Origin of the sequence: Gilliamella sp. B3801 (genome assembly GCF_026536645.1) — a bacterium.
Lineage (GTDB): Bacteria > Pseudomonadota > Gammaproteobacteria > Enterobacterales > Orbaceae > Gilliamella > Gilliamella apicola_I.
Genome location: NZ_JAFNNR010000011.1, coordinates 57,672 through 104,117 on the forward strand (window position 1 = coordinate 57,672; position 46,446 = coordinate 104,117).

General features: G+C 35.8%; 38 protein-coding genes (1 of these 38 cut by a window edge). 23 read left to right on the forward strand and 15 right to left on the reverse strand.

Features of this window, described 5'->3' with window-relative positions:
- The 7 genes from recQ to ruvB form a co-directional block, all read left to right on the forward strand.
- A protein-coding gene (gene recQ, locus J3U14_RS10025) for a DNA helicase RecQ (RefSeq protein ID WP_267351869.1) crosses the window boundary here: on the forward strand, positions 1 to 107 show its 3' portion. Its footprint begins 1,723 nt before the window's first position; only the last 107 of its 1,830 coding nucleotides appear in the window; its start codon lies off the left edge, out of view; it ends in the stop codon at positions 105 to 107.
- A 115-nt stretch (positions 108 to 222) separates the two neighbouring features.
- Positions 223 to 1,449, forward strand: coding sequence for a hypothetical protein (locus J3U14_RS10030; RefSeq protein ID WP_416380160.1), 1,227 nt, complete (start codon positions 223 to 225; stop codon positions 1,447 to 1,449).
- A gap of 141 nt (positions 1,450 to 1,590) precedes the next feature.
- Positions 1,591 to 2,766 (forward strand): M20 family metallopeptidase, encoded by a 1,176-nt coding sequence (locus tag J3U14_RS10035; protein ID WP_267351873.1) that lies wholly within the window; start codon positions 1,591 to 1,593, stop codon positions 2,764 to 2,766.
- Between the two features lie 333 nt (positions 2,767 to 3,099).
- Entirely contained in the window at positions 3,100 to 5,232 is a 2,133-nt protein-coding gene (dnaX, locus tag J3U14_RS10040; protein ID WP_267351875.1) for a DNA polymerase III subunit gamma/tau, read from the forward strand.
- Positions 5,233 to 5,265: 33 nt separating this feature from the next.
- The gene (locus tag J3U14_RS10045; protein WP_267351877.1) at positions 5,266 to 5,604 is read left to right on the forward strand and encodes a YbaB/EbfC family nucleoid-associated protein; all 339 of its coding nucleotides are present in this window, start codon (positions 5,266 to 5,268) and stop codon (positions 5,602 to 5,604) included.
- Between the two features lie 264 nt (positions 5,605 to 5,868).
- On the forward strand, positions 5,869 to 6,477 hold the full coding sequence (gene ruvA, locus J3U14_RS10050) for a Holliday junction branch migration protein RuvA (protein ID WP_065558172.1): 609 nt from the start codon (positions 5,869 to 5,871) through the stop codon (positions 6,475 to 6,477).
- Between the two features lie 13 nt (positions 6,478 to 6,490).
- Positions 6,491 to 7,492: a Holliday junction branch migration DNA helicase RuvB gene (gene ruvB, locus J3U14_RS10055; protein ID WP_267351879.1), complete on the forward strand. Its 1,002-nt coding sequence runs from the start codon at positions 6,491 to 6,493 to the stop codon at positions 7,490 to 7,492.
- Between the two features lie 84 nt (positions 7,493 to 7,576).
- On the opposite strand, the gene cysK is transcribed toward ruvB, so the two are convergent.
- From cysK to yfbV, 3 genes are all read right to left on the reverse strand, one after another.
- Positions 7,577 to 8,542 carry a cysteine synthase A gene (cysK, locus tag J3U14_RS10060; RefSeq protein ID WP_267351881.1) on the reverse strand — a complete coding sequence of 322 codons (966 nt, stop codon included), beginning with the start codon at positions 8,540 to 8,542 and terminating at the stop codon, positions 7,577 to 7,579.
- 236 nt (positions 8,543 to 8,778) lie between these two features.
- Positions 8,779 to 9,291, reverse strand: coding sequence for a primosomal replication protein PriC (gene priC, locus J3U14_RS10065; RefSeq protein ID WP_267351882.1), 513 nt, complete (start codon positions 9,289 to 9,291; stop codon positions 8,779 to 8,781).
- Positions 9,292 to 9,302: 11 nt separating this feature from the next.
- Positions 9,303 to 9,758, reverse strand: a complete 456-nt coding sequence (gene yfbV, locus J3U14_RS10070) for a terminus macrodomain insulation protein YfbV (protein ID WP_267351883.1) — start codon at positions 9,756 to 9,758, stop codon at positions 9,303 to 9,305.
- A gap of 193 nt (positions 9,759 to 9,951) precedes the next feature.
- Here yfbV and J3U14_RS10075 point away from each other — a divergent pair, with 193 nt between their 5' ends.
- The 4 genes from J3U14_RS10075 to J3U14_RS10090 all read left to right on the forward strand — a co-directional run bounded on the left by J3U14_RS10075 (position 9,952) and on the right by J3U14_RS10090 (position 17,724).
- Complete coding sequence (locus J3U14_RS10075) at positions 9,952 to 11,157, forward strand: acetate kinase (RefSeq protein ID WP_065558167.1); 1,206 nt, start codon at positions 9,952 to 9,954, stop codon at positions 11,155 to 11,157.
- Positions 11,158 to 11,226: 69 nt separating this feature from the next.
- On the forward strand, positions 11,227 to 13,377 hold the full coding sequence (gene pta / locus J3U14_RS10080; protein ID WP_267351884.1) for a phosphate acetyltransferase: 2,151 nt from the start codon (positions 11,227 to 11,229) through the stop codon (positions 13,375 to 13,377).
- Between the two features lie 424 nt (positions 13,378 to 13,801).
- The gene (locus tag J3U14_RS10085; protein WP_267351885.1) at positions 13,802 to 14,278 is read left to right on the forward strand and encodes a toxin-activating lysine-acyltransferase; all 477 of its coding nucleotides are present in this window, start codon (positions 13,802 to 13,804) and stop codon (positions 14,276 to 14,278) included.
- A 128-nt stretch (positions 14,279 to 14,406) separates the two neighbouring features.
- Positions 14,407 to 17,724, forward strand: coding sequence for an autotransporter outer membrane beta-barrel domain-containing protein (locus J3U14_RS10090; protein ID WP_267351886.1), 3,318 nt, complete (start codon positions 14,407 to 14,409; stop codon positions 17,722 to 17,724).
- A 244-nt stretch (positions 17,725 to 17,968) separates the two neighbouring features.
- Here the strand turns inward: J3U14_RS10090 and J3U14_RS10095 are convergent, their stop codons facing one another.
- Positions 17,969 to 18,433 carry a MarR family winged helix-turn-helix transcriptional regulator gene (locus J3U14_RS10095; RefSeq protein ID WP_267351887.1) on the reverse strand — a complete coding sequence of 155 codons (465 nt, stop codon included), beginning with the start codon at positions 18,431 to 18,433 and terminating at the stop codon, positions 17,969 to 17,971.
- Positions 18,434 to 18,436: 3 nt separating this feature from the next.
- The gene (locus J3U14_RS10100) at positions 18,437 to 18,868 is read right to left on the reverse strand and encodes a hypothetical protein (RefSeq protein WP_267351888.1); all 432 of its coding nucleotides are present in this window, start codon (positions 18,866 to 18,868) and stop codon (positions 18,437 to 18,439) included.
- A 318-nt stretch (positions 18,869 to 19,186) separates the two neighbouring features.
- On the opposite strand from J3U14_RS10100, the gene guaA reads away from it, so the two are divergent.
- Positions 19,187 to 20,770 carry a glutamine-hydrolyzing GMP synthase gene (gene guaA, locus J3U14_RS10105; RefSeq protein ID WP_267351889.1) on the forward strand — a complete coding sequence of 528 codons (1,584 nt, stop codon included), beginning with the start codon at positions 19,187 to 19,189 and terminating at the stop codon, positions 20,768 to 20,770.
- Positions 20,771 to 20,997: 227 nt separating this feature from the next.
- On the opposite strand, the gene J3U14_RS10110 is transcribed toward guaA, so the two are convergent.
- Positions 20,998 to 21,363 (reverse strand): nuclear transport factor 2 family protein, encoded by a 366-nt coding sequence (locus J3U14_RS10110; protein ID WP_267351890.1) that lies wholly within the window; start codon positions 21,361 to 21,363, stop codon positions 20,998 to 21,000.
- 411 nt (positions 21,364 to 21,774) lie between these two features.
- Between J3U14_RS10110 and J3U14_RS10115 the strand changes: the two genes are divergently transcribed.
- From J3U14_RS10115 to plsY, 3 genes are all read left to right on the forward strand, one after another.
- The gene (locus J3U14_RS10115; RefSeq protein WP_267351891.1) at positions 21,775 to 22,245 is read left to right on the forward strand and encodes a YhcH/YjgK/YiaL family protein; all 471 of its coding nucleotides are present in this window, start codon (positions 21,775 to 21,777) and stop codon (positions 22,243 to 22,245) included.
- A 372-nt stretch (positions 22,246 to 22,617) separates the two neighbouring features.
- The gene (gene uvrA, locus J3U14_RS10120) at positions 22,618 to 25,458 is read left to right on the forward strand and encodes an excinuclease ABC subunit UvrA (RefSeq protein WP_411590790.1); all 2,841 of its coding nucleotides are present in this window, start codon (positions 22,618 to 22,620) and stop codon (positions 25,456 to 25,458) included.
- Positions 25,459 to 25,621: 163 nt separating this feature from the next.
- Positions 25,622 to 26,218: a glycerol-3-phosphate 1-O-acyltransferase PlsY gene (plsY, locus tag J3U14_RS10125; protein ID WP_267351893.1), complete on the forward strand. Its 597-nt coding sequence runs from the start codon at positions 25,622 to 25,624 to the stop codon at positions 26,216 to 26,218.
- Positions 26,219 to 26,475: 257 nt separating this feature from the next.
- On the opposite strand, the gene J3U14_RS10130 is transcribed toward plsY, so the two are convergent.
- Together J3U14_RS10130 and crcB are read right to left on the reverse strand one after the other, a co-directional pair.
- Positions 26,476 to 26,874: a cell division inhibitor SulA gene (locus tag J3U14_RS10130; protein ID WP_267351895.1), complete on the reverse strand. Its 399-nt coding sequence runs from the start codon at positions 26,872 to 26,874 to the stop codon at positions 26,476 to 26,478.
- A 109-nt stretch (positions 26,875 to 26,983) separates the two neighbouring features.
- Entirely contained in the window at positions 26,984 to 27,361 is a 378-nt protein-coding gene (gene crcB, locus J3U14_RS10135) for a fluoride efflux transporter CrcB (protein WP_267351896.1), read from the reverse strand.
- A 307-nt stretch (positions 27,362 to 27,668) separates the two neighbouring features.
- Here crcB and J3U14_RS10140 point away from each other — a divergent pair, with 307 nt between their 5' ends.
- A complete protein-coding gene (locus J3U14_RS10140; RefSeq protein WP_267351897.1) occupies positions 27,669 to 28,280 on the forward strand; it encodes a riboflavin synthase subunit alpha in 612 nt (203 codons plus the stop codon).
- An 87-nt stretch (positions 28,281 to 28,367) separates the two neighbouring features.
- A complete protein-coding gene (locus J3U14_RS10145; protein ID WP_267351899.1) occupies positions 28,368 to 28,922 on the forward strand; it encodes a YbhB/YbcL family Raf kinase inhibitor-like protein in 555 nt (184 codons plus the stop codon).
- A gap of 139 nt (positions 28,923 to 29,061) precedes the next feature.
- Here J3U14_RS10145 and mmuM read toward each other — a convergent pair whose 3' ends face one another.
- The 5 genes from mmuM to mfd form a co-directional block, all read right to left on the reverse strand.
- Positions 29,062 to 30,003 (reverse strand): homocysteine S-methyltransferase, encoded by a 942-nt coding sequence (mmuM, locus tag J3U14_RS10150; protein WP_267351901.1) that lies wholly within the window; start codon positions 30,001 to 30,003, stop codon positions 29,062 to 29,064.
- On the reverse strand, positions 29,996 to 31,393 hold the full coding sequence (gene mmuP / locus J3U14_RS10155; RefSeq protein WP_267351903.1) for an S-methylmethionine permease: 1,398 nt from the start codon (positions 31,391 to 31,393) through the stop codon (positions 29,996 to 29,998). Before mmuP ends, mmuM begins: the two co-directional genes overlap by 8 nt.
- Positions 31,394 to 31,446: 53 nt before the next feature.
- The gene (locus J3U14_RS10160) at positions 31,447 to 32,991 is read right to left on the reverse strand and encodes a DUF945 family protein (protein ID WP_267351905.1); all 1,545 of its coding nucleotides are present in this window, start codon (positions 32,989 to 32,991) and stop codon (positions 31,447 to 31,449) included.
- A gap of 101 nt (positions 32,992 to 33,092) precedes the next feature.
- Positions 33,093 to 34,598, reverse strand: coding sequence for a DUF945 family protein (locus J3U14_RS10165; RefSeq protein WP_267351906.1), 1,506 nt, complete (start codon positions 34,596 to 34,598; stop codon positions 33,093 to 33,095).
- A 472-nt stretch (positions 34,599 to 35,070) separates the two neighbouring features.
- Positions 35,071 to 38,529: a transcription-repair coupling factor gene (gene mfd / locus J3U14_RS10170; protein WP_267351908.1), complete on the reverse strand. Its 3,459-nt coding sequence runs from the start codon at positions 38,527 to 38,529 to the stop codon at positions 35,071 to 35,073.
- Between the two features lie 160 nt (positions 38,530 to 38,689).
- Here mfd and lolC point away from each other — a divergent pair, with 160 nt between their 5' ends.
- The 3 genes from lolC to lolE are packed head-to-tail and all read left to right on the forward strand — an operon-like array spanning position 38,690 to position 41,840.
- Complete coding sequence (gene lolC / locus J3U14_RS10175; protein WP_416380161.1) at positions 38,690 to 39,892, forward strand: lipoprotein-releasing ABC transporter permease subunit LolC; 1,203 nt, start codon at positions 38,690 to 38,692, stop codon at positions 39,890 to 39,892.
- Positions 39,885 to 40,577, forward strand: a complete 693-nt coding sequence (gene lolD, locus J3U14_RS10180; RefSeq protein WP_267351912.1) for a lipoprotein-releasing ABC transporter ATP-binding protein LolD — start codon at positions 39,885 to 39,887, stop codon at positions 40,575 to 40,577. Before lolC ends, lolD begins: the two co-directional genes overlap by 8 nt.
- Positions 40,578 to 40,601: 24 nt before the next feature.
- The gene (gene lolE, locus J3U14_RS10185; protein WP_267351914.1) at positions 40,602 to 41,840 is read left to right on the forward strand and encodes a lipoprotein-releasing ABC transporter permease subunit LolE; all 1,239 of its coding nucleotides are present in this window, start codon (positions 40,602 to 40,604) and stop codon (positions 41,838 to 41,840) included.
- A gap of 51 nt (positions 41,841 to 41,891) precedes the next feature.
- Here lolE and J3U14_RS10190 read toward each other — a convergent pair whose 3' ends face one another.
- Together J3U14_RS10190 and J3U14_RS10195 are read right to left on the reverse strand one after the other, a co-directional pair.
- Positions 41,892 to 42,623, reverse strand: a complete 732-nt coding sequence (locus J3U14_RS10190) for a rhomboid family intramembrane serine protease (protein WP_267351916.1) — start codon at positions 42,621 to 42,623, stop codon at positions 41,892 to 41,894.
- A 54-nt stretch (positions 42,624 to 42,677) separates the two neighbouring features.
- Entirely contained in the window at positions 42,678 to 43,172 is a 495-nt protein-coding gene (locus tag J3U14_RS10195) for a GNAT family N-acetyltransferase (protein ID WP_267351918.1), read from the reverse strand.
- 272 nt (positions 43,173 to 43,444) lie between these two features.
- Here J3U14_RS10195 and J3U14_RS10200 point away from each other — a divergent pair, with 272 nt between their 5' ends.
- From J3U14_RS10200 to J3U14_RS10210, 3 genes are all read left to right on the forward strand, one after another.
- A complete protein-coding gene (locus tag J3U14_RS10200) occupies positions 43,445 to 44,080 on the forward strand; it encodes a hypothetical protein (RefSeq protein ID WP_267351920.1) in 636 nt (211 codons plus the stop codon).
- A 388-nt stretch (positions 44,081 to 44,468) separates the two neighbouring features.
- Positions 44,469 to 44,711 (forward strand): hypothetical protein, encoded by a 243-nt coding sequence (locus J3U14_RS10205; RefSeq protein ID WP_267369666.1) that lies wholly within the window; start codon positions 44,469 to 44,471, stop codon positions 44,709 to 44,711.
- Positions 44,712 to 44,714: 3 nt separating this feature from the next.
- On the forward strand, positions 44,715 to 46,446 hold a 1,732-nt coding region (locus tag J3U14_RS10210; protein ID WP_267369668.1), incomplete at its 3' end, for a type VI secretion system Vgr family protein.

The following is a 46,446-nucleotide window of genomic DNA, read 5'->3' on the forward strand; positions in this document are numbered from 1 at the left end:
GCAAACAACAATTACTCAATATTACTGGTGTTGGTAAAATTAAATTAGGAAAATATGGCAATCTTTTTCTTGATAAAATTAAAGAATACATGATTAACAATATATAATATTAAAACTATTTAAAAATAAACTTAGCATAATAATTATTTGTATGATCCAACAGGAAAAGTTAAATAATTAACAACCAATAAAATGGAGCTTTTTATGTCAACAATGAATGATATGTCTCAAATGCTTGCATTAGTATTATTGCTACTAATTCTTTTTTTAGGCGATATTGTATCTACACGAACCAAAGCATGGGTGCCGTCAGTTTTTGTTTGTGCCGTGCTTTTCTTAGCAGGTTACTTCACTTTTTTCCCAAAAGATATTGTCGCTCGAGCAGGAATACCCAAAGTCGTTGCTGTCATGTTTATGTATCTGTTAGTCGTTAACATGGGAACTTTACTTTCAGTTAAAGAGTTACTGCGCCAATGGAAAACTATCGTTATTTCACTGTCAGGCATTATTGGAATCATCATTGTGGTTGTGATCGTTGGATACTTATTTTTTGACTACAATACAGTTATTGTTGCGATTCCACCTTTAGTTGGGGGGATTGTTTCCGCTATTATAATGGCTGGCGGTGCAACGAAAGCCGGTTTACAAGATCTTGCTGTGTTTGCCATTATTATTTATGTCATGCAAGGTTTTATTGGTTATCCTCTCACTTCAATCATGCTTAAACGTGAAGGGCGCAGAGTGCTTAAACAGTATCATGAGGGTACATGGAATGCTTTAAATGATCCTAAGTCTACATCGAATAAACAAGAAACCGAATCTAATGATGAACATCCAATGCCAAAAATGTTTGCGATGTTTTCAGCACGGTATAACACAACCTATTTTATTTTTTTACGAATTGCGATTATTGGATTTTCTGCCTATTACGTGGCGAAAGTATTGGATCCTATTATCAGTATAAGTCCATTTGTACTTTGTCTATTATTCGGTGTGATTGCCGCATCGTGTGGTTTTCTTGAACGCCATCCTTTAAAAAAAGCGGGTGGTTTTGGTTTAGCGGTCATGGGGCTTATGCTGTTTATTTTTGACACATTAAGTCAAGCTACACCTGACATGCTAGTAAGATTAATTACGCCTTTGGTTGTCTTTATATTAGCAGCTGTACTTGGTATGTTTATCTTCTCGCTTATTGCCGGAAAAATGCTAAACGTTAGTCGAGAAATGGCGTTTTCGATAGCACTAACAGCACTCTATGGGTTTCCTGCTGATTATATTATTACCAATGAAGTGATTAATAATTTGACCAAAAATGAAAAAGAAAAAGAGGTACTTACTCGTCATATGTTACCGCCTATGTTGATTGGTGGATTTATTTCAGTCACTATAGTGTCGGTTGTTTTAGCAGGCTTTATGGTCAATATGATAGTCGCACCTGCAATACAGTAAATGATAAATGTCTACAAGTTTGATGACAACTAATCGGATAACAAGATTTAAGAACAGTTTTTCTAACTATCTTCTTAATATGTTTTCAATATCAAACGCATTAATTTTGATGGACTAAATAACAAGAACAAAGGTAGTAAAATGATAAATCAAGATATTAAAAAGATAGTACAACAAAATATAAAAGAAATGGTCGCTTTTCGCCGTGATTTGCATCGTCACCCAGAATTACCGTGGGAAGAGTTCAGAACGACAGATAAAATTGCAGAGCAGCTTGATAAAATTGGCATCCCTTATCGTCGTACTGAGCCAACCGGTATTATTGCCGATATCCAAGGCGGAAAACCAGGTAAAAGAATTTTATTGAGAGCTGATATCGATGCGTTACCGGTGCAAGAGTTAAACGACAATATTGATTACAAATCAACCATCAACGGTAAGATGCATGCTTGCGGACATGACACGCATGCAGCCATGCTACTGACTGCGGCAAAAGCGCTTTATGCAATACGTGATCAACTAAAAGGTAATGTGAGATTAGTTTTTCAGCCTGCTGAAGAAATCGCACAAGGTGCAAAAGGCATGATAAAACAAGGTGTATTAAATGATGTGGATACAGCCTTTGGTATGCATATCTGGTCACAAACGCCTGTCGGAAAAGTATCCTGTGTGGTAGGTTCAAGTTTTGCTTCTGCCGATTTGCTCACTGTCCGATTCAAAGGAAAGGGCGGGCATGGCTCGATGCCTCACGACACGGTTGATGCTGTCATGGTGGCATCTTCATTTGTGATGAACATACAATCGATTGTCTCACGTGAAGTGTCTCCGCTTACCCCTGCGGTGGTCACCATAGGAAAAATGGATGTCGGCACTCGTTTCAATGTTATTGCGGAAAATGCGGTTTTAGAAGGTACTGTTCGCTGTTTTAGTGTTGAAGTGCGAAATAAAATCGAAGATGCTATTCGCCGTTACGCCAATCAAGTTGCCGCAATGTATCGTGCAACGGCTGAAGTAGAATACATTTATGGCACGTTACCCGTCATTAATGATGAACAATCTGCGCTATTAGCACAAAAAGTCATTGTTGAATCGTTTGGTGAACAAGCCCTTTATTTCGAGCCACCAACAACTGGCGGTGAAGACTTCAGTTTTTATACTGAAAACATTCCTGGTGCATTTGCATTAGTGGGTTCGGGTAATCCTGAAAAAGATACACAGTGGCCACATCACCATGGTTGTTTTAATGTTGATGAAGACGGCATGATTATGGGCGCAGAATTTTACGCACAATATGCTTGGTCATATTTGAATCAATAATAAATATGAATAATCCAACCATTATGGAATCGAAATAATGGTTGAGATTTATCTACTCAGGATTCAAATTTTCAACTACAATGAATCTGTATTAGTAAACACGCCCATATTTCTGAATAACTAACTACAACAAACTTAATTTATTCTTATCATTCATTTCTTATTAATAATCTATTTATTAAAAGCATTCATTAAAATAAACGTCAATAATAACAATTGACTGGATTCTCATTCAATAAAGTATTGTAAATTGTTTACTGTCATCTTAAAGACTAATTTTACGCTTTATGATATTATTGATGCCAAATTGATTAGTTATACGCAATGGTGAATATGAGTTATCAAGTTCTGGCACGCAAATGGCGACCAAAATCATTTACTGAAGTCGTAGGGCAACAGCATGTCCTCAAAATTCTATCAAATGCACTTTCGCTAGGTCGGGTTCATCATGCTTATCTATTTTCAGGCACGCGTGGTGTTGGAAAAACCTCCATTGCTCGCTTACTTGCTAAAGGCTTAAACTGCGAAACTGGGATTACTGCTACGCCTTGTGGGGTATGTGATAATTGTCGTGATATTGAGCAAGGCAGATTTGTCGATCTTTTAGAAATTGATGCCGCTTCACGAACTAAAGTTGAAGATACACGTGAAATATTAGATAACATTCAATACTTGCCAACTAAAGGGCGCTTTAAAGTCTATTTAATTGACGAAGTGCACATGTTATCTCGCAGCAGTTTTAATGCCTTGCTAAAAACATTAGAAGAACCACCAGAACATGTTAAATTTCTGTTGGCAACAACTGATCCACAAAAGTTACCGATTACCATATTATCACGCTGCCTACATTTACATTTAAATGTGCTTGATACTTCGCTTATATCGGAACAGCTTTCTCACATTTTACAACTTGAAAAAATTGAATATGAACCGAAGGCGATTCAGTTATTAGCCAAAGCGGCTAATGGTAGTATGCGAGATGCCTTAAGTTTAACCGATCAGGCTATTGCCTTAGGTAATGGCATTGTTGATGCGCAATCAGTCAGCGTTATGTTAGGAACACTGGATAAAACAATTCCTTTTTTATTGGTTGAGGCACTTTATCAAAATGATGGCAATGCTTTGATGCAACAGATTGAAGCAGCTGCAACACAAGGCGTGGATTGGGATAACTTATTGGCTGAAACCATTACGCTTTTGCATCAAATCGCTTTATTACAAATTGTACCAACAGCATTGGGTGATTATACCGATAATGAAGAACGAATACGCTTTTTAGCACAATACATTGCGCCAAATGATATTCAGTTATTTTATCAAATATTATTAATGGGGCGAAAAGAATTAGCCTATTCACCCGATAAAAAAATAGGTGTTGAAATGAGCTTTCTAAGAGCATTAGCTTTTCAACCCAAAACTAATGATAACAATAAGTTAGTGTCAAATACAAAGCCAACGGTTCAGGCACCGCAGCCATCAAAGCCTTTACCTATTCAAGCATCAGCTAGTAAGAGTGACATATCAAACGCCACATCTGACTCGATGATTAATGTACCGCCCGTGACTGATATTCATCAAAAATCAGCATCTGGCTCACCACAATCAGTGCACAATTTTCAACAAGTTGAGTTAGAAAAGACATCACGTATTGAGAGTAACGCACAATCTGAAATAAAACACTCTCAAAATAATCAGCAACAACCGGCTAAACACGATATGCCGATCCCAGATGATGTCTCTTCAATGACGAAAAGTATTTTAGAAATGCGGATGCAATTAATACAAGAGGAACAAAATAAAAAAAAGTCTGAACTGGTTGAAAAAAATCAACCAATTCAGGCGAGTATCAATGCATCATTAGCGCATGGCACAGACAAACGTTCACACGTAGAATCAAATGAAAATAACTTAAATAAGCCCGATGAGGATGAAGAGCAAATTACCGCAGAAAATTATCAATGGCAGGCGTGTGGGCTGATTGAAACCAAAGATGAATTAATCATTGATACGAAAAGTTTTCGCGAATCATTAAATGGTGATAAAACACCCGAAATGATGAAAAAATTAATTGATGAAATGGTGCAAAAAGACGCATGGTGTGCCGAAATTGAGCAACTCGATATTGCGCCTTTAATTAAGCAAATTGCGATAAATTGCTCTATTGAACAAATAGATGATGAAAATATCGTTTTACATTTGCGATCAGCGGTAAAACATCTCATTAATGCATCAGCAAATATTTCAAAATTAGAAAAAGCGATGTCGAATTATCGACAAAAGCCGTTAAAAATTAACGTTATTATTGATGATAATCAAACGATAAAAACACCTTTGGAAATGCGTGAAGATCTTTATCAACAAAAACTTGCGCAAGCTAAAGTGACAATTAATCAAGATCCAAAAGTGGCAATGATCTGCCAATATTTTGAAGCCAAGATTGATGAAACAAGTATTCGTCCTGTATAATTATGGACTAAATATATTTAACGAGGAATAATTATGTTTTCAGGTGGAAAAGGCGGTTTGGGTAATTTAATGAAACAAGCCCAGCAGATGCAAGCAAAAATGCAGCAAGCGCAAGAAGAAATCGCCAAATTAGAAGTAACAGGAGAGTCGGGTGCAGGTATTGTTAAAGTCAGCATTAATGGCGCTCATAACTGTAAACGAGTTGAGTTAGATCCGTCATTATTGAATGAAGATGACAAAGAGATGTTAGAAGATCTTATTGCAGCAGCTTTTAATGATGCAACTCGCCGATTAGATGAAGCTCAAAAAGAGCGTATGGCTCAAGTTACAGGTGGAATGCAATTACCACCAGGTTTCAAAATGCCTTTTTAATTTAAGCAAATTATCAGCTGTTTCTACTCACTATTTTGCCGAATTGGTCGGCAAAATTTTTCCTTTTATTGCCTGTCTATTTATACAGTTTTTCTTTATTATTTCAATTTCATCAGGTAAACTAAACAACAATAGTTTATACACTCGATATCAATGACAACATACACTTTACTCATTAATACTGTATTTGATTGAGTAATTATTCTTTTTTCATTGTTACATGTCATTGATAAATCTGATAACACTCAATATTAAGGATTAATTGTGATAGGTCGTTTACGCGGAATCATTATAGAAAAACAGCCACCCAAAGTGCTTATTGATGTGGGCGGTGTCGGTTACAATGTTTTTATGCCCATGACCTGTTTTTATGAATTACCCAACAATGGTCAAGAAGTTATCGTTTTAACACATCTGATTGTTCGTGAAGATGCCCAATTATTATATGGATTTAATCATGAACAAGAACGCGAATTGTTTCGTGAACTGATCAAAGTGAATGGCGTTGGACCAAAATTAGCATTGGCAATATTATCAGGAATGTCGGCTCAACAATTTATCGTGGCGGTTGAACAAGGTGAAATCAAAACGCTGGTTAAATTACCGGGCGTGGGGACTAAAACGGCAGAACGATTAATTGTGGAAATGAAAGATCGTGTTAAACGCTTTGGTGAAGAATTATCTGACTCAATGACCATTGTTGAAACTGGCAATATCAAAAAATCCTCAAATCAAATTGAAAGTGAAGCTGTTTCCGCCCTTATTGCTTTAGGCTATAAGCCACAAGAGGCCAGCCGTATAATCAGTAAAGTTATCAAGCCTGAAATGGATTGTGAAACGCTTATACGTGAAGCATTAAAATCAGCGTTATAAAAAGGTAAGCATTATGATTGAAGCGGATCGTTTAATAGCTCCACAAGCTCAAAAAGAAGAAGAGTCTCTAGATCGTGCAATTCGTCCCAAGTATCTGGATGAATATATCGGGCAACCTCATGTGCGTGAGCAAATGAAAATTTTTATTCAAGCCGCAAAACAGCGTAGTGATGCACTCGATCATGTTCTTATCTTTGGCCCTCCTGGGCTGGGTAAAACAACCTTAGCAAATATTGTTGCTAATGAGATGAGTGTTAATTTGCGCACTACCTCTGGCCCAGTTTTAGAAAAAGCGGGTGATCTTGCTGCCATGTTAACTAATTTAGAGCCTAATGATGTCCTTTTTATCGATGAAATTCATCGATTATCGCCAGTCGTTGAAGAAATCTTATATCCGGCAATGGAAGATTATCAACTAGACATTATGATAGGTGAAGGCCCTGCTGCGCGTTCAATTAAAATCGATCTACCACCTTTTACCCTTATTGGTGCGACAACAAGAGCTGGTTCATTAACATCGCCATTACGTGATCGCTTTGGAATCGTACAACGGCTTGAATTTTATCGTGTCGAAGATCTGGAATATATCGTTAGTCGAAGTGCCAAATTTTTGGGTATGGATTTATCCTGTGAAGGGGCTCATTTAATTGCTAAACGTTCACGAGGTACCCCTCGAATAGCTAACCGTTTGTTACGTCGAGTCAGAGATTATGCTGATGTAAAATCAAAAGGTATTATCGATGAAAAAATAGCGACCCAAGCACTCGATATGCTCGATGTCGATAATGAAGGTTTTGATTATATGGATCGCAAATTATTGCTAGCTATTATTGAAAAATTTATGGGTGGTCCGGTTGGTTTAGATAATATTGCTGCTGCAATTGGCGAAGAGCGAGAAACAATTGAAGATGTGCTTGAGCCTTTTTTAATTCAACAAGGTTATATTCAAAGAACACCAAGGGGCAGAATTGCAACACCGCATGCTTATCGGCATTTTGGCATTATTCACGAATAACGATTTTAATCAGTTTAAATTATTAATAGATCTCTAAATTAAGTGGATTAAATACCGTCAATTGACGGTATCTTTTATTTTAAGTCATCCTAATTCTTTTTCGGTAAAAATCCCGCTAAATAAGTCAGTACTTAAATAACGTTCACCCGATGAAGGTAATATTACCACAATGGTTTTATTGCTATTCTCCGGTAAGTTAGCCAATCTATCAGCGGCAAAAACTGCTGCTCCTGAAGAGATTCCCGCCAAAATTCCCTCCTTTTCCATTAAAATGCGCGCAGTTTCGATCGCTTCTTCATTCGATACTTTTTCCACTAAATCAATTAAACTCAAATCCAAATTAGCCGGAATAAAACCCGCTCCAATACCTTGAATTTTATGTGGCCCTGGTTTAAGCGGTTCGCCAGCAAGTGCTTGAGTGATTACAGGTGACTGGCTTGGTTCGACCGCAACCGCCGTAATATTTCGACCTTGGGTATTTTTAATGTAACGTGTTACGCCTGTGAATGTTCCGCCTGTTCCTACCCCTGCGACAAAAATATCTATCTTTCCATCAGTATCAAGCCAAATTTCAGGCCCGGTTGTTTTTTCATGAATTTCGGGATTGGCTGGATTGCTAAATTGTTGTAGCATAATATTACGTTTGGGATTACTTGCTACCATTTCCTCAGCCTTTTCAATGGCGCCTTTCATTCCTTTTGACGCTTCTGTTAGAACTAAATTTGCACCTAATGCTTTCAACAATTTTCGTCGCTCAATGCTCATGCTTTCAGGCATGGTTAACGTTAATTTATAACCACGCGCTGCGGCAACGGCTGCTAATGCGATACCTGTGTTACCGCTGGTGGGTTCAATCAATTCAACATCCGGCGTTAATAAACCACGCTTCTCCGCATCCCAAATCATATTTGAAGCTATACGACATTTAACACTAAAACTGGGATTGCGTGACTCCACTTTAGCTAAAATATTACCATGACCAAAATGCTTTAAACGAACAAGAGGTGTATAACCAATAGTTTGAGAATTATCATCAAATATCTTACCCATGAATAAATCCTTATTAAAATATTAGAAAGGGATAGCATTGGAACATTATCGCTAATCATAGCTAATATTATAAATAGAACTCAAAAAGATGATACTAATTATTCATTATAACATTATGCATTTTAGCTATATGTTTGATCAAAGGACTAATGCAATAAATCAAGACGTTGATTTAGCGATTATTTAAAAAGTTCATCGAAGTCAACAATGTTCATTTCTTGTGCATTGGCATTTTTTTAATAAATACCGCTTTCCGTATCTAATTCCTGTTCAATGTTTTTGATCGCTTGTTCACACCGATAAATACGATTATCCAGTGTTGCAATCTTGATAGGATCGATTGACTCAGCAGAAAGTAATAACTCATATTTCATTTCTTGCAATCGACGCAAATAATCTAAATGGCGACAATGTTTTTCAGAGAGTGTTTCTTGAATTGAAAGTTTAGATTCTTCTTTTTTACGAAGTTGATGCGTCGCTAATTCACGGGTGAGGGCGGTGATTTGATTAACTAACATTTCAGACAAATAGACAATTTGTTCATCTTTTTGATTCATCACATTATTGACTAAAGCTTGAAAAGTTTGTTTGATTTTTTCTAAATAAAAAGCGTTATCCGTATTGATTTTGGTGGTATTAAATAAGTGTTCATCAAAATAGTGTTCTTGATAATTTTGTTGTTCAGATATATTGAGTTGTTGTTCAAGTATATCAATTTGTTTTTTTAGTGATGCCAGCCGTTTCTGCATTTATTTTGATCTTAATAATGAGTTTCAGAACTATCATCTTGAGCAAAGTAATTGCCAAAATGCTTTTTTGATAAAGTTATCAGCTTCATAAATGATTCGAAGGTTAATTTTTCGTTCGTTTCTTTATTTTCTACCAAAATTTTTTTTTCAATTAGTTTTGATTGAATATGATTATAGCAATCGACTAAATTGAGTGGTAATGGAGATTGTGAACGCTTGCCTAACCAATAGATACCCTGAACAGGTAAACTTAACGCAAACAAGATTGCGATAATCGTCACCGCTAATTGTGCTGGCATATAATATTGCCAAACAGCTAACGCAATAATTATTGGGGGTAAATACTTCTTCGCGGTTTTTATGTGGTTTATGATTTTTAATTCGGGAAATGAATACGAAAGTGCTTTATCTTTTGGACAAAGTTCCATATATCGTTGACCAGTCTTAAATGCCTTAACTAAATTCATAAATTTGTGATTCCTCGACATTCACCTATTATTGTCTTAAAATAGTGCCATCCAATTAGGGGCTTTCTTTATTTTATCTTAAAATGCAGAATATCAGAAGTCACCTTGTATATTCACATCGATTATTAAATCATGTGTAGAGTTACCAATTTTGATTGGTATATATCTTTTTATTCAATTTATAGGAATTACTATGTCGTCAAGTAACAATGTTCTTGTTCTAAATTGCGGAAGCTCATCTTTAAAATTTGCTATTATCAATCCTGAAAATGGCGATGAATTTTTATCTGGGTTAGCTGAATGTTTTAATCTTCCTGATGCACGCATTAAGTGGAAACTTGATGGAAGTAAAAACGAAGCATCTTTAGGCGCAGGAGCAGCACATAGCGAAGCAATTAAATTTATTGTTAATAGCATCTTCCCACAAAAACCAGAATTATTAGATAGTATTAAATCTATTGGGCATCGAATCGTTCACGGTGGCGAAAAATACACGCAATCAGTTGTAATTGATGATTCTGTTCTAAAAGGAATTGAAGAAGCAGCGGCATTTGCACCATTACATAATCCAGCGCATTTAATCGGTATTCGTGAAGCATTTGCAGCATTTCCTCATTTGAAAAATAAAAATGTGGCTGTGTTTGATACGGCATTCCATACAACCATGCCGAAAGAAGCATATTTATATGCAATTCCTAACGAATTATACACCAAACATGGTGTTCGCCGTTACGGTGCTCATGGTACAAGTCATTACTATGTTAGCCGTGAAGCGGCAAAATTATTAAATAAACCAGTTGATCAAACCAATGTGATCACTTGTCACTTAGGTAACGGTGCGTCAATCACAGCAGTTAAAAATGGTAAATGTGTTGAAACCTCAATGGGGCTAACTCCGTTAGAAGGTTTAGTCATGGGGACTCGTAGTGGTGATATCGACCCTGCAATTATGTTCTTCTTACATGACAACTTAAAAATGTCTGTTGCTGATATCAATAACTTGTTAAATAAAAAATCAGGTTTATTAGGTTTAACTGGTGTAAGTAGCGATTGCCGTTATGTGACAGATCACTATGACACTGATGAAAATGCGAAAAATGCCCTAGATGTATTTGTACATCGTTTAGTCAAATACATTGGTGGATATGCAATGTTATTAGATGGTCGTTTAGATGCGATTATCTTTACAGGTGGTATCGGTGAAAATGCAGAAGAAGTTCGTCGTATGGCGCTTCAAAAATTATCAATTTTAGGATTTGAACTTGACCAAGAACGCAATTTAGCTGCACGTTTTGGTAAAGGTGGCACAATCACTAAAGATGGTTCAGCAATCGCAATGGTTATTCCTACAAATGAAGAACTCGTCATTGCTCAAGATGCTGCGCGTCTAACTGCTTAAAAGACAAATAAAACCGCCTTTATGGCGGTTTGTTTTTATATTTAATAAAGAATTAAGAGGAAATTGATTATGTCTCGTACTATTATGCTAATCCCAACCGGAACCAACGTCGGGTTAACAGGTGTGAGTCTTGGTGTTATTCGAGCAATGGAGCGTCAAGGAATTAACTTAAATGTATTCAAACCTGTTGCTCAACCAAGAGCAGGTGGGGATGCGCCCGATAACACCACCACTTTAGTAAGCAGCAACACATCTATACCAGCTTTAAAACCACTAAAAATGAGCCATGTTGAAAATCTATTAGGTTTAAATCAACAAGATGTGTTAATGGAAGAAATTGTCGCGCTTTATGCTGAAAATACCAAAGGTGCAGATGTTGTTTTAGTTGAAGGGATTGTGCCTACCAGTGATTATCCTTTTGCTAACGAACTAAATAATAATATTGCTAAAACATTAGGTGCTGAGATTATTTTTGTTGTTAATATGGGTAAAGATACTCCAGAACAATTAAAAGAACGAATCGAAATTGCTCGTTCTAATTTTGGCGGTATTAAAAATGAAAAAATCGTAGGTGTTATTGTCAATAAAGTGAATGCCCCCGTTGAAGAACAAAGCCTTGCACGTCCAGATGTGGCAGAAATTTATCATACACCAAAATTTGATGATAAAAAAATCACAATCGACGATTTAAATGCGCACAGTCCTTTACCGGTACTTGGCTGCATTCCTTGGAATATGGATTTAAGTGCATGTCGTGCAATTGATATTGCCAAACATTTTGATGCAAAAATCATTAATGAAGGTGAGATCAAAAACCGTCGTATAAAACACATCTCATTTTGTTCTCGCAGTGTGCCAAATATTGTTAATCATTTACAACCAAATGCATTACTTGTCACATCAGCTGACCGTGTTGATGTTTTAGTTGCAATCAGTTTAGCCGCAATGAATGGTGTGGCAATTGGAGGGGTATTATTAACAGGTGGTTATGATATAGATGAAAAAATCTATAAATTATGCCAACCTGCATTTGATACAGGTTTACCGGTATTTACGGTAAAAACCAATACATTCCAAACTTCAATCTGTTTACAACAGTTTAATTTAGAAATTCCTGTTGATGATAAAGAGCGCATGGAAAACACACAAAACTTTGTTGCTGACCATATTGATAGCAATTGGATCAAGTCGCTAAACCAAGTAGTGAATTCTGTTCGTCGCTTATCTCCTCCTGCATTCCGTTATCAATTAACTGAACTTGCACGGAATGCGAAAAAAGTGGTGGTATTACCTGAAGGTGATGAACCAAGAACAGTTAAAGCAGCCGCTATTTGTGCAGAGCGTGGAATTGCAAAATGTGTGTTAATTGGTAATCCAGATGATGTGCGTAAAGTTGCTGCTTCACAGGGAGTGACATTGGGTGAAGGCGTTGAAATCGTCGATCCTGAAAATATTCGTGAAAAATATGTACCGCGTTTAGTTGAGTTACGTAAAAACAAAGGCATGACCGAAGTGATTGCGCGAGAACAATTGGCTGATAACGTTGTGCTTGGAACCATGATGCTTGAAGCAAACGAAGTTGACGGTTTAGTGTCTGGTGCAGTGCATACCACGGCAAATACAATTCGCCCACCATTGCAATTAATTAAAACGGCACCGGGTAGTTCTTTAGTTTCCTCAGTATTCTTTATGTTAATGCCTGACCAAGTATATATTTACGGTGACTGTGCAATTAATCCAGATCCGAATGCGCAAGAACTGGCTGAAATTGCGATTCAATCTGCTGATACAGCTATTGCCTTTGGTATTGAACCAAGAGTTGCAATGATCTCTTATTCAACCGGTAGTTCAGGTCAAGGTGCTGATGTTGAAAAAGTGAAAGAAGCAACCCGAATTGCTCAAGAAAAACGTCCAGATCTCATGATCGACGGGCCTTTACAGTATGATGCTGCTGTCATGCCTGATGTGGCTAAATCGAAAGCACCTAATTCTCAAGTTGCAGGTAAAGCAACCGTATTTATCTTCCCAGATCTTAATACGGGTAACACGACTTATAAAGCCGTACAACGTTCTGCTGATCTTGTTTCAATTGGTCCTATGCTTCAAGGTATGCGTAAACCAGTTAATGACTTGTCTCGTGGTGCATTAGTGGATGATATTGTTTATACCATTGCATTAACGGCGATCCAATCAGCGCAAGAACAAAATGCAAATAACTAATTTATATCGGTTATTTTAATATAAAAAAGAGGTGAGTAACATCACCTTTTTTTATATGCATTGATTTTTACCACATGCTTTTTTATCGACTCCATTAACGCTATTTCATTAATGTTATTTGATTGGTCAAAAAAAGTGTTTTAATTGACTATAATAAAAGTCAATACTCAGTTTTTTAAATTAAATTTTACAATATAAAGGGGAGTAGAGACACAAGAATAAAATATAAAAACAATTCTAAGATAATTCATACTGTTTTAACAAAAAAATTTCAATTCACTCTTCATCTCATAACTAATTAAAAATTAATTAATGCCTTGAATTGATTATCAATCTTAATTATTTTTTTATAAAAAATAAATTGATGAATTTTTATCTTTTATGTAATACAATTGTATGTAAATGTTAACAAAGGTAAAGCTATATGAAAAGTCTTGAGCAAGACTTGATTAGAATTATTGCACCGAGTTTATATCATGACACCTCATGGAATGAAGCTGAGGTATTAGGGGCTATGATCTGGTTATGGAATCGAAACCCTGAATACAAAAAAGCGGAATTAAACTCCGCTTTAACCGTTTTGTTACCTATTATTCAGTCTAAAAATTTTGCTCTATTTATTCACAACAACCAACCGCTAGGTTATTTAAATTGGGCTTATCTCAATCGAGAACAAGAGCAACTCTATTTAAACAAAAAAAAACCTTATATCAATTTTGTTCAATGCAATCAGGCAATGGAATCTACCCGCTTGTGGATATTATCTTTTTTTTGCCCATTTGGACTGCATGAAGTGTTACTAACCAAATCGTTAGGAAAAAAAGTCCTAAAAAATAATCTTTGCTTTTTTGGCTATCACAAGTCAAAAACAGAAACAGTCGTTAAAAAAGTTCAGTGCTAATCATTAATATGCAGTTTAAATCTGTTTTTTCTCTATAGTTTCAGATGGTTCTTAATTAAATCGTTGTCATTCTCGATAGTAATTTGTTGTCGTACTTATTTTTTATCGTTAATTTGAAGGAAATTAATATGAACCAAATTTATCAAACGAAATTTAATGTTATCACGGGTACTACTATAGTGTGTTCTGAATTAGTACGACGAGCAAGTAAAGCAATGATAACATTAAGTGTTTTAGTTACCTCTGCTTCTTCGTTTGCTTTAGACTGTACCGCCAGTGCCGATGGCTCTTACTTGGTCGGTCAAAATAGCCCAAGCTGTAATAATATTAACGCAGCGACCGTTAACCAATCGGGTAATGCCAGTTTTTATATTCTTACTCGAAGCCGATTACATGAACAACTCAATGTCGGTGATACAACGCTTACCGCCAATGTAAACGGTGATTACACTGGTCTGGCTAATCAATATACCTATGGCGTGTCGGGCGGATCAATTAATGCAGGTAATTTAAATTTTACATTGAATAACAACGGTAACATGCTAGGTCTTGCCACTTATCACAATGTTAATCTGACTGCAAAAAATGTGGAATTAAATATCAATGATAACTATACGCGTGGTGGCAATTCAAGTGGTACGGTTGCTTCTTATGGTTTATTAGCTGGTTCGTCAGTTAATGCCGGTGAGAGAGATACGTATAATGGTAAATACAGTACCATCACAGTGGATAGTTTGAAAATTAATCAAACAGCAAAGGGGGGCAAAACCCAGCCAATTTTAAATAACGGTATTCGAGCAATTCAAGGAGCCTATGATAATTCAGGCGATGGTTCTGCAGGACAAGTTATTATCAATGATAATTTAGATATGACATTAACGGGAAATCGCTCAATCGGTATTTATGTTTCGGGCAATCCAACCAATCATGGGGTTGCAGAAAATAAAGGCCGAAACGGTCAGTTAACCCCAAAAGTAATTTTGAAAGGAGAGAAAAACACTATCATCATTAATAAAGGTAATGATAGCTCAAGGTTAAACTGGGATAGTGTGGGGATTAAACTGGGAAAAACCCGTAATACAGGTGAGGGGCCAGGTATTTTAGAATCACATGGGGAGTTGACTATTGATACCACTAACGCTTTAAATGGTAGTGGTATCAAAATGGTTAGGAATTCTTCATTAACAGCAAATTTTGATAATAGTAAAACGATCATTAAAACCAATGGTTATGCATTGGAAATTGGTACCCATGATGATGCGACTTCAAGTGGACAATTTGAACAAGCTGCATCACACAATATGAGTATCAGTTTAAATAATGCAATATTTACCACAACAGGAACAAGTGCTGATCCCGTAATTGAAGGTTCTGTTGCACGCAAAGATTTAATTTTTGTTGATCAAGGTCAACAAAATGTTAATTTTACAATTATGGGTGATGAAACCGATCTCCATGCTAATCAAGACGGCTATATTCTCAACGTCAGCGGTAATTACACTGCACCTAATTATCAATTTTTTTCTAATACGTATGATGCTAACGGTGTTGAACAAGGACATGATGACTATGAAGTTTCCTCTGTCAGCTTTTATGCTTATGGTAAAGGAAGTATGACTGGGTTAATTTCCAAAGGGCAAGTAAAAGCGGAGGAGGGTCAAGTTCTTGATATAAATAAAGAACCAGGAGTTTGGTTAGATTTAGCTAATGACTTTCGTTGGAATTTGCAAAAAAAAGGTAATGATAATATATCAAAATTAAATACGATTCTAATTGAATCTGGTGGAACAATCAATGCAGCTTATAATGATGATGGTGGTAATGATTTTATCGTACAAGCTGATGTTTATAGCAATTCAGGCATTATTAATTTAGATAATTCATCTCATCAAAAATATAATGATATATTAACTATCGATGGTAACTATACCGGATCTAATGATGCTCAAATAAGATTGAACACATCGTGGAATAATGCCAGCGATACTTATGCGATGAATTCACAATCTGATGTGTTAAAAATCACAGGTACTGCATCTGGTTGGACTAAAGTGATACCGATAGATGCGAATGGCACAGAAAACGTGATTGATGGTAATATAAGTCAAATTGACGCAGTGATAAATACTGTTCCCGTGATTTATGTAGGACAAAGTAAAAATGAACTTAATTTTCATGGTGAAGCGCACACAAACGGCGCGACTGAAATTCAACTAGCAAAACGTCAAACAGCTGATGGTGATGAATATTTCTGGACTATGCAAGCAGGTACGACACCACCACCACCGCCGCCGCCACCACCACCGCCGCCACCGCCACCGCCGCCGCCGCCACCACCGCCGACGCCAGAACCGCCGACGCCAGAACCGCCGACGCCAGAGCCACCGACGCCACCGACGCCACCGACGCCACCGACGCCGACGCCGACAATTAAACCTAAACCCATTTTTGCCAGTCCGGTAGCAGGATATGTTGCTATGGCGAGAGTCAATCAGGAACAAGGATTTTTAAGTATTGGTTCTTTACATGAACGTCGGGGAGAATACACCAATTTTGATTTAGCCAATTGTAATACTTGTGAAGAGTTTTTAAGTGAAACTTGGGGTAGGATTTTAGGCAAACACATAAAACAAGATGGTAAAGATCGATTAAATTTAGAGAGCGATATATATGGATTCCAATTTGGTCATGATTTGCTGAATAATGTAAGTGATGATGGAAGTCATAATTATACAGGTATCTATTTAACCTATAGCAAAGCGCATACCGACTTTTCCGATAAATATCGAGCTGTACATGGGATAATTGACCATAATAAACGAACAGGAAAAGGCAAATCAGAATCATTGAGCTTGGGATTAACCAATACTTATTTTTCAGTAGAGAATAACTATTTAGATTTAGTTGGACAGTTTTCCTATTTACGTAATAAATATGAAGCTCGTAATGGTAATAATCCACATACTCAAAATGGGTGGGCATTTGCCATTTCGGCCGAAGCTGGGCACACCTTTAAAATAAATCAGAATGATCTTGATAAAGACTATTGGATAGTTGAGCCTCAAGTTCAATTAGTGTACCAATATGTTGATTTAGATAGTTTTAAAGATAAATATCGTCGTGTTGATCAAAATAATCAGGATCTATTACGGGGTAGAATCGGTATTCGTTTGGGTAATAATAACCAAGCAACAGTTGAGCAGCATACCACATTCTATGCAATTGGTAATATTCTGCATGACTTTATCAAGCCAAGCCAAGTTACCATAGGTAGAGATAAGCTGCGTGAAAATTATGCTCGTACATGGGGAGAATTGGGCGTTGGGTTAAAAACGCCTTTATTTGAAAAGACTTATCTTTATGGCGATGCTCGCTACGAACACGATTTTGGAAATACCAAACGGCAAGGTTATCGAGGAAATATCGGTATTGAACATAAATGGTAAGTGTAAATTAATAATGTAAATTATGATTTAGTTTCAAAGTGTTATCTATGTTACACTCATCTTATACGTAATGGCTTGTTTAGCATTACGTATATTTTTTATCTAATATAATAGTAAGTTACATAATAAAAAATATTGATTTTTTTAGACTTATTAATCAACTAAGTTTGCAGCAAGATAACTCAATAATCATAATGAATAGCTAAAAACAGCAAATACTTAAATTTTTAACTCAAGCTATTCTTCAATCAGTTCGGTTTTTTAAGAGTGTTAAAAGCATCGTCATAAAGTGCTTTTTATCCTCTTTTAATAATGAAAAAAATTCTTGATCCATTTGTTCAACTAAAGGAACGGTTTCATTTGCCTTATCAAGCCCTTTTTGCGTTAATACAATTGATTTTGCACGACTATCTTTGATTGAACAAGTGCGTTTAATGTAATCTTTTTTCTCTAAATTCTCTAATATTTGAGAAATAGTCATGACATCAATATTCGTTTTATGGGATAGAATAACTTGTGTTATCTCATCAGGATATTGAGATAAATAAGCTAGGGTCGCTAGCACAATAAATTGGGGATGTGTGATAGACTGTTTTTTTAAACAATTTTTTATATTTGTATGCCAGGACGAATAAGTTTTCATAAAAAGAAAACCAACAGAGTCTGAATCAGATTGGAATTGCGTCAAAAACTTATTGTCCTTTGCCATAACTTACCCTTCAACTAAACTATTTAATTTGTATGTTTTATCAATAATATCATCCGAAATCTGTTTAATAAAATTATAAGATGCATGAGTATCCATTTTCGGATCCGGTTTTAATGAAATTTCTGACTTCAATGCATATTGATTATGCGATAATTCAATAATTTGATGTGAAAAATAGAGTAAACCTATGTCAGGCATATCAAATTGTTCGGTAAATTCTTGTTCATTAATTATTTTAGATAACGTCACGTCCATTTCTGGCATATTTTGTAATTTAAAAATACCTTTAGAACCGGTTTTTAACTCGCCCGTGATACGAAAATCTTCAAGATCGGTTTCCCATAATTTTCTGAAATTAAGATCAGTATAGTATGGCCATATTTTAGATGGTGTAGCCTTTGTTGGTAGTACAAAAGAAATTGAAATAGTATTCATCGTTTTTTCCTCGTTTTGATAAGTCTGCATATTATAAGTATACTTATTAAATAAGTAAAGAAATTTTATTGTATTAAAAAAATTATATTCATGATTAAAATCGGTTAGTTAATTCAAAAAGAAAATAATTAAGATCTGACTAATTCATATAAGGATTGTCGTTTTATTAACAAAATAAAATACCGTATCAGGATATATTGAAACTTGCAAAGGTAAAATATTTACAATTGTTTTTTTATTTAATCCGTTCAATTTAGTCGGTAAATGATACAATACCACCTTGATTTTGTAATAGACCATAGTTTAGGAACAAATTTGATGAAAAATGACATCCACCAGCAACGTATTTTAATTCTTGATTTTGGTTCACAAGTTACCCAATTAATTGCACGTCGGATTCGTGAAATTGGTGTTTATTGTGAGCTTTGGCCGTGGGATGTATCGGAAGAAAAAATTAAACAATTCAATCCTAAAGGGATTATTTTATCGGGTGGTCCAGAAAGTACGACAGCACAAAATAGCCCAAGAGCCCCCGAATATGTTTTTAACGCAGGTGTGCCTGTTTTAGGTATCTGTTATGGTATGCAAACTATGGCAATTCAAGTTGGTCAAGGTGGACAAGTCACCGGTTCAAATCAACGTGAGTTTGGTTATGCTAAAGTCGACATTATCGGACGCTCAAAATTAACTGACGGCATTTTAGATAGTACTAACAACGATGGTATAGATCAACTTGATGTCTGGATGAGTCATGGTGATAAAGTCACAACTTTACCGGATAGTTTTACGGTCATTGGTCGAACAGAAACCTGCCCATTTGCCATCATGGCTAATGATGAAAAGCAATTTTATGGCGTTCAGTTTCACCCCGAAGTCACTCATACAATAAAAGGGTTTGAATTGCTCCAACGGTTTGTAATTGATATTTGTCATTGTGAAAAACTATGGACACCATCTTCTATTATTACCGATGCAATTACCCGAATAAAAGAAAAAGTCGGCAAAGATAAAGTATTATTAGGGTTATCGGGTGGCGTTGACTCTTCTGTTACGGCATTATTACTCCATCAAGCCATTGGTGATCAGCTGACCTGTGTTTTTGTCGATCATGGTTTATTACGTTTGAACGAAGCGCAACAAGTTATGGACATGTTCGGCAATAAATTTGGGTTAAATATTATAGCCGTGAATGCCGAAGACCGCTTTTTAGCAGCCCTAAAAGGGGAGGCCGATCCCGAAGCTAAACGCAAGATTATAGGGCGTGAATTTGTCGCTGTGTTTGATGAAGAAGCGGCAAAACTCAAAGATGTGAAATGGTTAGCACAAGGTACTATTTATCCTGATGTGATCGAATCTGCGGCAGCTGATACCGGTAAAGCACATGTGATTAAATCGCATCATAATGTCGGTGGTTTGCCAGAAGAGATGAAAATGGGGTTAGTGGAACCACTACGAGAACTTTTTAAAGATGAAGTACGTAAAGTTGGGTTAGAGTTAGGTTTACCATATGACATGTTATATCGTCATCCATTCCCTGGACCGGGTTTAGGCGTTCGAGTACTTGGCGAAGTGAAAAAAGAGTATTGTGACTTACTCCGTCAAGCTGATGCGATCTTTATCGAAGAACTGTATAAAGCCGACCTATACCACAAAGTCAGCCAAGCTTTCACCGTATTTTTACCCGTACGTTCAGTCGGCGTAATGGGGGATGGACGTAAATACGACTGGGTTGTCTCGTTACGTGCAGTTGAGACTATCGACTTTATGACCGCTCACTGGGCACATCTGCCATATGACTTCTTAGGACGAGTATCAAATCGGATCATTAATGAAGTAAACGGAATATCTCGCGTTGTCTATGACATCAGCGGTAAACCGCCAGCGACGATTGAGTGGGAATAAAAAATAACTTAATATTCCAGCATAATCGAAATATCAGCGCTGATAAAGCGCTGTTTTTTGCTGTAGTATTTTCCAATCTGCTGATTAAAAACAGTATAACAGTCATTTGGGTAGAGAAATTGTCTTATTATCGTTGATGATTAAAAATGCGTGCTTAATGTTTAATAACAACCTTATCCTTTAAACCCAACCAAGATAAGGTTGTCATGTTTATTTCATAAAATGATCTAAAATAAACTATTTTTATTAACCGATTTTACTTTTTCTACATGGGACTCAATGACATCCCAATGTTCAACGATCTTATTGCCTTCGACACGATAAATATCACATACCTTATTCACGGTACCGTCTGGTAGGGAACATTTATAAAATACGTAAACCATATTCGCTTCACAACTGATGTTGACAATATCGAGTTTGGGTTTAGTTTTAATAAACTCTTTGAAAAATTTAATAAATCCTGCTTGACTATCTTCAACCTGAGGATTATGTTGAATATAGTTTTCTGATACATAATGAGGAATTTTATCCACATTACCGTTAATAAAAACATCTTTGTAATAATTTTCGATCAATTCTTTATTTTTCATCATAGTTACCTTTTGTTAGAAAGACATACATTCTATTGAAATTAATGATTTATTAAGAAAAGAAGAAGATCTGAATAGCTATTGTGTATTAAAAAATAGATATGATAATGATAAAGACTGTAAATAATAAATGGCTTTTAGTGTTATACCACCTCCTTAATCAAATGTCACGATTTCTGTTTAAACTCGATTAGTCTAAAGTCGACCATATTAGGTCATTTTAATCTTACTGGGATAACTTAACACAATAACTAATTATATTTATCAATATAAAGCATTCGTCATAGGCATCAAAAAAGTCTAAAGGCTATCATAGTCTATCTATTAAAATGTATTGGATAAGTATATACTTAAACAAATGCTGTGTATTTGTGATATCAGTAATGTTTCATTTATGAAGGATTATCAAATATGATTTTAGGTAATATTAACCATTTAAATTTAGTCCCTTATTTGCCTGCCAAAATAAAGCAATCGATTGAATATATCAAAGATAATGTCAATCAAAATACGCCTATAGGGCGTTATGACATTGACGGTGATAAGATATTTTTTATGCTATCTGATAGTTCAACTCGTCACATTGACAAGGCTAACCCTGAATATCATCAAAAATATATTGATGTGCAAATTGTATTAGACGGTCAAGAGGGAATGGCGATTAATACTTTACCACCTTACACTAACAGGCTCGATGATCAACTTACTACTAACGATATTGCATTTGTTGAAACCCCTAAGGAAGAAACATTACTGGTTTTGCATTCAAACGATTTCATTGTTTTTTTTCCTAATGAAGTCCATAAACCTTTGTGTGCAATAAACAATAACATTAATACTGTTCGTAAAGTGGTCATTAAAATAGCCTTAGATCATCTTTAATTTAGGAATCATTGCGCTAAATTGAGATGAATTTAGCGCATATACTATGACATACTTGCCAAAATTGCATCCAAGCAAATGAGTTTAATAAATAGTGAACATCTATTTTCAATGCTTACTTCGAAAAGTCGGTTAACTGGCACATTATGCTTAAATGTTCTGGCATTAACGGAGTACGATAAAACTCATTATGATATTTTGCTCATTGAATTTTATTGATAAATTTGTTAGCGTTAATAAAAGAACCGTAAAACCCATAAACTCATCAACGGTGAATTAGTACTATATTTCATCACTCATCACTGGTATAATATACAGTTAAATTTTCATTTGAATTGTACAAAAAACATACTTAAGAAGAGATCTATGTCAATTAAAGATATCGATATTCGAGGTGCGAGAACGCACAACTTAAAAAATATTAATGTCATTATTCCACGCGATAAACTTGTCGTTATTACAGGGCTTTCAGGTTCTGGTAAATCTTCATTAGCATTTGATACGCTTTATGCAGAAGGGCAACGGCGTTATGTCGAGTCATTATCCGCCTATGCACGACAGTTTTTATCATTAATGGAAAAACCCGATGTTGATCACATTGAAGGATTATCGCCAGCGATTTCAATTGAACAAAAATCTACATCGCATAATCCACGTTCAACGGTCGGTACGATTACTGAAATTTATGATTACCTCAGGTTGCTTTTTGCCCGAATAGGAGAGCCTCGTTGTCCAAATCATAATTTACCGTTAGCAGCGCAAACCGTATCGCAAATGGTCGATAGCATTATGGCATTACCGGCTGAAAATCGATATATGCTACTTGCACCAGTGGTGACCGAACGTAAAGGGGAATTTGTTAAGCTTTTTGAACAGCTTTCTGCAAGCGGTTATATACGGGTAAGGGTAGACGGTGATGTCTATGATTTATCTGATCCACCACAACTTGAATTACAAAAGAAACATACTATTGAAGTTGTTGTCGATCGTTTTCGTATTCGTGATGATTTAAAACTACGTCTGGCAGAATCGATTGAAACAGCACTATCCATTACCAATGGTATAGTTAAAGTAGCTAATTTGGATGATCCAAAAGCTGAAGAAAAAATATTTTCGGCTAATTTTGCCTGCCCAATTTGTGGTTACAGCATTTCTGAGTTGGAACCTCGTTTATTTTCATTTAATAATCCAGCGGGTGCTTGTCCCGAATGTGATGGTTTAGGTGTTCAACAGTACTTTGATCCTAAACGCATTGTACAAATGCCTGAAGTTTCGTTAGCTGCGGGCGCAATAAAAGGCTGGGATCGTCGTAATTTTTACTATTTTCAGATGTTAAAATCTTTGGCGGATCACTATAAATTTGATATTGATAAGCCTTACGAAAAATTACCTGAAAAAATAAAAGATATTTTATTAAATGGTTCGGGTAGTACCGAAATTACCTTTGTTTATACTAATGATCGTGGTGATGTGGTTAAACGAAAACATACTTTTGAAGGTATCATAAATAACTTAACGCGTCGCTATAAAGAAACCGAATCACAAACGATTCGTGAAGAATTAGCTAAATACATCAGTAACCGCCCATGTCCATGTTGTCATGGATCAAGGTTATGTACAACAGCAAGACATGTATTTATTAACGATACAAATTTACCAACGATTAGTGATTTAAGTACTCAACAAGCAAAAGAATTTTTTGACAACTTAGTGTTAACCGGTCAACGTGCCCAAATTGCAGAAAAAATTCTGAAAGAAATTAATGACCGATTACAGTTTTTAATTAATGTTGGACTTAATTATTTAACGTTATCACGTTCGGCAGAAACCTTATCCGGCGGTGAAGCGCAACGTATTCGCTTAGCCAGTCAAATCGGTGCCGGTTTAGTTGGCGTAATGTATGTACTTGATGAGCCTTCTATTGGTCTACATCAGCGTGATAATACTCGCTTAATTGATACATTGACTCATTTACGTGATTTAGGTAATACTGTCATTGTGGTTGAACACGATGAAGAAGCGATTATGGCTGCCGATTACGTGATTGATATTGGTCCGGGGGCAGGGGTTCACGGGGGCGAAGTTGTGGCTCAAGGAACACCTAAACAAATCATGGAAAATAATGCATCGCTTACAGGAAAATATTTATCCGGTAAAGAAAAAATCGAAATCCCCGCAACGCGTACCAAAGTTGATAAAAAACGGATGTTATCGCTAATCGGGGCAACGGGTAATAATCTTAAAGATGTCACGTTAAATATTCCGGTCGGACTGTTTACCTGTATCACTGGGGTATCGGGATCGGGCAAATCCACTTTAATTAATGATACATTATACCCACTCGCTCAAAATGAACTCAATGGCGCTGAAAAAAGTGATATTGCACCTTATAAATCCATTAAAGGTCTTAACTTTTTTGATAAAGTTATCGCGATAGATCAAAGTCCGATTGGACGAACACCACGTTCAAATCCTGCTACTTATACCGGATTTTTTACATCGATTCGTGAGCTTTATGCAGGAGTACCTGAAGCACGAGCCAGAGGGTACAATCCAGGGCGATTTAGCTTTAATGTAAAAGGTGGACGTTGTGAGGCTTGTCAAGGCGATGGCTTAATTAAAGTTGAAATGCACTTTTTACCTGATATTTATGTGCCATGTGATCAATGTCATGGTGCACGCTATAATCGTGAAACGCTTGAGATCAAATACAAAGGTAAATCTATTAACGAAATTTTAAATATGACCGTTGAAGAAGGGCGTGAATTTTTTGATGCGGTTCCAATGATCTCTCGAAAATTACAAACCTTGATTGATGTTGGTTTGGCTTACATTACTATTGGTCAATCGGCAACGACATTATCGGGTGGGGAAGCTCAGCGAGTTAAATTAGCCAAAGAACTATCAAAACGTGACACAGGTAGTACGCTCTATATTTTAGATGAGCCAACGACTGGTTTGCATTTTGCCGATGTTAAACAATTACTTGCGCAATTGCATACTTTACGTGATAAAGGTAATACTATTGTCGTCATTGAACATAATTTAGATGTCGTCAAAACCGCTGATTGGATTGTGGATCTTGGGCCAGAAGGGGGGAATGGTGGCGGTGAAATTATTGCCGAAGGTACACCAGAAGAGGTTGCAAAATCGAAAATATCTTACACGGGTCAATATTTAAAACCACTATTAGATAAACAAAAAAGAAAGTAAAATAGAGTCAATTTTGATTAAAGGATTAAAAAGGACGGGAGGCAACTCCCCACTTTTATTTATTTCTCTATTAATAAACATCGATAAAAAGTTCATTAATTGAATTAGTTTAACTTTTTATCGATATAATAATCAGAAAATAGGTACATCTAGGGAGGGGCTTTTGTCATTAGAAATCTTAGCGATGATCATCATCGCCTATCTTTGTGGTTCATTGTCAGGTGCTATGATAGTTAGTCATGCTATGAAATTGCCCAACCCCTTAACGCATGGCTCTCACAATCCTGGGGCAACCAATATCCTACGAATTAATGGTAAACTACCTGCTATTGTTGTCTTAATTTTTGATATGTTCAAAGGTACGCTACCTGTGTATCTGGCGTATCGAATAGGAATATCGCCCTTCTTTTTAGGTATTATTGGCATTTCTGCTTGTCTTGGGCATATTTTCCCCTGTTTTTTTCATTTTAAAGGCGGTAAAGGGGTTGCGACAGCATTAGGGATGATGGCACCGATTGGACTTGATTTTACAGGATGTTTTATACTGACTTGGCTAATAACCTTATTGATAACGGGCTACTCATCAGTTGCAGCTATTATCGGGTTTCTTATGGCGCCATTTTATGTTTGGTTGTTTAAACCTGAGTTGACCTTACCGGTAACTATGCTTTCTTGCCTCATTATTGTTCGCCATAGTAGTAATATTATGCGTTTATTAAAAGGTGAAGAACCAAAAAGCTTAAAGCGATTAAAACTGTAATTTAATGGCATCAGTCGGATTCAGATCGGTTAACATAACAGTATTGACATGACGATAGCGATGAAAAATGAGTTGTTAACTTCACAAATTATTACTTGATGATTATCAGTTAGAAATTCGCCTAAAAAAGTATCAATTTCAATAAAATTCTCGAAAAAAGAACACGTACATTGATGATGATTGATTCTTCATCGAATTAATTGGTGTTATCACTTTCCTTTTAACTTAACTTATCCAAAAATAATCATCTTTTCAGTTTAATGGTATTGAGTATATTGCTCTTTGGATTCATCATTGACCAAAAATAACGTTGTATCACTGGCTAACACCGCGTTATGCAAACGTATTTTATCTTGTTCATTAAGCTGCTTAATACAAGCAACGACATAACTACACGTTTTATTTTGTAAGGCTTTTTCAATCGTTGATACCAGATTTTCATTTTTTATATTGGTGATATGGATTACTTTTTGCTTATCTAAACCGGCAAAGTTAACCCAAGATCGCTTTAACATCGGTCTATCGGATAACCAAAGCTGCCATTTTTTTGCTTTATTAAATGAACGTAATAACGGTCGCTGTTGTTGTAATACTTGCTGAAAAGGAGATTCAAACTCAAACGCCATAATTTGTTGTGATGATTGTTCAATAAGCATAATGACCTCTAACTGTATTAATATACAGTGTATATTAATGCAGTATTTAAAGGTTGTAAATATTTTTTATGTTATGTTAGGCTAATCAATTATTAGGCTAACAAAGCGATCAAGAACGAAAATATTGATAAGTCCAAATGCCTAAAAAAGTCATCAATACCGAGCCAACAACATGGATACCTATTGTCGCTAATGCCCATGTTACTCTGCCTTCCTGCAATAAATTAACAATTTCAGCCGAAAAAGTAGAAAAAGTTGATAAACCACCACAAAAACCCGTGACGATTAATAAACGCCATTCAGGGGAAAGATTAGAATGATTAAAAAAAGCGATGGCAAAACCAATAATATAGCCAGCAATTAAATTAGATAATAGTGTTCCGATTGGAATAGTAAAGGCAACCACATTGAATTTAAGTGATAAAAACCAGCGAAGTAAACCACCCGCTACAGAACCGAATGAAATGGCTAAAATAAGTTTTAGCATCAACAATCCTTAATAAAATTTGAGAAATGATTTTTACTCAGTGAATGAGAATGTCATTATAAAATGACTTAATGAATATTGACTAGTTTTTGTATAACAAATTCTAATAACGCTACTTAAACACTGAGTTTCAATAGGGTATCAAAAAAATAGAGTTCTTAGGGTATCTCTAATAGTACTTAACATAAGTTATTCAAATCAATCTTAACCGATTAAATTGATTTGTTAAGGAATGAATGATAAACATAGAAATTTATTATTAGATTACGATAAAATGGAGATCTCAAAAGATTCAAACGGAAATTATATGTTTACGGGTATTGTACAGGGTGTTGGTCAAATAATTGATATTAACGATCAAGATAAATTACGAACTTATAAAGTTAAACTTCCAAGTCAGCTAACGCAAAATATTGAAATTGGTGCGTCAATTGCGAATGATGGATGTTGTTTAACGGTAACAGGTTTTGCAGATGATTGGGTCTCATTTGATATCATGCAAGAAACGCTAGCTTTAACCACATTAGGTGATAAAAAACTGAATGATTACGTTAATATTGAACGCAGTGCAAAATATGGCGATGAAGTCGGTGGACATATCATGTCTGGACACATCTCTTGTACAGCAACGATTGTTGATATTCAAAAAACGGCAACCAATTGCCAGATGCAACTTACACTACCCAAACAGTTTATAAAGTATGTTTTATATAAAGGTTTTATCGGCATTGATGGCGCTAGTTTAACGGTGGGCGAAGTAGATGAAAATCGTTTTAAAATTCACCTTATTCCCGAAACATTAGCGATAACAACGTTTAAAAATAAAAAAGTTGGTGATAAAGTCAATATAGAAATTGATTCACAAACTCAAGCGATAGTTGATACGGTTGAGCGAGTATTAGCAACTAAGTTTAAATGAGGTTGAAATAGAACATTGTGATGTAAACTGCCGATTAGTCAATAAGTTAGTTATTTATTTTATTCATTTAAAATATAAGGAGTAAACATGCGTCATTCTACCAAATTGAAACCCTTGTTTTACGGAGTATTATTGTTATTCACTAGTTACAGTTATGCATCTGAAATGCAGCTATCCAGTCCTGATTTAAATAAAAATGGTTTTACAGATCAATTTATTTATAATCAATTTGGTTGTCAGGGTAAAAACCTATCGCCTAGCATTGAATGGAATAATGTACCTAAAGAAGCAAAAAGTTTGGCATTAACCATGTATGATCCAGATGCGCCAACCGGATCAGGATGGTGGCATTGGACGGTTGTCAATATTCCGGTCGATGCGACAGCGTTAAAGCAATCAGCTGGTAATAATATTGATTTATTGCCTAAGGGAAGTCAGCAAGTTCGTAATGATTTTGGTACGGCTAATTATGGCGGACCTTGCCCACCAGAAAACTCTAATCACCGTTATCAATTTACACTCTATGCACTTGATATAGACAATATCAATGTTGATGATAAAACAACGCCAGCTTTAGTTGGTTTTATCATCAATTCGCATCAAATCGCTAAAGCATCCATTACCTTCAATTACGGTCGTTGATGAGAAAGTTACTCTTCAATATGAAGTCTTTTATTAGTGATTGAATATAAAAGTTTAATAATATCGAAATCAACTAATCAAACCAAAAGTATACAAAATCAACATTATTTGATTTTGTATACTTACTCAACGAAAAGTTTTATTTATCTTGCAGGAATTTAGCGATATTAGCAATATCGTTAGGCGTGGTTTGACAACAACCGCCAATTAATTTAGCACCAGATTCTATCCAGTTTGTTAACTGATTAGCAAAGGTACAATTATGTTGCGGGTTAGGGTGCCATTGTTTGATTAAAGGATCATATACTTCGCCAGAATTTGGGTAAACGATTAATGGTTTTGATGTGAGTTTGTTTAACACATTTAGTGACCTTGTCACTTTTTCTAATGCAATGCAATTGATGCCTACACTGGCAATTTGCTCAATATTATTTAAATATTCGACAACTAATGATAACGGTGTTCCATCACTCAGATGCTGATCATCTTTCAGTGTAAATGAAAACCAGCAACGTATTGCAGGAAATTGTTTAATCACCTTTGTTAATGCTTTTATTTCTGTAAAAGAAGGCAAGGTTTCACAAGCGAGTAAATCCACATTGGCATCGATAAGTGCTTTTATGCGGACATAATGAAACTCCATAAAGGCTTCTTCACTCAGTTGATAGGCTCCTGTATATTCGGAACCGTCAGCTAAATAGGCGCCATAAGGCCCAACAGACCCGGCAATGAGTAAAGGTTTAGGTTGGTCTAATTCGCTTAAATATTGTTGTTTAGCTTGTTGTGCAAGTTCAACACTTTTTTGTATTAACGCAATTGAATCATTGAGATTAATCCCTTTTTTAGCAAATCCTAAAGGTGTTGCTTGATAGCTTGCTGTAATGGCACAGTCTGCGCCAGCTTTAAAGTAGTCATAATGAACTTGCCGAATTAATTCAGGTTGCTCAAATAATACTTTTGCTGACCATAAACTATCATTTAAATCGCATCCACGACGTTGTAACTCGCTGGCAAGTGCACCGTCAACAATGATAAAGTTTTTTTGGTTTAATAAATTCTTAATCGGATTATTATTAATCATTTTGAGTAACTCGAGTGTGATACTTATGCGTCAAATGGTAAGCCATAAAACAAACAATGACAAAAGGGATGCCACAATATAGTGCTATTCGTTGCTCGGGATCAAAAGCCAGTCCAATACAGGCAATCACGCACAAAATTGTGCCTAAAATCGGGACTAAAGGGTAGTAGGGCGCTTTATATTTTAAATTAATAATTTGTTCTTGAGAAAGCTTTTGTCTAAAAAAGTAATGTGATACACAAATACTTAACCAAACAGCAACCACGGCAAAACCTGAAATAGCCGTTAATGCAACAAAGACTGTATCAGGTGCAATCACACTGGAGAATAGCGCCAGTAATCCCCCTAACATACTCACTGTTATAGCGGTGGTTGGAATACCTTTAGTGGTTAATCTTGAAAAGCATTTTGGCAAAGTACCTTGATTTGATAACGACCATAACATTCGACCCGATGCATAAAGTCCTGAATTAGCCGCCGATAAAATGGCAGTTAAAATCACAAAATTAAAGATATCGGCAGCATAAGGGATACCAATATTTTCAAAAACCATCACAAATGGACTCTTAATGACGCCTGCTTGTTCCATGGGCAATAAAGCCGCCAGTACAAAAATAGTGCCAACAAAAAAAATGATTAACCGTAAAATGGTTGTTTTTATGGCTAAAGGAATACTTTTTTCAGGCTGCTTAGTTTCACCCGCGGCAATACCGATTAGTTCAGTACCAGAAAAGGCAAAATTAACCGATACCATTGTCATGATGATAGGTGTCAATCCATGTGGAAACCAACCATTATCTGTAATATTGTGAAGAAATGGGGCTGGCATATCGTTTTTCATCGGTATAAAACCAAAAATAGCTGCGCTGCCCGCAATAATAAAAACTATAATCGTAATGACTTTAATTATTGAAAACCAAAATTCACTTTCCGCAAAAAATTGTGCAGTCACAATATTCAAAACAAATATAACTGCACAAAAGATTAAACACCAAACCCAAACAGAAATATCCGGAAACCAATACTGCATACACATACCCGCAGCGGTTAGACTTGAACCCAATGCAACTGTCCAGGTTAGCCAATATAACCAAGCAACGGTATAGCCAGTAGCAGGGCTAATGAAACGGGAAGCATACGTATGAAAAGCACCGGTTTCGGGCATAGCAACCGCAAGTTCGCCAAGGCACAACATAACTAAAAAAACGACCAAAGCACCAATTAAATAGGCAATAATCGCTCCCACGGCTCCTGCGGTTGCAATAATATAACCGGTATTAAAAAATAATCCCGTGCCAATCACGCCACCTAACGATAACATAATTAAATGCCGAGTTTGCATAGTACGATTAAATTGATTCTCAGGTGATTTAGATAGATGATTGTTCATAACATGGTATGTCCGCTAGCGTATTAAAAAATTATTTATTGTCTCAATTCACATCAAAAATGAGTGAAAAAATCGTCTTTACTATAAATTTTACCATTCACTTCTGCTTGATGTGTATCACCTGAATAGTTGGCATCGGAATATATCCCTTTCATTCCATTTTTATCAAAAGTGAAAAGAATTGAATCTTCTAACCAGGATTTTATATCATTTCCTATTTCTATTTCATCAATTTGCTTTTGTGTAACAACATTTTGTTGATGATTTTCAAATTGAGCTGCAATATAATTTATAACGTTAAATGGCATATCAAGTTTAAGTTTGAATTGATTGATATTATCGTTAAAAGATAATCCACGAAAACTGGTATTACTCTTATAATCCACTAGCAAATCAGCATTAATATCGCCGACATCAGAATGCCAATTAAATTTATAGGACATGCTCCTATTATCTTTATCAGGATTAACATCATAAGGATCGCTAAATTCTATTCCAAATCCAAATTCGCCTAATACAAACGACAGCATACTGATTCCATCCATGTTTATAAATTCATTATTCGAGGAGATAGAACCAAGGTTTTGGTTTCCATACGTTAATGAGCCTATTTTAAAGTCTATTGAATCATAATAATTCTCATCAGTTTGATTTACTGATTGATTAATTAATATTTGGTTTAATATGGCGGTTGCGTTGTCATTGAAAAAATTCTGGGATATAACTTTATTTATGGTTAAATTGTTATGTAATATTCCTTTTTTAAAATCACCATTTCTAACAGCTTTCACATCCTGAAAATTTAGCTCTTTTTTATATGTCGTAACATATTGATAATTTCTGTCAATAAGATCATAATTTTCTTCTGAATAATAAAGATTTTTCAACTCCAATACATAATTTAAAGAGCTATGACTGCTTTCGGGCTCGGTTTTGATAGAAACTTGATCAAGTTTTAAGGATAGGTTTCTGAATTCCGATGTTAATTCTAATTTGTCCCAGTGTGAATTTATTCTGACAGTTGAAAAATCTTTAGAAACATTGAAAAAGCACTCACCTTCAGTTAAGTACAAATTGTTTTCGCCAAACACATGATTGACTAGATTTATCTTAATAGGGTTATTTTTCAAATAAATACTGAACTCTTTTTGAAAACTTAAATTGGCATGACCAGTGATGAATGATTGGTTATTTGACCATTTCCAAAGCTCTGGAAATGCTTTTTCAGTCATTTGATAATCTATCATTGCGACTTGAGGTGTAAAATCACCTTTAGCGATATTGACGATAGGAAAAGGGCCGTGATAAATCGTAATATCATCACTAAAGAGGATATTTTTATCATTCTCAAGATCCGTTTGATTATCTACTGATTCGGTGATAGTCAGGTGTAATTTCGTTGAGAATAGACCTTTATCATAATGGCTTTTGGTTATATTGATCTTACTCATATCCTTGCTGCCATTAATTTTTTCACTGATTAATGACAGGGTATTATCAATTTCATTTTCAATTTTATTGCCAATGTACCAAGTTGAACCTAAATATCCTATGCTTAAGACTGCAACTATTCCTATTGTAAATTTAATTTTTTTCATTGTTTTCCCGTTATTTTTTATAATTATTAATTTGATTTTGATAAACCTAAAGCAACGCCTAGTTAGCCTATCAAGCTAATTAGGCGTAACTAAAAAGAGTCTTAAAGAGAAAGAATTAGACGATTAAAATCATTTTTATTCATTTTTTGTCCATTGATTATCACGTCAGAATCACTCTGTTTTGTTTTCAAATCCAGATAGATACCTTGCTTATCTTCATCAATAGAAATAAGAGGATGATCTTTAATCTTAGATTTCGCGATTAAATTAATCATATATAATTTTCCAGCAATCATATCATCAGTCACATCCGTTTCATTGTAATTTTCCGTTTGTGCCCACATACGTGCTAATACTTTAAATGGAATCTGAATGTTATAACTTAACATGCGATCGGGGGTAATATCATTATTATTGTCATCCGTTGATAAGTTGTTATCGACTATCGCTGATGTGTTGGCAATAATATCGCCTGAAGCATTATGCCAATTTAACAAACCATCCCATTGAATTTTTGAAAAGTCAGATGCATTTTTTTCAATGAATAAACTTTCAAACGGATTCTTTGTGTTAAATCCTTCAAAATTAAACTTAAATTCACCATGACCTAAATTTTGTTTGCCAAAATTGAACGATTCAATACTAGCCTCATAACTGCCCTCTGAGCTATTATTTGGATTAGATCGAACATCTTGCTTAAAGAATATATTATTAAAAACAAATGGCGCTTGTGGATTGAAACTTAAGACAGTTGTTTTCAATTTTTCTATGTTCATCTTGGATTGATAATTAGGTATATTAGCTCCATTGATCGGATCAAATGTTATTGTGTACTGAGCTGAACTACTTATATTATCAATATCTATTTGGAGTGGAAAACTTGATCGAGCGTTTATCGTTAAAGTATCAACGTTTGAGTTTAGATCAACGATATCATCTCCTTTATTTTCTAAGTTAATCTTAAGATTGCTCAATGAGATTGAACTATTCGGATCAAGTTTACATATTAATTTATCAAGCTTTACAGACATCGATGAGGTCAATTCATTTAAATCACTGGTGATGGTGATGTTGCCTTCTGAAATATCTATTCCTTCTTTAAACTGAGGCATGTCAATAGTATTCAAGGCTTTTGTGGTAATTTTTGTGACGACATAATCACTAAATTTAATCCCCATAGTGGCGGTAATAAAAGGTTTATCTCCTGCAAGTTTCCAAAGAGTTGGATTGTCTTTTTCAGTCATTTCATATTCAATCCATGCCAATTGGGGAACAAAGTTACCTTTAATTAATGCGGCCATAGGGAATGGACCATGATGGATAGTTATATCGTCATCAAAAACGGTTTTTGGTTCATTGACATCATATTCAATGCGGGGTTTTTCGGTTATAGTAAGGTGAAATTTGGATGTAAAAATATTTTTTTGATAATTGCTTGTTTTGATTGATATATCATATTGATTTTGGTAGCCATTAATCGTTTCATTAATGTTGATTAATTGACTATCTAATTCTTTCTCAATTTTATTGCCAACATACCATGAACTACCTACATATCCGATTGCTAATAGCGCTACAAAGCCGATAGCTAATTTACTTTTTTTCATTGGTTTTCTCTTTTAATTCATTGTTATTACATAAATTATGTGCTCATAATTCAGAGACGAGTAAAACTAAATTATTATCAATAAACTATCTTATTATGAATAAATAGTTTTATGCGATTCTGACCTTTCAATTCTAATGGATTTCAGAACGATAAGCGAGTTTTTAAGTGATTTTATAAAATCACAATTTATTAGAGAAAATACTGATACTAATTTCATCGCATACTTAGCGATACAGATAAAAAAAGCATAGCTAATGGTCAAAATGAGTATGACCTTACTCATTAAGAAGGATAAAGAAAATGTTTGGTAGATAGGAATCAAAACATGATATTTATTCAGCTAACAAATAACGTTTTATATTAACTTCAAATTGACTGGCAATATTAATTTAGCTCTGCTCATTGCTATGTGGGTGGCATCTATACAGAGCAATGAGCTATTTATTAAACAATTTTCAAGATGTTGTGTGTTATGCTTGATGTGTGGAAAATTCAGTTAACAAGTTTTTGATATATTCAATACGCTCTACACGTTGTAAATCAGTTTTTTGTAATCTTAATCTATTATTGCCTTCTAAACGATAATTTTTAGGTTCTTTTTGAATGATTTCAATTAAATAATCAACTGAAATTTTATTATTACTACCAAATTCGATAAACCCACCTTTTTCACCAAATTCAATTTTAGTAATGCCTAATTGATTAGCATGAAAACGAATTTTAGTTGTTTCTAACAAAAAGAGAACTGCATCAGGTAATTGCCCAAAACGATCACGCATTTCAACTTGTATATCGGTCAATTCATCTAAATTATTGATACTCGCAATACGTTTATACAAAGATAAACGAGTATTAACATCCGGAATAAAATCGTCTGGAATCAATGTAGGTAAACGTAACTCAATTTCCGTTTGTTGACTGGTCAACAGTGATTCAAGCGTAGGTTCTTTTCCTTCTTTTAAGGATTTTACGGCATCTTCTAGTAGTTCAATATATAAATTAAACCCAATAGTTTCAATTTGACCACTTTGATCGCTTCCTAACAACTCGCCTGCACCTCGAATTTCCAGATCATGCGTTGCTAAAGCAAAACCTGCACCCAAATCTTCTAGGGTTGCGATAGCATCAAGACGTTTTTTTGCATCTTTACTCAATAATTTAGGATGTGGTGTTAATAAATAAGCATATGCTTGATGATACGAACGACCAACCCGACCACGCAACTGATGCAATTGCGCTAAACCAAATTTATCGGCACGCTCAATAATAATCGTATTAGCATTAGGAATATCGATACCGGTTTCAACAATGGTGGTACAAACTAAAATATTAAAACGTTGATGATGAAAATCATTCATCACTCGCTCTAAATCTCGTTCATGCATTTGACCATGACCAACGCCAATACGTGCTTCGGGCACTAATTCGGCTAGCTTTTCACTCACATTATTAATATCCGAGACATCATTATGTAAATAATAGATTTGACCACCACGCAAAATTTCACGCAGGATAGCTTCTCGAATCACTAAATCATCGTATTCTCTGACAAAGGTTTTCACTGCTAATCGGCGAGCAGGAGGCGTGGCAATGATAGAAAGATCACGCATGCCACTCATCGCCATATTCAATGTTCGAGGAATAGGGGTAGCAGTTAGGGTCAATATATCGATATTGGCTCGCATAGCTTTGATACGTTCTTTTTGACGAACACCAAAGCGATGCTCTTCATCAACAATCAATAGACCAAGATCCTTCCATTTTACATCTTCCTGCAATAATTTATGCGTGCCAATGACAATATCGACTTTACCTTCTGCAAGTGCATCAATGACGGCTCGTTGCTGTTTTGCGGTTTTAAAACGAGACAAACTTTCAATACGTATTGGCCAATTAGCAAAACGATTACAAAAACTTTCATAATGTTGTTGAGCAAGTAAGGTGGTTGGCACCAAAACTGCGGCTTGCTTTTGATTGACGACAGCTAAAAAAGCAGCGCGAATTGCAACTTCAGTTTTGCCAAAGCCGACATCCCCACAAACCAATCGATCCATAGCATAAGGTGAACACATATCCCCGATAACGGCGCCAATAGCATTTTGTTGATCTTCCGTTTCTTGATAAGGAAAGGCTTGGCAAAACAGTTCGTATTGTTCACGATCTTGCTTAAATTCAAATCCTGGTTTACTTTCACGCTCCGCATAAATATCTAACAATTCGGCAGCAACATCACGGACTTTTTCTGCTGCTTTTTGTCTGGCTTTGCTCCAAGCATCTGTCCCTAATTTATTTAAAGGCGCATTTTCTTCATCACCGCCAGAATAACGGCTGATCAGGTTAAGCGATGAAACAGGTACATAAAGTTTGGTATCATTTGCATAAAGCAAAATAAGATATTCAGCCGTAATACCGCCTGTTTCTAACGTTGTTAACCCAGCATAACGTCCTACACCGTGCTCTAAATGCACGACTGGTTTACCAGGGGTTAATTCGGCTAAACTACGAACTAAACTATCGGTATTAATAGCTTGTCTGTTCTCATTTTTACGACGGATAACACGTCGTCCTAACAGTTCATTTTCAGTAATAAAAGCAAAATGCTGTTGCTCATCAATGAAACCTTGTTCACCCGCACCGACCATGACACAAAAGCGGTTATCAACCGTTGCTTGCTGATCAAGCTGATTAATGCTGGTTGGATAAATACGAATTCGACCTAAAATCTCTTGTAATGCTTCTTTACGACCTTCTGATTCAACCGAAAAAATAATCTTGCCATTAAAGTTTTCAGTGAATTGATTAAACTGATGATAAGGGTCTTTCAATTGAATCTGAAAACCAATATCAGGCAAACTCATAAAAGGTAAATTGATATTTTTAGATGACTCATCCACCGTGTTATTCGATACAATCATCCTTGGATAATGTTTAAAATTAGCAAAGATTTCATCCGTTTTAGACCAAATAACCGCGGGTTCAAGTAAAGGACGCATAGGATCAACTTTGCGACTATCATAACGTTGATTAATATCTTGCCAATATTTATTGGCAAACTGCTCGATATTGACCGTATTAATAATTAGCGTATTATCTAAAAAATAAGAAAAAAGTGTCGTTAGCGGCTCACTAAAAAACAAGGCCTGCCAGTATTCAATCCCTGTTGGTAAGATATTTTTACTGACTTGCTGATAAATACTTTCAGGCTCTAATCTGACTTCAAATTTTGCACGCCATTGGCTACGAAACAATTCAATAGCCGCTTTATCAAAAGGAAACTCATGAGCTGGTAATAACTCAATTTCAACAATTTCTTCAAGCGTTCGTTGTGTTTCAGCATCAAACGTTCGGATACTATCAATTTCATCATCAAAAAAATCAATACGATAAGGTTTATCGTTACCCATAGGAAAAATATCAAAAAGTGCGCCTCGTGTGGCATACTCGCCATGTTCCATGACTTGGCTAACAGCGCGATAACCGGCATTTTCTAATTGCATTCGCAAATGTTCACGGCTAATTTGTAAGCCTTTCTTCATGATGAACACATGCCCACCTAAATAACTTTTTGGGCAAACTTTTTGCATTAACGTATTGATCGGTAAAATTAACGCGCCTTTGGTTAAATGTGCAAGATGATAAAGGCAAGATAAGCGTTCAGATACAATATCTTGATGAGGTGAAAAACTATCATAAGGCAAGGTTTCCCAATCAGGAAACGAAATAGCCGGAAAATGGCTAAATTGCTTCAGCTCTTCATAAATGCGGGTTGTTTGCTGCATATCATCGGTGACAATCACCACTAAACCGTTATGCGCAGCAATTGCATCGGCACATAGTTTCGATAATGAGGATCCCACCAGTTGTCCAAACTGTTTTACTTCACCGGGTTTTTGTGGAATAAGTGTTGAAATATTGAGTTTTTTAGACATGATAAATTTAATTGATATTGGTGCAAAAAGTATTAATACATTATAACGTAATTACTTGGATGTTTTCTATAACTGTTTAATCCTGTATGATAAACGTCTTCTATTTAACTTGCAAAACTTTGTCAAAAAGTTTCGGAAATGATAAACATTTATGTCAAAAATATTTCGTCCATTAGTGCTTTATATTGGGTTACGTTATGTATATGGTCAAAAGACTGATGGCTTTGGTCGCTTTGTTTCATGGTTATCGATGATAGGGATCATGCTTGGATCATTGGGATTAATTCTGGTGTTATCGGTCATGAATGGACTAGAAGATCAGATGCAAAATAGTGTGTTAAAGTTCTTACCGCAAGCACAAATCACCACACCACAAGGCAAAATCGTCATAGATAACACGGCATATGAACAATTTGGACAGATTAATGGCGTAAGTCGCATTACGCCGTTAGTCACTAGCGACGTGGTATTGCAAAGTGAACAAAGTATCAATGTAAGTACCTTGATGGGCATCAATCCAGAAGATGATGATCCCATTCAAGATTATATTTATACCGGATCGATATCCGATCTACAGGCTGGGCAATATAATGTAATCTTAGGACAAACATTAGCCAATCAACTCGGCGTGACAGTAGGTAATAAAATACGTTTAATGATTACCGATGCCAGTCAGGTCACACCAGTGGGGCGTATACCATCACAACGTTTATTTACTGTTGTTGGACTATTTTCTGTTAACCATGACATTAACCAAACCTTAATTTACGTCAACCAAACCGATGCCCAAAAATTACTCCGTTACCCAGCTAATACAATTACCGGTTGGCGATTATTTTTGAAACACCCTCTACAAATTGCTGAAATTACGAATACTCCGCTACCGGAAGGACTTGAATTTAAAGATTGGCGAGCAAAACGGGGCGAATTATTTCAAGCAATAAAAATGGAAAAAAACGTCATGGGTTTACTGATTAGCCTTATAGTGATTGTTGCAGCATTTAATATTATTACGTCTTTAAGTTTATTGGTGATGGAAAAACAAGGTGAGGTTGCCATTTTAAAAACTCAAGGATTATCACGTTTTAAAATAATGCTAATTTTTATCATACAAGGCGCAAGTTCAGGGGTAATAGGTACACTACTAGGAAGCACATTAGGACTTGTACTTGCTTGTAACTTAAATAACATCATGGAAACCTTAGATTTATCGCTTGCAGGTATAGAATTACCGACATTAATCGAACCTTCACAAATTGTTTTTATTATTATCGGATTACTCATGTTATCGCTAATATCAACCTTATATCCTGCTTATCGTGCTGCAACCATTCAACCTGCCGAGGCGCTACGTTATGAATAATACTCAGCCATTACTGACTGCTAAAAATCTCTATAAAACCTATAAAGAAGGGAAAATGGTGACTGAAGTCTTAAAAAATGTTTCATTTGATCTTCATCCTCAATCACTACTCGCTATTATCGGAAGTTCAGGTTCGGGTAAAAGTACACTATTACATCTACTGGGTGGATTGGACAAACCGACATCAGGTGAAATCATATTCAAATCACAACGGCTTAATCAATTATCAGAACAAGCAAAAGCAAAATTACGCAATCAAGATATCGGTTTTGTCTACCAGTTTCATCACCTTTTACCCGATTTTACCGCACTTGAAAATATCGCTATGCCACTCTTAATTGGTGGTGTATCGCCCAACGAAGCCAAAAAACGGGCAAAAGACATGTTAGCATCAGTTAATTTAACAAACCGAGCCGAACATCGTCCATCCGAACTATCGGGCGGTGAACGTCAACGTGTGGCAATAGGACGGGCATTAATTAATAACCCGTCTTTAGTCATGGCGGATGAACCCACCGGAAACTTGGATAAAACAACAGCGGATGCCATATTTGATTTGCTTATCAAACTCAATAAAGAACAAGGAACAGCTTTTTTGGTTGTTACTCATGATCTTGAATTGGCTAAAAAATTAGATAAACAATTGGTTATGAGTGACGGGCAGCTTTCTGAAAGCGGACATTAAAAAAACGATTTAGTGGAAAACAAAATGAATCTATCCTTAATGACGGCAATAAAATTTCGTCAAGGTCGCCGTAAAAGTGGCATGGTATCACTTATCTCGATTATCTCAACTTTAAGCATTGCAATTGGAATTGCCGCACTCATTATTGGCTTAAGTGCCATGAATGGCTTTGAATATGAATTAAAAAACCGAGTGTTATCGGTTGTACCACATGGACAGATATATTCTCAATATGGCAATTTAGATGACTGGCAGCATATTCAACAAGAGTTAGAAGAAGATAAAAATATTGTTTCAGCGGCACCATTTATCAGCTTTACAGGGCTTATCGAAAATGGAAGCAAACTTGGAGCCGTTGAGGTACAAGGGGTTGATCCACAGCGCGAAAAAGCCATAAGTGCATTACCAAAATATGTGTTAGATGATCGTTGGCAATATTTTAAAAACGACAGTCAGCAAATTATTATCGGATCGGGACTGGCAAAAAAACTATCGGTAAAACAGGGCGCATGGATAACATTGTTAATTCCGGTATCAAGTGATAATAACCAACTCAAACCACCTAAACGTGTGCGTTTACAAGTGGTGGGTATTTTAGATTTAAGTGGTAGCTTAAGTAACAATGTTGCGTTAATCCCTTTAGCTGACGCACAAAAACTTTTAAATATTGGTGACAGTGTCACAGGAATAATGGTCAACGTTAACCAAGTTTATTTGGCTAAAAGCCTATTAGGAAGGGCGATATTAAATCTTGACGAAAACGTCACATACACCAGTTGGGAAAACTCGTACGGTTTTATGTATCGAGATATTCAAATGATACGACAAATCATGTATTTAGCAATGATTGTGGTGATTGGTGTTGCCTGTTTCAATATTGTTTCGACATTAGTGATAGCTGTAAAAGATAAACAACGAGATATTGCAATTCTTAAAACACTGGGCGCAAATAATCGCCTAATTAAACATATCTTTATTTGGTATGGGGTCATTTCGGGTTTAATAGGCAGTTTACTCGGCGTAGTTTTAGGCGTTCTATCTGCTTGGCAACTGTCAAATATCATGAAAGTAATTGAATCGCTGATCGGGCATAAAGTATTAAATGGAAATGTCTATTTTATTGACTTTTTACCTTCGAAAATTCATGCAACTGATGTGCTAATTGTATTTATTACAGCCATGCTATTAAGTTTAATTGCCAGTTATTATCCGGCTAAACGGGCATGTAAAATTGATCCGGCGAAAATATTAAACAGTTTTTAAAATGATAAATCAGGCGCTGATAGCACTAGTTATCAGCGCAACATAATGTGATTAATAATGATATTTTAAATTATCCGGTAATTCATAATGCACATAGCCCATATAAATACACCAGATAGTCACGATAAATAATAAACAAATAAACAGTACTGTAAATTTACTTGAATACCCAAACCATTTTATCAATAACGACACGACTAAACCCAAACCAAAACCGGCAACAGCCCCCCCTAAATGCGCCATATTATTAATACCAGGAAGCAAGCCCAAACCAGCGGTAAGCACTAAGCTAATGATAATAGCATTGATGGGCATTTCTTTAAGATTGGCCCGATTAACCAAACTATAAGCCAATAATGCGGTAATAATTCCTAAAATTGCACCGGATGCCCCACAACTAATCACGGTACGATCAAGATTAGCAATATCACTGACTAAATTACTGATTAATCCAGAAAGAAAATAAATACCAATAAAGGCAAATTTTGGAAGGCGTTTTTCTAAAATGATGCCCACACTCCATAAGGCGATCATATTCATTAACAAGTGTGACAGGCTGACATGCATAAATAAGCTAGTGAACATGCGCCAATATTGCCCCGAAAAAGTCAATTGCGATACATCGGCGCCCCAATCAACCAAAAACAAGTTTTTTAAAGAATCAACAAAACTACGGCTATCACAAAGACGGGATATAACAAACCAAGCAATATTAATCACAATCAGTGAACTGGTTATTTTGGCTTGGCGTCCTAAATAAATTAAATTTTGTAAAATAGTCATGTAAACTTGTATCCTTATAAATAAAGTGCATAAGTTATTTGATATTGACAACGTTTAAATAAGTGATTTTCCAAAAATAATTAAATCACGCTTTACACCGTCCAGTTCGGCAATCTTTGGACATAATCCCCATTGCTGATACTGCATTTTACTAAAAAGACTGATACTGGGAATATTATGACCAAATACATAACTTAATATGCTATCGATACCGACTTTACGGGCATATTCTTCAATTTGAGCAAGCATATATTGCCCAATTTTTTTACCTCGAAACTGTTCATGAAGATATAAACTCACTTCGACCGTTTTAGAATAAGCAGGTCGCCCATAAAACGAAGATAAACTAATCCAACCACAAGGTTGATTTTGATGCTGAATTAACCAAAGAGGGCGGTTATCCTCATTATGTTGTTCAAACCAATCACGCTTACTGTCGATTGAAACAGGTGATGTATCGGCTGTGACCATACGGCTGGCAATGGTCGAATTATAAACCTCAACAATAAAAGGCAAATCATTGAGTGTGGCATGACGAAACGTGATCATAAAATAGAGTCTGTCAATGGATAAGGGAAGGTATTGTAATGAGATTATTTAAATCAGACAACCAATTAATTACCGAAACCGAGTTAACCATTATCAATAAATACAGGACGAAAAATAGTCTACAAATGCAGTTACTATCATGCTTAAAGCACGCTCATTATCGCCAAGGCTATAAATTAACTCTATGATAAACAAATAATTATTTTGCAATGTGTGTTAGGCTCTTTTATAATGGCAAAGTGATTATCACTAAAATGAATAGGAATAGCAGAATGAATGGAGCCGTTAACCAACCTTATATCGCCTTTGATCCTGAAGAGGCAGAATTTTTGTGTGATTACGATGTCAAATTAGAATCTAAAAAAATTATTCTTTCCAATATCCACAATATAGTTCTTCGATTTCACATTCCTAAAAAAAGAATACTAACCTTTATCGCATTAATTGCGTCTTGGGTACTGCTTACTGTGCTATACCTAAATTATAATCCGACAGATAAACTATTTTTTAATCTTCTATTAGTCATGTTGCTAGGTGCTATTATTATAGTATTTTGGATCCTTCAACATTATATTGCAGTTTCATTTGAAATCAGGCGACTAAAAAAACTTTACAACAGCTTAAAATGGCCTGTCACCAGTTATTTTGCCTTTTTTGAAGAAGGAATTTTAGTCAAATCTTATGATATAGAAGGAATATTTTATTGGAATGACTTTAAAAACATCATAGCCAGTTCTAACGTTATTACTTTTCAATTTTATCCTAAAGGTACTCCAAAAGGTGACTTACTAAAAAATCACTATCCAATATTACGCCCATTTTATTTAATTATTGATGATGACAAAAAAATCCAGTCAATTTTGGCAAAGGTCAATCATCAACATGATGATTTGGTTGAATTTAAGTGATGAATTTAAGCAAGTCAAAATTTTATTATAATGAAGATCACCATAGGATTATTGAGTTGATATTAAGGTATAAGTAAGATAATTAATACTTCGATCTTCATCATAATCTCCATATAGTCAACACCGTTTTATAATCAACTATCACTTTTGAAAAATTATCTTTATTCAATATTTTTAGAATAATTAAAATACAACATTAATAGAATGCTTACTTCGATATTTGAATTTACACGTTTTGTAATTTATTGTTAATTTTACATAACTTATCAAAAATTATATTGCAAATTTTTGCAAAGTAATATAATTTTTTATAAATAAGATTATCGTAATTGATAATACAAAATAAATAAAAGTTAATTAGGGATAGTATGGATATTAAGGAGTAATTGTGGTTCGTTGTTTAGTGCTATCAGATAACCGATTACCTATTTACAGTCATTTTTGGCATTATCATGATGATTGGTATCTCAATTTACAATCATCATCTTGTCAATTCGCTAACTCTTTTCTTGCTATTAATAGCTCACCAATCATACCCACAAAACTCACTTACAACATTATTATCAAAATGATATTGGACTGTCTAAATAACAGGCATAAAGTCCGACAAATGCGAAATATACAGGAGTAACCCATGGCGAACAAAATAACCACCCTTATCAATCAAGTCGGTGAAGGTTTATTGAATGAATTAACGGGCGAGGTAAGCCACAACCGCTACACCTTAACGGTTGATAATCTGATTTCGCCAATTTCTGTTTTACACGTACAAGGTGATGAACAGCTCAACCAGCCATGGCATTACACCATTGACTTTACCAGCCCGGATAAAACCTTATCGCCCGATGATATACTCAATCAAAAAGCGTCATTTTCCTTTAATCCTGCGGTTAAAAATGTGCTGGCAACGGCGATTCGTTCCCTAAGTGACCTGCCTGTCGAGAGTGACTTACGAAAAATATATGGCGTTATTACCCGTTTTAGTTTGTTATCGGTCAGTAAAGAGCAGGCACATTATCAGATAGTGTTATCGCCTCGTTTAGCCAGATTAGCTTTAAATCGCAATAATGCGATATACCAAAACCAAAGTGTGATTAGTGTGGTTGAAGAAGTGCTGCGCAGTCATGGTTTTACCGGCATCGATTACCGTCTGGAATTAAACAGCAGCTACCCTGAACGTGAGTTTATCACCCAATGGCAGGAAAGTGACTTAAGCTTTATTCAGCGTCTGCTGGCGGATATTGGTGTCTGGTTTCGATTTGAAACGCATGCTGAGCACAATTGCGATGTAATGGTGATAAGCGATTATGAACAAGGCTATGAGCAGGTCAGCGATATTGATTACCGGTTACCGAGCGGGACGCTGGATGGTGGAGCAGAAAGTATCTGGGATATCCGGTTACGCAGTCGGGTGGTGGAATCATCGGTTAAAGTGCAGGATTACAACTATCGTGATGCGAAAGCGAATTTACACGGTGACGTGAACAGCCAGCCGAAAGACAGCACCACCTATGGCACGGATTACCGTTATGGCGAACACTACAAAGGGCTGAGAAGTAACGGACAAGAAGATAAATTGAACGGTGATGTAGATGATGTAGATAACGATAACGACGATAATCATTCTAACCCGAGCGACCCGAATACTATCACGGAAAGCGGACAATGGTATGCCCGAATACGGCACGAACAGGCAATCAGTGAAAAAATCGTGATTAGTGGCAAAAGCAACCGCTATCACCTGACACCGGGGCAACGGATACAGATTAAAGGCAGTCCGTTAGTTGATATTGCTGACGGGGTGATAATATTAAGTGTAGAAGGGCAAGGCAACCGCACGGATGCTTACGAGCTGCATTTTACCGCTATTCCGTATCAGGTATTAAAACCGTATCGCCCTAAACCGATAGCCTGGCCACAAATCGGGGGGACTTTACCGGCACGGGTGACCAGTCCGGACAATGACACCTATGGCTATATTGATACCCAAGGTCGGTATCGGGTGAAATTTAACTATGACCTGAAAGCATGGAAAGCAGGCAATGAAAGTTTATGGGTAAGACTGGCAAAACCGTATGCCGGAGGCACTTATGGCTTTCATTTTCCGTTAATTGACGGCACGGAGGTCGCCATGGCATTTATGGACGGCAATCCTGACCGCCCGTATATTGCCCATGCTATGCATGACAGTGCCCACCCTGACCCTGTCACCACAATAAACAAACACCGTAATGTGATTCGCACCCCGACCAATAACAAGTTGCGCATGGATGACAAACGGGGACAAGAGCATATCAAGCTGGCGACTGAATACGGCAAAACGCAACTTAATCTGGGTCACTTAGTCAACCAAAAAAAAGAGTTAC

Coding starts and splice junctions, on each gene's coding strand:
- J3U14_RS10190 (WP_267351916.1), bottom strand. CDS start 42,623: ATGACTATTTTACAAAATTTAATTTATTTAGGACGCCAAGCCAAAATA.
- crcB (WP_267351896.1), bottom strand. CDS start 27,361: ATGCTAAAACTTATTTTAGCCATTTCATTCGGTTCTGTAGCGGGTGGT.
- J3U14_RS10145 (WP_267351899.1), top strand. CDS start 28,368: ATGCGTCATTCTACCAAATTGAAACCCTTGTTTTACGGAGTATTATTG.
- J3U14_RS10160 (WP_267351905.1), bottom strand. CDS start 32,991: ATGAAAAAAATTAAATTTACAATAGGAATAGTTGCAGTCTTAAGCATA.
- J3U14_RS10110 (WP_267351890.1), bottom strand. CDS start 21,363: ATGAAAAATAAAGAATTGATCGAAAATTATTACAAAGATGTTTTTATT.
- J3U14_RS10165 (WP_267351906.1), bottom strand. CDS start 34,598: ATGAAAAAAAGTAAATTAGCTATCGGCTTTGTAGCGCTATTAGCAATC.
- priC (WP_267351882.1), bottom strand. CDS start 9,291: ATGCAGAAACGGCTGGCATCACTAAAAAAACAAATTGATATACTTGAA.
- J3U14_RS10130 (WP_267351895.1), bottom strand. CDS start 26,874: ATGCTTATTGAACAATCATCACAACAAATTATGGCGTTTGAGTTTGAA.
- J3U14_RS10140 (WP_267351897.1), top strand. CDS start 27,669: ATGTTTACGGGTATTGTACAGGGTGTTGGTCAAATAATTGATATTAAC.
- J3U14_RS10195 (WP_267351918.1), bottom strand. CDS start 43,172: ATGATCACGTTTCGTCATGCCACACTCAATGATTTGCCTTTTATTGTT.
- mmuP (WP_267351903.1), bottom strand. CDS start 31,393: ATGAACAATCATCTATCTAAATCACCTGAGAATCAATTTAATCGTACT.
- J3U14_RS10035 (WP_267351873.1), top strand. CDS start 1,591: ATGATAAATCAAGATATTAAAAAGATAGTACAACAAAATATAAAAGAA.
- mmuM (WP_267351901.1), bottom strand. CDS start 30,003: ATGATTAATAATAATCCGATTAAGAATTTATTAAACCAAAAAAACTTT.
- pta (WP_267351884.1), top strand. CDS start 11,227: ATGTCTCGTACTATTATGCTAATCCCAACCGGAACCAACGTCGGGTTA.
- J3U14_RS10090 (WP_267351886.1), top strand. CDS start 14,407: ATGAACCAAATTTATCAAACGAAATTTAATGTTATCACGGGTACTACT.
- J3U14_RS10100 (WP_267351888.1), bottom strand. CDS start 18,868: ATGAATACTATTTCAATTTCTTTTGTACTACCAACAAAGGCTACACCA.
- J3U14_RS10045 (WP_267351877.1), top strand. CDS start 5,266: ATGTTTTCAGGTGGAAAAGGCGGTTTGGGTAATTTAATGAAACAAGCC.
- cysK (WP_267351881.1), bottom strand. CDS start 8,542: ATGGGTAAGATATTTGATGATAATTCTCAAACTATTGGTTATACACCT.
- ruvB (WP_267351879.1), top strand. CDS start 6,491: ATGATTGAAGCGGATCGTTTAATAGCTCCACAAGCTCAAAAAGAAGAA.
- J3U14_RS10085 (WP_267351885.1), top strand. CDS start 13,802: ATGAAAAGTCTTGAGCAAGACTTGATTAGAATTATTGCACCGAGTTTA.
- J3U14_RS10075 (WP_065558167.1), top strand. CDS start 9,952: ATGTCGTCAAGTAACAATGTTCTTGTTCTAAATTGCGGAAGCTCATCT.
- yfbV (WP_267351883.1), bottom strand. CDS start 9,758: ATGAATTTAGTTAAGGCATTTAAGACTGGTCAACGATATATGGAACTT.
- J3U14_RS10095 (WP_267351887.1), bottom strand. CDS start 18,433: ATGGCAAAGGACAATAAGTTTTTGACGCAATTCCAATCTGATTCAGAC.
- J3U14_RS10030 (WP_416380160.1), top strand. CDS start 223: ATGTCTCAAATGCTTGCATTAGTATTATTGCTACTAATTCTTTTTTTA.
- dnaX (WP_267351875.1), top strand. CDS start 3,100: ATGAGTTATCAAGTTCTGGCACGCAAATGGCGACCAAAATCATTTACT.
- guaA (WP_267351889.1), top strand. CDS start 19,187: ATGAAAAATGACATCCACCAGCAACGTATTTTAATTCTTGATTTTGGT.
- lolE (WP_267351914.1), top strand. CDS start 40,602: ATGAATCTATCCTTAATGACGGCAATAAAATTTCGTCAAGGTCGCCGT.
- mfd (WP_267351908.1), bottom strand. CDS start 38,529: ATGTCTAAAAAACTCAATATTTCAACACTTATTCCACAAAAACCCGGT.
- lolD (WP_267351912.1), top strand. CDS start 39,885: ATGAATAATACTCAGCCATTACTGACTGCTAAAAATCTCTATAAAACC.
- J3U14_RS10115 (WP_267351891.1), top strand. CDS start 21,775: ATGATTTTAGGTAATATTAACCATTTAAATTTAGTCCCTTATTTGCCT.
- J3U14_RS10200 (WP_267351920.1), top strand. CDS start 43,445: ATGAATGGAGCCGTTAACCAACCTTATATCGCCTTTGATCCTGAAGAG.